Source organism: Herbaspirillum sp. Sphag64 (assembly GCF_014192645.1).
In the GTDB taxonomy this organism is placed as follows: Bacteria; Pseudomonadota; Gammaproteobacteria; order Burkholderiales; family Burkholderiaceae_D; genus Herbaspirillum.
In genome coordinates this window covers 1-57,671 of the sequence record NZ_JACHYE010000005.1, presented here as the reverse complement: position 1 = coordinate 57,671, position 57,671 = coordinate 1, and the positions used below count along the sequence as shown (strand labels likewise).

The 57,671-nt window shown below is 53.9% G+C and carries 51 protein-coding genes and 1 tRNA gene (1 of these 52 running past the window's edge); 21 read left to right on the top strand and 31 right to left on the bottom strand.

What is annotated here, in order from left to right:
- Positions 1 to 259: the 5' end (the start) of an AI-2E family transporter gene (locus FHW66_RS10315; protein WP_183379710.1), read on the bottom strand. It extends 830 nt beyond the left edge of the window; the window shows 259 of its 1,089 coding nt (coding positions 1–259); the start codon lies at positions 257 to 259; the stop codon falls past the left edge of the window.
- Between the two features lie 127 nt (positions 260 to 386).
- On the opposite strand from FHW66_RS10315, the gene purM reads away from it, so the two are divergent.
- Positions 387 to 1,430, top strand: a complete 1,044-nt coding sequence (purM, locus tag FHW66_RS10310) for a phosphoribosylformylglycinamidine cyclo-ligase (RefSeq protein WP_183379709.1) — start codon at positions 387 to 389, stop codon at positions 1,428 to 1,430.
- Between the two features lie 90 nt (positions 1,431 to 1,520).
- Here purM and FHW66_RS10305 read toward each other — a convergent pair whose 3' ends face one another.
- The 5 genes from FHW66_RS10305 to FHW66_RS10285 all read right to left on the bottom strand — a co-directional run bounded on the left by FHW66_RS10305 (position 1,521) and on the right by FHW66_RS10285 (position 6,517).
- Positions 1,521 to 2,408 carry a proteasome-type protease gene (locus FHW66_RS10305; RefSeq protein WP_183379708.1) on the bottom strand — a complete coding sequence of 296 codons (888 nt, stop codon included), beginning with the start codon at positions 2,406 to 2,408 and terminating at the stop codon, positions 1,521 to 1,523.
- Positions 2,409 to 2,550: 142 nt separating this feature from the next.
- A complete protein-coding gene (locus FHW66_RS10300; RefSeq protein ID WP_183379707.1) occupies positions 2,551 to 3,555 on the bottom strand; it encodes an alpha-E domain-containing protein in 1,005 nt (334 codons plus the stop codon).
- A 2-nt stretch (positions 3,556 to 3,557) separates the two neighbouring features.
- Positions 3,558 to 4,973: a circularly permuted type 2 ATP-grasp protein gene (locus FHW66_RS10295; protein WP_183379706.1), complete on the bottom strand. Its 1,416-nt coding sequence runs from the start codon at positions 4,971 to 4,973 to the stop codon at positions 3,558 to 3,560.
- Positions 4,974 to 5,285: 312 nt separating this feature from the next.
- Positions 5,286 to 5,726: a cupin domain-containing protein gene (locus tag FHW66_RS10290; RefSeq protein ID WP_183379705.1), complete on the bottom strand. Its 441-nt coding sequence runs from the start codon at positions 5,724 to 5,726 to the stop codon at positions 5,286 to 5,288.
- Between the two features lie 137 nt (positions 5,727 to 5,863).
- Entirely contained in the window at positions 5,864 to 6,517 is a 654-nt protein-coding gene (locus tag FHW66_RS10285) for a glutathione S-transferase family protein (protein ID WP_183379704.1), read from the bottom strand.
- 195 nt (positions 6,518 to 6,712) lie between these two features.
- On the opposite strand from FHW66_RS10285, the gene FHW66_RS10280 reads away from it, so the two are divergent.
- The 4 genes from FHW66_RS10280 (at position 6,713) to FHW66_RS10265 (ending at position 15,044) form a co-directional block, all read left to right on the top strand.
- Positions 6,713 to 7,957, top strand: a complete 1,245-nt coding sequence (locus tag FHW66_RS10280; protein WP_183379703.1) for a polyhydroxyalkanoate depolymerase — start codon at positions 6,713 to 6,715, stop codon at positions 7,955 to 7,957.
- Positions 7,958 to 8,066: 109 nt separating this feature from the next.
- Positions 8,067 to 11,438, top strand: coding sequence for a DUF2126 domain-containing protein (locus FHW66_RS10275; RefSeq protein ID WP_183379702.1), 3,372 nt, complete (start codon positions 8,067 to 8,069; stop codon positions 11,436 to 11,438).
- A 100-nt stretch (positions 11,439 to 11,538) separates the two neighbouring features.
- The gene (locus FHW66_RS10270; protein ID WP_183379701.1) at positions 11,539 to 14,109 is read left to right on the top strand and encodes a circularly permuted type 2 ATP-grasp protein; all 2,571 of its coding nucleotides are present in this window, start codon (positions 11,539 to 11,541) and stop codon (positions 14,107 to 14,109) included.
- An 8-nt stretch (positions 14,110 to 14,117) separates the two neighbouring features.
- Positions 14,118 to 15,044 carry a transglutaminase family protein gene (locus FHW66_RS10265; RefSeq protein WP_183379700.1) on the top strand — a complete coding sequence of 309 codons (927 nt, stop codon included), beginning with the start codon at positions 14,118 to 14,120 and terminating at the stop codon, positions 15,042 to 15,044.
- Positions 15,045 to 15,061: 17 nt separating this feature from the next.
- Here the strand turns inward: FHW66_RS10265 and FHW66_RS10260 are convergent, their stop codons facing one another.
- The 5 genes from FHW66_RS10260 to FHW66_RS10240 form a co-directional block, all read right to left on the bottom strand.
- Positions 15,062 to 16,177: a hypothetical protein gene (locus FHW66_RS10260; RefSeq protein WP_183379699.1), complete on the bottom strand. Its 1,116-nt coding sequence runs from the start codon at positions 16,175 to 16,177 to the stop codon at positions 15,062 to 15,064.
- Between the two features lie 369 nt (positions 16,178 to 16,546).
- Positions 16,547 to 18,574 (bottom strand): sodium:solute symporter family protein, encoded by a 2,028-nt coding sequence (locus FHW66_RS10255; protein ID WP_183379698.1) that lies wholly within the window; start codon positions 18,572 to 18,574, stop codon positions 16,547 to 16,549.
- Entirely contained in the window at positions 18,564 to 18,905 is a 342-nt protein-coding gene (locus FHW66_RS10250; RefSeq protein ID WP_183379697.1) for a DUF4212 domain-containing protein, read from the bottom strand. Before FHW66_RS10250 ends, FHW66_RS10255 begins: the two co-directional genes overlap by 11 nt.
- 1 nt (position 18,906) lies before the next feature.
- Entirely contained in the window at positions 18,907 to 20,496 is a 1,590-nt protein-coding gene (locus FHW66_RS10245; protein ID WP_183379696.1) for a sensor histidine kinase, read from the bottom strand.
- Positions 20,497 to 20,522: 26 nt separating this feature from the next.
- A complete protein-coding gene (locus FHW66_RS10240; RefSeq protein ID WP_183379695.1) occupies positions 20,523 to 21,233 on the bottom strand; it encodes a response regulator transcription factor in 711 nt (236 codons plus the stop codon).
- Between the two features lie 235 nt (positions 21,234 to 21,468).
- On the opposite strand from FHW66_RS10240, the gene FHW66_RS10235 reads away from it, so the two are divergent.
- Together FHW66_RS10235 and FHW66_RS10230 are read left to right on the top strand one after the other, a co-directional pair.
- On the top strand, positions 21,469 to 21,834 hold the full coding sequence (locus FHW66_RS10235; RefSeq protein WP_183379694.1) for a hypothetical protein: 366 nt from the start codon (positions 21,469 to 21,471) through the stop codon (positions 21,832 to 21,834).
- A gap of 183 nt (positions 21,835 to 22,017) precedes the next feature.
- Positions 22,018 to 22,971, top strand: a complete 954-nt coding sequence (locus FHW66_RS10230; RefSeq protein WP_183379693.1) for a Tim44 domain-containing protein — start codon at positions 22,018 to 22,020, stop codon at positions 22,969 to 22,971.
- A 200-nt stretch (positions 22,972 to 23,171) separates the two neighbouring features.
- On the opposite strand, the gene FHW66_RS10225 is transcribed toward FHW66_RS10230, so the two are convergent.
- The 6 genes from FHW66_RS10225 to FHW66_RS10200 form a co-directional block, all read right to left on the bottom strand.
- The gene (locus tag FHW66_RS10225) at positions 23,172 to 23,771 is read right to left on the bottom strand and encodes a 50S ribosomal protein L25/general stress protein Ctc (RefSeq protein WP_183379692.1); all 600 of its coding nucleotides are present in this window, start codon (positions 23,769 to 23,771) and stop codon (positions 23,172 to 23,174) included.
- 116 nt (positions 23,772 to 23,887) lie between these two features.
- Positions 23,888 to 24,838, bottom strand: a complete 951-nt coding sequence (locus FHW66_RS10220) for a ribose-phosphate pyrophosphokinase (RefSeq protein ID WP_183379691.1) — start codon at positions 24,836 to 24,838, stop codon at positions 23,888 to 23,890.
- A 113-nt stretch (positions 24,839 to 24,951) separates the two neighbouring features.
- Positions 24,952 to 25,028: transfer RNA gene (locus FHW66_RS10215), tRNA-Gln, on the bottom strand.
- Positions 25,029 to 25,103: 75 nt separating this feature from the next.
- Complete coding sequence (gene ispE / locus FHW66_RS10210; RefSeq protein WP_183379690.1) at positions 25,104 to 25,973, bottom strand: 4-(cytidine 5'-diphospho)-2-C-methyl-D-erythritol kinase; 870 nt, start codon at positions 25,971 to 25,973, stop codon at positions 25,104 to 25,106.
- Positions 25,974 to 26,063: 90 nt separating this feature from the next.
- Entirely contained in the window at positions 26,064 to 26,714 is a 651-nt protein-coding gene (gene lolB / locus FHW66_RS10205) for a lipoprotein insertase outer membrane protein LolB (RefSeq protein ID WP_183379896.1), read from the bottom strand.
- A 29-nt stretch (positions 26,715 to 26,743) separates the two neighbouring features.
- A complete protein-coding gene (locus tag FHW66_RS10200; RefSeq protein ID WP_255458917.1) occupies positions 26,744 to 28,543 on the bottom strand; it encodes a tetratricopeptide repeat protein in 1,800 nt (599 codons plus the stop codon).
- Positions 28,544 to 28,748: 205 nt separating this feature from the next.
- Between FHW66_RS10200 and mutM the strand changes: the two genes are divergently transcribed.
- Positions 28,749 to 29,570, top strand: a complete 822-nt coding sequence (gene mutM / locus FHW66_RS10195) for a bifunctional DNA-formamidopyrimidine glycosylase/DNA-(apurinic or apyrimidinic site) lyase (RefSeq protein ID WP_183379689.1) — start codon at positions 28,749 to 28,751, stop codon at positions 29,568 to 29,570.
- The gene (gene mutY / locus FHW66_RS10190) at positions 29,567 to 30,706 is read left to right on the top strand and encodes an A/G-specific adenine glycosylase (protein ID WP_183379688.1); all 1,140 of its coding nucleotides are present in this window, start codon (positions 29,567 to 29,569) and stop codon (positions 30,704 to 30,706) included. Before mutM ends, mutY begins: the two co-directional genes overlap by 4 nt.
- A 6-nt stretch (positions 30,707 to 30,712) precedes the next feature.
- Here mutY and rapZ read toward each other — a convergent pair whose 3' ends face one another.
- The 6 genes from rapZ to ilvA form a co-directional block, all read right to left on the bottom strand.
- Entirely contained in the window at positions 30,713 to 31,576 is an 864-nt protein-coding gene (rapZ, locus tag FHW66_RS10185) for an RNase adapter RapZ (protein WP_183379687.1), read from the bottom strand.
- A gap of 52 nt (positions 31,577 to 31,628) precedes the next feature.
- Positions 31,629 to 32,567, bottom strand: a complete 939-nt coding sequence (gene hprK, locus FHW66_RS10180; RefSeq protein ID WP_183379686.1) for an HPr(Ser) kinase/phosphatase — start codon at positions 32,565 to 32,567, stop codon at positions 31,629 to 31,631.
- Between the two features lie 74 nt (positions 32,568 to 32,641).
- The gene (locus tag FHW66_RS10175) at positions 32,642 to 33,115 is read right to left on the bottom strand and encodes a PTS sugar transporter subunit IIA (protein WP_183379685.1); all 474 of its coding nucleotides are present in this window, start codon (positions 33,113 to 33,115) and stop codon (positions 32,642 to 32,644) included.
- Positions 33,116 to 33,304: 189 nt separating this feature from the next.
- The gene (locus FHW66_RS10170) at positions 33,305 to 33,808 is read right to left on the bottom strand and encodes a hypothetical protein (RefSeq protein ID WP_183379684.1); all 504 of its coding nucleotides are present in this window, start codon (positions 33,806 to 33,808) and stop codon (positions 33,305 to 33,307) included.
- Positions 33,809 to 34,283: 475 nt separating this feature from the next.
- Positions 34,284 to 35,120: an NADPH-dependent 7-cyano-7-deazaguanine reductase QueF gene (gene queF / locus FHW66_RS10165; protein WP_183379683.1), complete on the bottom strand. Its 837-nt coding sequence runs from the start codon at positions 35,118 to 35,120 to the stop codon at positions 34,284 to 34,286.
- 23 nt (positions 35,121 to 35,143) lie between these two features.
- Entirely contained in the window at positions 35,144 to 36,670 is a 1,527-nt protein-coding gene (gene ilvA, locus FHW66_RS10160; protein WP_183379682.1) for a threonine ammonia-lyase, biosynthetic, read from the bottom strand.
- Between the two features lie 151 nt (positions 36,671 to 36,821).
- Between ilvA and FHW66_RS10155 the strand changes: the two genes are divergently transcribed.
- The 9 genes from FHW66_RS10155 to FHW66_RS10115 all read left to right on the top strand — a co-directional run bounded on the left by FHW66_RS10155 (position 36,822) and on the right by FHW66_RS10115 (position 48,213).
- The gene (locus FHW66_RS10155; RefSeq protein ID WP_183379681.1) at positions 36,822 to 37,313 is read left to right on the top strand and encodes a YqaA family protein; all 492 of its coding nucleotides are present in this window, start codon (positions 36,822 to 36,824) and stop codon (positions 37,311 to 37,313) included.
- Positions 37,314 to 37,636: 323 nt separating this feature from the next.
- Positions 37,637 to 41,638 carry an FAD/FMN-binding oxidoreductase gene (locus FHW66_RS10150; protein ID WP_183379680.1) on the top strand — a complete coding sequence of 1,334 codons (4,002 nt, stop codon included), beginning with the start codon at positions 37,637 to 37,639 and terminating at the stop codon, positions 41,636 to 41,638.
- An 8-nt stretch (positions 41,639 to 41,646) separates the two neighbouring features.
- Positions 41,647 to 42,123: an HIT family protein gene (locus tag FHW66_RS10145; protein WP_255458916.1), complete on the top strand. Its 477-nt coding sequence runs from the start codon at positions 41,647 to 41,649 to the stop codon at positions 42,121 to 42,123.
- Positions 42,124 to 42,202: 79 nt separating this feature from the next.
- The gene (locus tag FHW66_RS10140; RefSeq protein ID WP_183379679.1) at positions 42,203 to 42,622 is read left to right on the top strand and encodes a gamma-butyrobetaine hydroxylase-like domain-containing protein; all 420 of its coding nucleotides are present in this window, start codon (positions 42,203 to 42,205) and stop codon (positions 42,620 to 42,622) included.
- An 86-nt stretch (positions 42,623 to 42,708) separates the two neighbouring features.
- Positions 42,709 to 43,443 carry a bifunctional demethylmenaquinone methyltransferase/2-methoxy-6-polyprenyl-1,4-benzoquinol methylase UbiE gene (gene ubiE / locus FHW66_RS10135; RefSeq protein ID WP_183379678.1) on the top strand — a complete coding sequence of 245 codons (735 nt, stop codon included), beginning with the start codon at positions 42,709 to 42,711 and terminating at the stop codon, positions 43,441 to 43,443.
- Between the two features lie 16 nt (positions 43,444 to 43,459).
- The gene (locus FHW66_RS10130; RefSeq protein WP_183379677.1) at positions 43,460 to 44,392 is read left to right on the top strand and encodes a Tim44 domain-containing protein; all 933 of its coding nucleotides are present in this window, start codon (positions 43,460 to 43,462) and stop codon (positions 44,390 to 44,392) included.
- Positions 44,393 to 44,570: 178 nt separating this feature from the next.
- Positions 44,571 to 45,137, top strand: coding sequence for an SCP2 domain-containing protein (locus tag FHW66_RS10125; protein ID WP_183379676.1), 567 nt, complete (start codon positions 44,571 to 44,573; stop codon positions 45,135 to 45,137).
- Positions 45,137 to 46,711: a ubiquinone biosynthesis regulatory protein kinase UbiB gene (gene ubiB / locus FHW66_RS10120; protein WP_183379675.1), complete on the top strand. Its 1,575-nt coding sequence runs from the start codon at positions 45,137 to 45,139 to the stop codon at positions 46,709 to 46,711. Before FHW66_RS10125 ends, ubiB begins: the two co-directional genes overlap by 1 nt.
- Before the next feature lie 47 nt (positions 46,712 to 46,758).
- On the top strand, positions 46,759 to 48,213 hold the full coding sequence (locus tag FHW66_RS10115; protein ID WP_183379674.1) for a DHA2 family efflux MFS transporter permease subunit: 1,455 nt from the start codon (positions 46,759 to 46,761) through the stop codon (positions 48,211 to 48,213).
- A gap of 76 nt (positions 48,214 to 48,289) precedes the next feature.
- Here FHW66_RS10115 and trpC read toward each other — a convergent pair whose 3' ends face one another.
- The 6 genes from trpC to rpe form a co-directional block, all read right to left on the bottom strand.
- On the bottom strand, positions 48,290 to 49,090 hold the full coding sequence (trpC, locus tag FHW66_RS10110; RefSeq protein ID WP_183379673.1) for an indole-3-glycerol phosphate synthase TrpC: 801 nt from the start codon (positions 49,088 to 49,090) through the stop codon (positions 48,290 to 48,292).
- A 9-nt stretch (positions 49,091 to 49,099) separates the two neighbouring features.
- Positions 49,100 to 50,134: an anthranilate phosphoribosyltransferase gene (gene trpD, locus FHW66_RS10105; RefSeq protein ID WP_183379672.1), complete on the bottom strand. Its 1,035-nt coding sequence runs from the start codon at positions 50,132 to 50,134 to the stop codon at positions 49,100 to 49,102.
- A 48-nt stretch (positions 50,135 to 50,182) separates the two neighbouring features.
- Positions 50,183 to 50,758 carry an aminodeoxychorismate/anthranilate synthase component II gene (locus FHW66_RS10100; RefSeq protein ID WP_183379671.1) on the bottom strand — a complete coding sequence of 192 codons (576 nt, stop codon included), beginning with the start codon at positions 50,756 to 50,758 and terminating at the stop codon, positions 50,183 to 50,185.
- The gene (trpE, locus tag FHW66_RS10095) at positions 50,759 to 52,270 is read right to left on the bottom strand and encodes an anthranilate synthase component I (protein ID WP_183379670.1); all 1,512 of its coding nucleotides are present in this window, start codon (positions 52,268 to 52,270) and stop codon (positions 50,759 to 50,761) included.
- 283 nt (positions 52,271 to 52,553) lie between these two features.
- Positions 52,554 to 53,222: a phosphoglycolate phosphatase gene (locus tag FHW66_RS10090; protein ID WP_183379669.1), complete on the bottom strand. Its 669-nt coding sequence runs from the start codon at positions 53,220 to 53,222 to the stop codon at positions 52,554 to 52,556.
- A 51-nt stretch (positions 53,223 to 53,273) separates the two neighbouring features.
- On the bottom strand, positions 53,274 to 53,939 hold the full coding sequence (rpe, locus tag FHW66_RS10085) for a ribulose-phosphate 3-epimerase (protein WP_183379668.1): 666 nt from the start codon (positions 53,937 to 53,939) through the stop codon (positions 53,274 to 53,276).
- 156 nt (positions 53,940 to 54,095) lie between these two features.
- Between rpe and apaG the strand changes: the two genes are divergently transcribed.
- Positions 54,096 to 54,470, top strand: a complete 375-nt coding sequence (gene apaG, locus FHW66_RS10080; protein WP_183379667.1) for a Co2+/Mg2+ efflux protein ApaG — start codon at positions 54,096 to 54,098, stop codon at positions 54,468 to 54,470.
- Here apaG and FHW66_RS10075 read toward each other — a convergent pair.
- Positions 54,467 to 54,610: a hypothetical protein gene (locus tag FHW66_RS10075; RefSeq protein WP_183379666.1), complete on the bottom strand. Its 144-nt coding sequence runs from the start codon at positions 54,608 to 54,610 to the stop codon at positions 54,467 to 54,469. The genes apaG and FHW66_RS10075 overlap by 4 nt on opposite strands.
- A gap of 14 nt (positions 54,611 to 54,624) precedes the next feature.
- On the opposite strand from FHW66_RS10075, the gene FHW66_RS10070 reads away from it, so the two are divergent.
- Positions 54,625 to 55,797, top strand: coding sequence for a murein transglycosylase A (locus tag FHW66_RS10070; protein WP_183379665.1), 1,173 nt, complete (start codon positions 54,625 to 54,627; stop codon positions 55,795 to 55,797).
- Positions 55,798 to 55,871: 74 nt separating this feature from the next.
- On the opposite strand, the gene FHW66_RS10065 is transcribed toward FHW66_RS10070, so the two are convergent.
- Positions 55,872 to 56,309 carry a universal stress protein gene (locus tag FHW66_RS10065; RefSeq protein ID WP_183379664.1) on the bottom strand — a complete coding sequence of 146 codons (438 nt, stop codon included), beginning with the start codon at positions 56,307 to 56,309 and terminating at the stop codon, positions 55,872 to 55,874.
- A gap of 171 nt (positions 56,310 to 56,480) precedes the next feature.
- On the opposite strand from FHW66_RS10065, the gene FHW66_RS10060 reads away from it, so the two are divergent.
- Positions 56,481 to 57,257: an enoyl-CoA hydratase gene (locus FHW66_RS10060; protein WP_183379663.1), complete on the top strand. Its 777-nt coding sequence runs from the start codon at positions 56,481 to 56,483 to the stop codon at positions 57,255 to 57,257.
- Positions 57,258 to 57,671 lie beyond the last annotated feature (414 nt).

Sequence of the window (57,671 nt, the reverse complement as noted above, 5' to 3'; positions counted from 1 at the left end):
CGATCAAAATCAGTGCCAGCATCGCCAGGATCAATAGGGCAATAACGATGAGCACTGCCAACGCACGCGGTAGCGTAAAGCGCCCGATACGGCGGCGCGCTAGCCAGTCTACGCCGGGATTAAGCGCATAGGCCAGGATCGCAGCCGTCACGAACGGCGCCAGCATCGGTCCCAGCAGGATCACGAGGCCAACGAGCAATAACCCGACAATGAGCCACAACAAGCTTTGTTTTTGATCACTCGATAAAGAAAAAGGCATGGAAATCGGGCTTTAGGCGAATCGGTTTGATAAAATCATGGTTTGAATGTTGAATCGGACATCGTTTATCTTCTGATAAAACTTCTTAGACCTTCTCTATTTTACCGCCTCTAGTGCCAATATCATCATGACTTCATCATCCAATGTTTCCCTTTCCTACCGTGACGCTGGCGTCGACATCGATGCGGGCGACGCTCTGGTCGAGGCGATCAAGCCATTTGCCAAGCGTACTACGCGTGAGGGCGTGCTGGGCGGTATTGGCGGCTTTGGCGCGTTGTTCGAGATCAGCAAGAAGTTCAAGGAGCCCGTTCTGGTATCCGGTACTGATGGCGTTGGTACCAAGCTCAAGTTGGCTTTCCACCTGAATCGTCACGATACCGTTGGTATCGATCTGGTCGCAATGAGCGTCAATGACATTCTGGTGCAAGGTGCAGAACCGCTGTTTTTCCTCGATTACTTTGCTTGTGGCAAGCTGGATGTGCCTAGCGCAACGGACGTCATCAAGGGCATTGCCAAGGGCTGCGAACAGGCTGGCTGCGCGCTCATCGGTGGTGAGACTGCGGAAATGCCAAGCATGTACCCGGATGGTGAATATGACCTGGCAGGCTTTGCTGTTGGCGCGGTCGAGAAGTCCAAGCTGATCGATGGCACCAAGATTGTACCGGGTGATGTGGTCCTTGGTCTGGCGTCCTCGGGTGCACATTCCAACGGTTATTCACTGGTACGCAAGATTCTGGAGGTGGCCAAGCCCGATCTGAATGCCGACTTCCATGGCCGCAAGCTGGCCGATGTTTTGCTGGAGCCAACGCGCATCTACGTCAAGCCTTTGCTGGCCTTGATGGAGAGCATGGAAGTCAAGGGTCTGGTCCATATTACCGGCGGTGGGCTGGTGGAAAACGTGCCACGCGTGCTGCAAGACAATCTGACCGCCGTTCTGCATAGCAACGCGTGGACCATGCCGCCACTGTTTGCCTGGCTGCAACAACATGGTGGCGTCGCTGATGCCGAAATGCACCGCGTCTTCAACTGCGGTATCGGGATGACCGTGATTGTTGCCAAGGAAAATGCAGACGCCGCGATGGCCCAATTGAAGGCTGCCGGCGAAACGGTCTTCCGTATTGGTGAAATCCGTGCCCGCGCTGAGGGAGAAGCACAAACCATCGTGCTCTGATTTCAGATCTGTGCACATGAGTGCACACAAGAAAACGGCTGCAATCAGATTGCAGCCGTTTTTTATTGTCCGTACAGTTGCAAAGCAGTACTAGCTGCTGTGCTGAGCGTTGTCGTCGCCATTGCCCTGACCAGCCAATGTCTGACGCGGTACCGCAGGAACTTCACGGGCAATCGCCGCCGGTGGTGGTACACGTACCGGCTGGCTCACACCGTCGCGGCTGGAAAGCACATTGGAAGTCGCCTCCGGCGCGGCATTCCAGATGGGGTCGTCAATTGCCTCGAACACGCTCTTGAGTTGCGCGCCCCAGCGCTTACGAATCATCTGGAAGTATTGATTCTGCTCATCAATGGTGACGAAACGCGAGACCACCAGGCTATTGGTGTCATAGAGCAGCAAGTCAAGTGGCAATCCCACCGAAATGTTCGAACGCAAGGTCGAATCCATTGAAATCAAGGCGCACTTGGCGGCTTCGTCCAGCGAGCTGTCGGGCGTCACGACACGGTCGATGATCGGTTTGCCATATTTGGCTTCACCAATCTGGAAGTAAGTGTTTTCGTCGTGCGATTCAATGAAATTGCCAGCCGAATACATCTGGAACAGTCGACAGCGTTCACCCTTGATCTGGCCCCCGAAAATGATGCTGACATTGAAGTCGATGCCGAACTTCTTCAGTTCTTCTGCATCGCGGTCATGCACGGTACGGATTGCATCACCCAGAATCTGGGCTGCTTCATACATGGAGTTCGCGGTCCAGATCGAGCGACCATCGGTGGCGGACTTGTCGCTGATGATCTGGCGAATCGATTGTGAAATCGAGAGATTGCCGGCGGTCATCAAGACCATGACGCGCTCACCAGGGTTTTCGTACACATTCATCTTGCGGAAGGTGCCGATATGGTCAACCCCCGCATTGGTGCGAGAATCTGACAGAAAAACCAGGCCTTCATTGAGGCGCATGGCAACGCAGTAAGTCATGATGTGAGCCGAAAACGTAAAAGCAGAATTTTACCGTAAGCCCTGTCGACCGCCGAGGCCGACAGGGTTAACTGTCGCAGAGCCGAGACATTATCGATAAATTCCAGGTATTTTCACGATAATCCCTGGAAATGTTGTCATTTTAAGCTGCCAAAGGCACAAGAAAGTCACGACTGATCCGGTTGCCTAGTTCAAAGATGCGCTCCAGAAACACGGTGAGATAATCATGCAGTCCGGCGTCGAGAATTTCTTCAATGCGGCTGAAATTCAGATCTGCATGCAGCTTGCCCGCAAAACGTTCGGTGTCGGCAGAGACATCATTGTGGATGTGGCGCAGGTTGCTGAGCACCTCCTCGACACACGCGAGCAGGGAGCGAGGCATATCACCGCGCAGGATCAACAATTCGGCCACCCGTTCCGGGGTGATCACGTCCCGATACACCTTGCGATAGATTTCAAAGCCAGAGACGGAGCGCAGGATCGCCGCCCAGTAATAGAAATCAAGCTGCGGGTCACCCTGACCTGCGGCATCGTTGGATGCAGCCTTTCCCTGTTGCTGGCTCTGCTGATTTTGCTTGCCTTGGGTTTCCTTGGCGCCGTGGTATTTGACATCGAGAATACGTGCCGTGTTATCGGCCCGTTCGAGGAAGGTCCCCAGCCGGATGAAGTGAAATGCTTCATCCTTCAACATGGTGCCGATGGTCACGCCACGCGCCAGATGAGAGCGATGTTTGACCCATTCGAAAAATTCGCTGGGATTCTGTTCCAATGCATCTGTTTTCAGATAACCCTGCATCTTGATCCAGGTCGCGTTCTGGATTTCCCAGGCTTCGGTGGTCAGTGCGCCACGCACGGCGCGTGCGTTTTCGCGGGCCTGCTTCAGGCAGGAGGCAATCGACGAAGGGTTGCCGGGATCGCGCACCATGAAGTCAATTACATCCTTTTGCGTCAGGGAGGTGTACTTCTGGTTATAGCCATACAGTAATTCAGAAATCCCCAGCACGGCACGCCAGCCTTGCTCGGCATCATCGGTGGATTGCGGCAGCAGGGCCGTCTGTACATGCACGTCGAGCATACGTGCAGTATTTTCGGCGCGCTCGGTATAGCGCGACATCCAGAACAGGTGGTCAGCGGTACGGCTCAACATGATTATTTCTCCAGAATCCAGGTGTCCTTGGTGCCACCGCCTTGCGACGAGTTCACCACCAGCGAGCCCTCTTTCAGGGCCACGCGCGTCAAACCGCCCTTGACCATCGAGACCGTTTTACCGGACAGCACAAACGGACGCAGATCCAGATGGCGTGGCGCAATGCCTGACTCAACATAGGTCGGACATACCGACAGCGCCAACGTGGGCTGGGCAATATAACCATCCGGTTTGGCGATCACGCGCTGCCTGAAATCCTCGATTTCCTGTTTGCTGGAGGCCGGGCCTACCAGCATGCCATAGCCACCTGCGCCATGGACTTCCTTGACCACCAGTTTGTCCAGGTTAGCCAGTGTGTAGGACAGGTCTTCCTTCTTGCGGCACTGATAGGTAGGAACATTGTTGAGGATCGGTTCTTCCGTCAGGTAGAACTTGATCATGTCGGGGACATACGGATAGATCGACTTGTCATCGGCCACCCCGGTACCAATCGCATTGGCCAGCGTGACCTTGCCGGCACGGTAGGCCGACAGCAAGCCTGGCACGCCCAGTGAGGAATCAGCGCGGAATGCGAGCGGATCGAGGTAGTCGTCATCAATCCGGCGATAGATCACATCGACCCGTTTTGGACCACGCGTGGTGCGCATGTAGACCGTATCGTCATCCACAAACAAGTCCTGACCTTCGACCAGTTCCACACCCATCTGCTGAGCCAGGAACGCATGTTCAAAGTAGGCCGAGTTATACATGCCAGGAGTCATCACTACGACCGTCGGATCGACCACACCGGCTGGTGCCACCGAACGCAGGTTGTCGAGCAGCATGTCCGGATAATGATCAACCGGTGCGATCTTGTTGCGGGTGAACAGTTCCGGGAACAAGCGCATCATCATCTTGCGATTTTCCAGCATGTAAGACACGCCGGACGGTACCCGCAAATTATCTTCCAGGACGTAGAACTCACCTTCACCTGCGCGCACGATATCGACACCAGCGATGTGGGCATAGATGTCGGAGGCTACATTGACGTCCTGCATCTCACGTCGGTACTGGGCATTGTTGAATATCTGTTCGGCTGGAATCACACCGGCCTTGACGATATTCTGTCCGTGATAAATATCGTGAATGAACATATTCAGCGCTTTGACACGCTGCACCAGTCCAGCTTCCAGTCTGGTCCATTCAGCGGCGTGGATGATACGCGGGATGATGTCAAAGGGAATCAGCCGCTCGGTACCGGCGTCGTTACCGTAGACGGCAAAGGTAATGCCGACGCGACGAAAGATCAGATCGGATTCCGCTCGCTTGCGAGCGATTGTTTCCGCGGATTGTGCCGACTGCCAGGCTGCGAATTCATCGTAGTGTTTGCGCACGGCAACACCGTCGCCGGAATACATCTCGTCAAAAAATTTGGCCATAAATTTGCTTCGATTTCGAGTACAACTACGGAGGAGATTTTCTGTTACTGCGATTGCCGGAGGGCGCGGATCGTATCGGTTTTTTAATTGGTATCGTTTGCCGGATCATCCTCATTACTGGTGAACGTCATGAAAGACTATCACGCCATTTCTGCTTTTGAACAGCGAAAAATGCGTGTCAACCAATCAGTGGCCCATACCTGGTGGACGATGCAAGCGGTTGCTTGAAAATGCCTGTCGACACGGGCTTTCAGTGCCGACGAAGATGGCAAACGATAAACTCCTTTCTGTTGGTTGACCTGTACTTTGGTGCTAGCCCCAAGGCGTTGGCGACGGTACTGCACAGGGTGCGGGCATGTCGACGGTGCTGAAATCGGCGGGGCTTACGATTTCCAGATATTCCATATCGGGCGAGTAGTCGAACAGGAAATGCACGATGCCCGGGCGCTGGTGTACGCAGTCACCGGCCTTGACCAAGGTCTCTTTGTCTTCGTACATAAACCGTGCCCAACCCTTGAGCATGATCACGATATGGAAGTTGGCTTCGTGCCGGTGCCAGCCAGTTCCCACTTCAGGCGGCTGGTTGGCCTTGACCAGCTGGGCGATGACCTGACCACCGGTGGCCGTGGCGATGCCAAGGTCGCGATAAAGGAAAAAATCACGTAAACCACCTGATGCAAAAGGCGTGTCCTCTGGATGGATATGTGAAAACTGATTCAGGGAAGTCGACGTTGTAGCAGCTGGAGTAGACATCACTTTCATCCTTTCTTGCGGCATGCCGCAGGCAATTTCGGTGAGGCCCGGTGGCGTAGTGTCATCAGGCCGATGTGCAATTTCAACGCGGGTTTGTCTCCTGTTTTTCGTCTCTAGTTACGTATCGAGTTGCGCCGTCAGAACTCAACATCGAGTTCGTCGATGTCTTCCGGTTCCAGTTTTGCCGATGCAATCCATTCCTGCATTTCAGGCAATGCCATGATGCGCTTGCTATAAGCGGCACAAATCGGTTCCAGCGAGACGTCATAGGTGACAAAGCGAGTGACCACCGGTGCATACATCGCATCCGCTAGAGTACGCTCGCCAAACAGAAACGGACCGCCGTAAGTGGCGAGGCATTCTTTCCAGATGGTGGTGATGCGGGCGATGTCGGCTTGTGCTCGCGACCACACCTTGAAGCCGGGGAAGTGGGCTTTCAGATTCATCGGCAGCGCCGAGCGCAGCGCACTGAAGCCCGAGTGCATCTCGCCGCAGATGGCGCGACAGTGCGCACGCGCTACCTGATCCGCTGGAAGCAGCTTGGCTGCCGAACGTACTTCATTGAGGTATTCGCCGATGGCCAGGGTATCCCAGACCAGGGTTTTTCCATGGCGCAGGCTAGGCACCAGAATCGAGGAAGAAAGCAGCAGAATTTCTGCGCGTGCATCAGGGTCGTCGGGGGAGACAATTTCTTCCTCGAACGGCAAGTCGGCGAACTTAACCATCAGCCAGCCACGAAGTGACCAGGATGAATAGTTCTTGCTGGTAATGCGTAACGTCGTCTTCGGCATCTCGGTCCTTTGGGTATGGTTATTCGGACGCATCTAGAGCATGACATCCCTTCTTGCAAAGGACGTGCCAGCGACGCTGTTGCTGTTAAGTATGGAAACGCATGGTCGTCAGGTGCCGGATTCTCGCGCGGATGCAATGGCATGCATATTGCATCGCGGTAGCGACTGGCAAGAACAAAGGGAATGGGCTGTCCTATGACAAATAAGTACCAGGCATATCAGTATTACGCTGATGTTACGGACCCATTGCGCGCCGCAGCCCGGTTTGCTGCGCCGATTCTGGGACAACTTTTACAATACAGCTGGCCCGACCTGCCCGGCAGTCATGCTCTGCGCAGGCTGGCAGCTGGCTATGAAGTATTTGCCCGAACCCAGCTCACACACTTGCGGCCGCCCTTTGGCATCGACAGTGTGGAGCTGGGACAGCCGCCGCGCACCATTGCGGTGCGCGAAGAGGTGGTGGACAAGACGCCATTCTGCAGCTTGTTGCGCTTTTGCAAGGATGCTGCGGAACCTCAGCCACGGGTCTTGCTAGTGGCACCCATGTCAGGGCATTTCGCCACCTTGTTACGTGGCACCGTTAAAACTCTGCTGCGCGATCACGATGTCTACGTCACCGATTGGCATAACGCGCGTGATGTCGGGGTCGAGCATGGACGCTTTGGTCTGGATGAGTATGTGGCGCATCTGATTCGCTTCCTGCAGACCATGGGGCCCGGCGCACATGTGGTGGCGGTCTGTCAGCCAACGGTGGCCGCCATCACGGCAGTTGCGGTCATGGCTGAGGCCGGTGATCCGGCACAACCGCGCAGCATGACGCTGATGGCCGGACCACTTGATACCCGTGTCAATCCTACCACTGTCAATGCGCTGGCCAAGAGCAAGCCGATCGAATGGTTCGAGGAAAATCTGGTGAGCACCGTACCGGCAAGGCACGCTGGTGGCGGCCGTCGTGTCTACCCAGGCTTTCTGCAACTGACAGCGTTCATGAACATGAATCTGAACCGGCATGTGGATGCGTTCCGTAATCTTTTTCATCATCTTGCCAATGGCGAAGATGAGCAAGCCGAGGCCATCAAAGTGTTTTATGAAGAGTATTTCGCCATGTCAGATCTACCTGCGGAGTTCTATCTGGAGACCGTACGTGTTGTCTTCCAGGAACATGCCCTGCCACTAGGGCTGTTGCAATATCGGGGCCAGCCGGTCAACCTGAAAGCCATCAAACGTACCGCCCTGTTCACCGTTGAGGGCGAAAAAGACGATATCTGTGCCGTCGGGCAGACCGTCGCTGCACAGGAAATGTGCAGTAGCATCCGCCCTTACATGCGTCTGCACCATGTGCAGACATCAGTGGGGCACTATGGTGTCTTCAATGGACGTCGCTGGGACAGGGAAATCTATCCACGCCTGCGGGATTTCATTAATATGCACCAGGGATGACCAGCGCGATGCTGGTGATTTCCGTTTATTTCGGTGCATGTCCGTTGATATCCGTTATGCAGTGCTGCTGATCCATCCATTCAAACTTGCTTTGTTGTAAAGGATACTCATGTCAATTCATGTGGCGCTGAATCATGTCACGTCTTACCACTATGACCGTGCAATCAATCTGGGGCCGCAAATCGTTCGCCTGCGTCCCGCACCACATTGCCGTACACGCATCCTGAGTTACTCGTTGCGTATCCTGCCAGAGCCGCATTTCATCAACTGGCAGCAAGATCCCCAGTCCAACTATCTGGCACGTTTAGTATTTCCGGAAAAAACCAGTCAATTTCGGATTGAGGTCGATCTGGTGGCCGAGATGTCGGTCATCAATCCCTTTGATTTTTTTCTGGAGCCTTATGCAGAGCAGGTTCCCTTCGATTACGCCAAGGAGCTGCTGAACGAGCTGGCACCGTACCGCAAGACCTTGCCGCTGACGCCGTTGTTCCAAAAATTTCTGGACGGTATTTCGCGCGAAAAGGCGACGACGGCCAATTTTCTGGTGGCACTGAACCAGAAGCTGGCGGATGCGATTGCCTACACGATCCGCATGGAACCCGGTGTGCAAACACCGGAGCAGACACTCAAACTGGGATCTGGATCCTGCCGTGACTCTTCCTGGCTGTTGGTGCAACTGTTGCGCCATCTTGGTCTGGCCGCACGCTTTGTATCGGGTTATCTGATTCAGTTGACGGCCGATCAGAAGTCGCTGGATGGCCCGTCGGGACCGGAAGCCGATTTCACCGACCTACATGCCTGGTGCGAAGTCTATTTGCCGGGCGCTGGCTGGGTCGGACTGGACCCGACCTCGGGCTTGTTTGCCGGAGAAGGGCATATCCCGCTGTCCTGCACACCTGAACCGTCCTCAGCAGCACCTGTCAGTGGCTTGGTGGATCCCTGCGAAGTTGAGTTTGAGCACGAGATGAGTGTCCTCCGGCTATGGGAAGCGCCACGCGTGACCAAGCCGTATACCGAAGCACAGTGGCAGCAGATTGAAGCGCTGGGACATCTGATCGATGGCGACCTGTCGGCAAACGATGTGCGTCTGACCATGGGTGGCGAGCCTACCTTCGTGGCGCTCGATCATCCCGATGAACCAGAGTGGAATACCGCTGCCATGGGGCCGACCAAAAAGCCCCTGGCAGCCGATCTGTATCACCGCATGCGTGACAAGTATGCAGAACACGGCTTGCCGCACTTTGGGCAGGGAAAATGGTACCCCGGAGAGCAGCTGCCGCGCTGGGCGCTTAATTGCTACTGGCGTCGCGATGGTCAGCCAATCTGGCATAACCGCGCATTGATCGGCGACGAGACCCGTGCCAATGTCAAGGATGATGCCATCGCTCAGCGCTTTCTCAAGGGAGTTGCGGGCTTGCTGGCGCTAGACGACAAATACGTTTTCCCGGCTTTTGAGGATGTCTTTTACTACCTCTGGCGCGAGCGCAGATTGCCGGGCAATGTTGATCCTTTCGACGCCCGGCTGGACGACAAGCAGGAGCGCGAACGTTTGATGCGGGTATTTACGCAGGGCCTCGACAAGGTCGCGGGTCATGTATTGCCGATTGCACGCCGGCCCGATGGACGCGGCTGGCAAAGTGGGCAATGGTTCCTGCGCAGCGAGCGCTGCTACCTCTATCCCGGCGACTCACCGCTGGGTTATCGCCTGCCGCTGGATTCTTTGCCCTGGGCGAAAGCGACCGATCATCCTATCGTTTATCCGGAAGATCCAACCCAGCAATTTGCAGCGTTGCCGACTGCTGCAGCGATTCGACATCAGGTCACGGAACGTTTTATCCGCGTCACAACAGCACCGGCCCGTGCCAGTGCTAACGCCGCGGCTACCGCTATGAGCACGGCTGTTTCAGGGCGTGCAGCTGGTAGAGCGGCTGGTCAGGTCCCCGCACCGTTCGAATCGGCTGCCGACATCACTCGTACCGCACTATGTGCCGAAGTCCGCAAGGGTGTGCTGTATCTGTTCATGCCCCCGTTGGCGAAGCTGGAAGACTATCTGGAACTGGTCGCAGCGATCGAGGCGACCGCCGAAGCGCTGAAGCAGCCGGTCATCATGGAAGGTTACGAGCCGCCATCAGATCCCCGCCTGCGCAAGTTCAGCGTGACACCCGATCCAGGCGTCATTGAAGTCAATATCCAGCCAGCCGGTAGCTGGAAAGAGCTGGTGGAGCAAACCACCCATCTGTATGAGGCAGCCAGAGAATCCCGTTTGACCACGGAAAAATTCATGCTCGACGGTCATCATTCTGGCACCGGTGGCGGTAATCATCTTGTGCTCGGTGGTGCCACCACGATGGATTCCCCCTTCTTGCGGCGTCCGGATTTGCTGCGCAGCCTGATCAGCTACTGGCACAACCATCCATCTCTGTCCTATCTGTTCTCGGGTATGTTCATCGGACCGACATCGCAGGCGCCGCGGATTGACGAGGCGCGCAATGACTCCACGGTCGAGATCGAACTGGCCTTTGCCGAGATGGAAAAACAACTGGAACATGGTGGTTGCGCGCCCTGGCTGGTGGATCGGCTGTTGCGCAATCTGCTCATCGATGTGACGGGGAACACGCACCGGGCCGAGTTTTGTATCGACAAACTGTATTCCCCAGACAGCGCCACAGGCCGTCTGGGGTTGCTGGAGCTACGTGCTTTTGAAATGCCACCGCATGCCCGGATGAGCCTGACCCAGCAATTGCTGCTGCGGGCATTGGTGGCGCGATTCTGGAAGACGCCGTATCAACCTCGGCGACTGGTGCGCTGGGGTACGGAGCTGCATGATCGCTTCTTGTTGCCGCATTTCATCTGGCAAGACTTCGAAGATGTCATTGACGATATGCAAGAGGCCGGTGTTGCGATACAGGCCAACTGGTTTGCGCCGCATTTCGAATTCCGTTTCCCCAAGATTGGCGACTTTGATGTCAAGGGTATGGAACTGGAACTGCGTACCGCACTTGAACCCTGGCATGTATTGGGCGAGGAGGGCAGTTCTGGCGGCACGGCACGTTACGTTGATTCTTCGCTGGAGCGGTTGCAGGTCAAGCTCAGTGGAATGGCATCTGACCGTTACGTACTCACTTGCAACGGTGTCGCGGTACCGTTGCAGGCGACCGGTGTGGTGGGGGAATTCGTCACCGGAGTGCGTTATCGCGCCTGGCAGCCGCCTTCGGCATTGCATCCGACCATCGGGATTGACTCGCCACTGACCTTCGATCTGGTGGATACGTGGAATGGTCGCAGTCTGGGCGGATGCCAGTATCACGTGGTGCATCCCGGCGGCCGTAACTACGACAGCTTCCCTGTGAATGCCTTCGAAGCTGAAAGCCGTCGTCTGGCGCGTTATTTCAGATTCAACCACACACCAGGAAAATTCGATATTAGCCCTGCCAGAGCATCAATCGAGTTTCCATTTACGTTAGACTTGCGGCATTACTGATCCAACAGGATCTGCGCATTCTGGCGCTACCTCTTCCGCGCTCTCTACTTGATGAGAAGTCGGGAGAGGTAGCATGCTTTCTGACGGATGTTTTCAATTTATGTACCAGCGCCTTCTGCAGAGTTATACCGCTGACGCCGACCGCTATGACGAGATGCTGGCGGCCGACGGAAGTTTGCGGCCGCATTGGCGCACGCTGATCGATCAACTCGAAAATCTGTCGCCGGATATGATGCGTCGACGCGCCGAGGAGGTACGTGACGCGATTGCATCAGACGGCATGACCTACAACGTCTACGCCGATCCGCAAGGCGCCAATCGGCCGTGGGAACTGGATTTGTTGCCGCAGATCGTGGCAGCCGACGAGTGGCGCATGCTGTCAACTGCCGTACAGCAACGGGCCCGTTTGCTCAATGCCGTGCTGACAGATTTGTATGGCGAGCAAACCTTGTTGGGCGAGGGTTTGCTGCCACCGGCACTGATCTTCGGACAACACGGATATCTATGGCCTTGCCGTGGCATTCAGCCACCAGGTGGTGTGCATCTGCATTTGTATGCGATTGATCTGGCACGTTCAGCCAACGGCAAATGGTGGGTGATTTCAGATCGGACACAAGGTCCATCCGGCGCCGGTTATGCACTGCAGAACCGGCAAATCATGACGCGCGCCTTGCCGGAAGCATTGCGCGATATGCATGTGCAGCCCTTGCTCAACTATTTCCATGCCTTACATCAATGCCTGACGCGGCTTGCGCCCACTCAAGGCGAGCAACCGTTAGTGGTATTGCTGACACCAGGACCGTATAACGAAACCTATTCCGAGCACGCCTTCCTGGCGCACACACTGGGCTTTCCTTTGGTCGAAGGGGTTGATCTCACAGTACGTGGCGAGATGGTCTATCTCAAGACCTTGACTGGCTTGCGTCGTGTGCACGCGATCATGCGCCGGCTCGATGATGATTATTGTGATCCGCTCGAGTTGCGCTCAGAGTCGGCCCTTGGGATTCCCGGTTTGACGCAGGCAGCACGCTCGGGCAATGTACTTATTGCCAATGCACTCGGCAGCGGGGTGCTGGAGTCGACTGCGCTGCATGGTTTTTTACCAGCGATCTGCCAGCGCATGCTGGGTGAGGAGCTAGCGCTACCTGCGGTGGCGTCTTGGTGGTGTGGCGAGAAACCTGCGCTCGACTATACGCTGGCCCATCTCGACGAACTGGTCATCATGCCAGCCTTTCCCTCGATGCGGATGCAGCCGGTATTTGGCCATACTTTGACCGGACATGCGCGGCGTCGTTTGCTGGAGAGCCTGCAATTGCAGCCGCATGCCTATGTCGCGCAGGAGTGGGTACGTCTGTCACAGGCGCCGGTGCTGTCACGTAGCGGTGAATATCGCCTGATGAATCGTACCGTCAGCTTGCGAGTGTTTGCGGTGGCCGATGGCAAGGGCGGGTATCAAGTCATGCCCGGTGGATTGACGCGGGTTGCGCCGCGGCAACGACGTGATGTGGTCTCGATGCAGCAGGGCGGCACCAGCAAGGATGTCTGGGTTTTGAATGAACGCATTGAACGCACGGAGCGTACTGAACGCGATGAAGATGCGGTTGGCAATCATTACGGGACGATGTCAGCGAATGTTGGCATGACCGATCCGATATCGCGTACCTCTGCATTGATCCGAACGACCGTCGACGTCTCTTCCCATGCTGGAGAAAACCTGTTCTGGATGGGGCGTTATGCCGAGCGTACCGACAATCTGGCCAGATTGCTCCGCACCACCCTGCAATGTACTACCGAGGGAGTGAGCGAGCAGCGCGGCATCCTCCGACATGTCAGCCAGATTTGCCGGCAATTGGGCATTTTGATGCCTAAATCGGAGCAAGCCCATCCTACGCTCACTGCTATGCAGCAGAGCTTGCAGGCAGCGGTTTCCGACCCTAGCGCGACGGTCAGTGTCGCGACGCATCTGCGCCATTTGCATCATTCCGGCTATCAGGTACGCGAACATCTTTCGCTCGACAATTGGCAGGCCCTCAACCGCATGCCAGCGATGGTGGCGGAACGATTGAATTCCCCGAGTGCGACCTTGCAGGTACTCAATAACGTGATACAGGCCTGTACCGGTTTGGCAGGACATGCACTGGACGATATGACGCGTGATGAAGGATGGCAGTTCTTGATGATCGGTCGCCACATCGAGCGCATGGTTCACCTTGCTTATCTGTTTGACCAGTTTCTGCAGCTTGAACCAGCGGCCCAGGACGGCGCACTGACCTGGTTGCTGGAGTCGTCGAGCAGTATCGTGACCTATCGCGTGCGCTATCGACGCAAGCCGGAATGGCTGCAGGTACTGCATCTGCTGATTTTTGATGTGAGCAATCCACACAGCATTGCGTATCAGTTCCGCATGCTGCAACATTATCTGGCTGATATTGCGCAGCAGCTTGGCATTTTGAGCATGAATATCCCAGCCCATCTCAGTCACCAGCTGGATGCTATTTCCTTGTCCGACCTGGTGCGGGATGCGCATGCCGCTCCTGCTGGTGCCGTTGCGGCCAATGCCCGCCTGATACAGTTGATGCGAGAGGCATCCAGTGCCGGCTACACACTCACTGATGATCTGGCCCGTCACTTTTTCACGCCACTCAGTGTGCCGGTCAGTCAGGGAGTATAGGGATGCGCATGGCCACTTATCACATCCTGCACGAGACGGTTTATCAATACTCGGTACCGGTACGTCTGTCGCATCAGGTCTTACGACTGACGCCACGCTTTTTGCCTTGGCAAACGTGTATTTCGCACACGATCAACATCGCGCCTTTGCCACAAAACGTGAATATTTATGTGGACAGTTTTGGTAATGCGCTGCAATCGTTTTCGCTGGATCAGGATCATGCCGGCCTGGAAGTACAGGCTGAATCCTGGGTTGAAATGGTGGAGCATCCACTGCCTGACATGACGCCGGGCTGGCAAGAGGTCGCTACCGCGCTGTCGTATCGTGCGGGACGGCATCTGTCGGATGAGATGCTGGATGCGTCGCGCTTTCTGTTTGAATCGCCGCACGTCAGAATCAAACGCGAATTCGCTGCCTATGCGGCCCAATGTTTTGCCCCGAATGCGACGCTGCTTGAGGGGATCGCTACGCTCATGCATCGCATCTTCAGCGAGTTCACCTTCGATCCGCATGCGACGACCGTATCGACGCCGGTCACGGAAGTGTTTGCCAACAAACGTGGGGTGTGTCAGGACTATGCGCACTTCATGCTGTCCTGCCTGCGCTCAATCGGTCTGGCGGCACGCTATGTCAGTGGTTACTTGCTGACCCAGCCACCGCCGGGTCAGGCCAGACTGATTGGCGCTGATGCTTCGCATGCCTGGGTCTCGGTGTATTGCCCCGGGCCTGACGGTGCACCGGGATGCTGGATTGATGCCGATCCCACCAATGATTTGTTCCCCGGGATCAGCCATATCACTCTGGGATGGGGGCGCGATTTTCTGGATATTTCTCCCTTGCGTGGCGTCCTGATCGGCGGCGGCCAGCAGACCATGGAGGTCGCTGTCACGGTCCGGCCAGCAGATGAATTGCCTGGTTTGCCGTTTGCACGCTGAATCTGGCGGCGGTATTGTTAGCCAAATTTACGATTGTCGTTACTGATATTTGGAAATGTCGCTTGCATGTACGCGGCTACTTGCTTTACCAGTGTGGCGGTGAGTGGCTTATCTTGCTCAAGTCCTGGTACATCTATTCTTAACTTAGTGAGTCGATCGTTAAGCAGGATGATGAAAATGTCTTTCGCTAACATTTCGTCGTCGGAATAGACCGGCTTCTCGGGCTTGCTTTGTTTAGTCGGAGATTCGATTCTGAGCTCCAGTTGGACATTCATGCTCGCCACTACAGTCGCCTTGAAATAGGCTTCCGACGCGTTATTAACGCCGTTCGCCTGATCAATATAAGAAAAGAACAAGTCTTCTCTGGATTTTTGGCTCATCGCTGTAAGGATCTCAAGATAGCTCGGAGGCTTCTCGAAGCGTACTTCATATCCCGTGCGGCTTTGCGTTATTGTAGTGGTCGGGTTGTCGTTGATTGAGAAATCAAAATTATTGAGTGCGTTGCGATTCAGATGGATGTCGGTATAGAAGGTTGAATAACTATTTTTACCTAATTGTGTCCAGATATCGCGGTCAACGTTTTCGGCAGCCTTGTCAATTTTCTTGGTATGTGTGGCGCGAATGTGAATATCTTTTCCCTCCGCAGCAGTGATGTCGAAGCGAGTTTCGCTTTCTCTTTCGTGTGCGTAAAACTTATCGCCCATCTCTTTTTCTATCATCTTTGTCATACGAATAAGTGGCAGCGCCAGAACGGACTGATTGGCAAAGTTAGAGATGGCGTATAGACCTTCATGATCCAATTTCCCATTCGAGGTCAATGCAGTCCTCAAATTCATCCTTGCGATTGAGAGCTCGGTACCCGGTTGCGAAATAATCTTGCCATTGATGACGTAGATGTTACGCGTCAGATCTTGTTCAAATAGTGGAGAAATCCGCTCTGCCTCCGCAGATGGCTGTGCCAAAGGACATGGTTTAGTTTGTTGCGAGTGGACGCAGTCTCTCAATTCATTGATCGCTATTTCGGGATCGATGTCCTCTTTTTTCTTGAATACAAACTGATTTTTATTAAAAAAAAGAGCTTTAGGCTGGCATGTAGTCATTCCGGTAGTAATGCTCTGCTGTGCTTGCGTCAAGTGATGCTCGGGATTCCATCTAATGGGGGACGGTGATGCCGATTTGACACATCTGGCAATCAGCTCAGGCTTCGCATTGCTTGCGGTACTGTCATCGTGAATTTTTGTCGTGTTCCTGGGAGTAAGGGAAGGTGGTTTATGACTAAGCAAAGAGAAGAGTTGCATAACGGCGAGTTAAAAAGTTATTTAAAAATAAAGACTTAAGCGTTTTCATTTTTTAAAATAGCATTTGCTAGCCATCGTGACTTTTAAAAAATACACCTGCGAATGCGGATGTAACTAATCGGGCTTTCGATTTGTTGTTATCCCGTTATCTTTATTCGTGGTACCCGGACTTTTATTGTCTTCTTACCAGCATGAGTAGATCGATCAAGGCATGCGGATATGGTCTATCCATGCCAGGGTGTCTTCATCCGGAGGGGCTGTCAGCAGGCTTGCAATGACCAGCGCCAACAAGCCAACGGGAATGCCGAATACACCGGCAGAGATTGGCGCAATGTGGAACCATTGATTGGCAACGGTGCCGCCGAATGCGGGATGGGTGTGCAGGATGTAATAAACGCACATCAGGAAGCCCGACAGAATACCGGCAATAGCGCCGGTCCGATTGGCCCGCTTCCAGAAAATTCCCAACACCAATGCCGGAAACAATGTCGACCCAGCAAGTGAAAACGCGACACCGACCATGGAGAGAATATCGCCTGGTTTCAATGAAGCTGCATAGGCAGCCAATAAGGCCACCACCAGCAACAGCAGCTTGGAGATGGTTACGCGCTTCTGGGTTGAGGCAGTGGGATCGACGACCTTGTAATACACATCGTGCGACAAGGCATTGGAAATGGTCAGTAAGAGACCATCAGCGGTTGATAAAGCTGCAGCCAGTCCACCGGCGGCGACCAGCCCGGAAATAACATAGGGCAGACCCGCAATCTCAGGTGTGGCAAGTACGATGATGTCACCGTCAAGCGAGATCTCGCCAAGTTGCACGATATGGTCATGATTGAGATCAGTGATGCTGACCAGCGGATTGACTTTGTCGATATTGGCCCAGTAATAGACCCAGTCGGGCAGGTGCGCGTAATTGCTGCCGACCAGCGAGGTATAGATATCGTATTTCACCAGAATGGTCAGCGCCGGTACGGTGATGTAGATCAGCATGATGAAGAACAGTGTCCAGAATACCGATTTGCGCGTCTCCTGCACACTGGGCGTGGTGTAGTAACGCATCAGAATATGCGGTAGAGCAGCGGTGCCTATCATCAGACAAAATACCAGCGCCATGAAGTTGTTGCGTTTGATCTCGATGCTGGCGTCGTCCTTGCCCGGGAAGGGTTCAGTCTGAGAGGCCGGGACCTGTGCGCGCGCGAGATTGCTGGCCTTTGCCTCCTGCCAGCGTCGTTCGGCCTCATCTGCGGACTTGGGATAACTGCTCAGCGCCCTACTGGCACTCTTGATATCTGCCAGCGAGGCATTGCTGTCGCGACGGATTTCTTCAACATGATGTTGCGCTTCGAGGCGGCCGTCTTCCCATGAACGCGGCAGATTCTTCAGCTTCTGATCAAAATCCTCAGCACGTGACTGGAAGATGCCGCGGACCTGCTGTTCCTTCGGGTCGTTATTGATGCGCTCTTCGACAGCATTGAGTTTTGGCATGATCGAGCCATACGCCACCTGCGGCACTGGCACACTGGTGTGCTTGGCGGAAAGCCAGATGACGGGGATCAGGTAGGCAAACAGGATGATGATGTATTGGGCGACCTGGGTCCAGGTAATGGCGCGCATGCCTCCCAGAAACGAGCACACCAGAATACTGGCCAATCCGAGGAAGATGCCGATTGAAAAATCGATGCCGGTAAAACGCGAGGTAATCAAGCCCACACCATAGATCTGCGCGACCACATAGGTGAACGAAATAATGATGGTGGCAATCACCGTCAGGATGCGGACAAAGTTGCCTCCGTAGCGCTCGGCCATGAAGTCGGCAAGGGTGTATTGCCCAAACTTGCGCAGATAAGGAGCGATCAGCAACGCCACCAGACAATAACCACCGGTCCAGCCCATGATGTAGGCCAGACCATCAAAGCCTTGCAGATAAAGTCCACCGGCCAGACTGATGAAGGTGGCTGCCGAGATCCAGTCGGCAGCAGTCGCCATGCCATTGAACAGAGCAGGAACCCGGCGACCGGCGACGTAATACTCGGGCACGTCCGAAGTGCGACAGACCACGCCAATGCCGGCATAAAGCGCAATGGTGACCAGCATGAACAGGTAGCCGATCCATGCCCGCGGCATGCCTTCTCGCTCCAGCATGGCCAGTACCAGCAGGAACAGGATGAAGCACAGCGTGTACCAGGCGTAGTAGCCCACCAGCCGCCGGAAAAAGCTCTTATTCTCCATGTGTTTGCTCAATGTCTGGATGTAACCGTCGCTCCAGGCGACCCATGATGACGGTGTACAGGACGACGATCAGGAGGTAGAGCAGCATGATTCCTTGCGCTGCCAGATAAAATGAAACTGGCCAGCCAAAGAGATGAAACCGATCCAGCTCTCTGGCAAAAAAGATGGTGCCGAAGGTCATCACAAACCACACCAGTAGCAGACCCAGTGTCAGGCGCTGGGTTTTCTGCCAATAGCTGTTTGTCGATAGCGTTGGCGCAGTTGCTACTGCATCTGTTTTGTTAGCTGCAATAACTGGATTAGCGGCATCAGATAAATCGTGTTTGCTCATATCAACCAATATCCTCGATGAAATACTGGCGTGCAGCCAATTTCAGTGTCACGCGGAATAGGCTACCCGGTGCTTTCGGGTCGAGACTGCGTGGGTTATTACTGATGTCGACGCTGGCACCGTGCTGCAGAGCGATTTCCCGCACGATGGCCAGACCCAGACCGCTGCCAGCGGTATGTGTACCCAACACACGATAGAAGCGTTCGAAGACATGTTCGCGCTCTGCAAGGGCGATCCCGGGGCCGGTATCCTCAACTTCCAGAAACGCCAATCCGGCTAGTTCATCGGTGCTGGCACGTACGGTGACGCTACCTTGCGGTGGTGTGTAATGCAGCGCGTTGTCGAGCAGGTTGTTGAGCATCTCGCGCAGCATGATGGCGTTCCCGGAAATCATGATGGGATGCCCTGGTTGCTCGAAGCCAAGATCAATGCGTTGGGTGAAGGACATTGGTACCCAGTCTTGCACCACGGTACGCGCTAGTTCAGAAAGTTCGACTGGCGCGAAAGGAGCGGTTGCCGATGTCTGGTTCTCGGCCCGGGCCAGCGACAAGAGTTGATTGATCAGCCGGGTTGCCGATTCGGAGCTCTTGGATAATTGTTCCAGTGAGCGATGGATGTCGCTCTGGTCGGTTTGACGTAGTGCCAGTTCTGATTGCATACGCATACCCGCCAATGGCGTCTTCATCTGATGTGCGGCGTCCGCGATGAAGCGTTTCTGCAAGGCGATGGTCTGCGACAGTCTGGCCAGCATGTCATTGAGAGAGCGTACCAGCGGCGATATTTCTTCTGGTACCTGGCCAGAATCAATCGGACTCAGGTCATCAGGACGACGTGCGCGTATGCGTTGCTGCAACTCAGACAATGGAGATAATCCGCGCGACAGGGCGAACCAGACCAGACCCAGCGCAATCGGCAGGATGATGAATTGCGGCAGAATCACCCCCTTGATGATTTCATTGGCCAGATGGGCACGCTTTTCACGGGTTTCGCCCACTTGTACGGTTGCCAGTCTTTGCTGCTGCGGGCGCATCGAACGTGGCTCTGGCGGTGGTTTCAGATCAACCTGCAAATAGGCAATACGCACATCACTGCCATGCACGATATCGTTGCGAAATTGCACGGTGCCAACCGGAGGTTTGTCTTCATCAGGTGGCGGCGCTGGCAGATCACGGTCCCCCTCGATGAATTCTCCGCGCGGACCCGTGACCTGATAGTAGATGTTGTCGATGTCATCGGCGCGGAGCAAGTCGCGTGCTGGCACTGGTAAATGGACGACAGTTTTGCCATTGACCTCGGTCACCTGCTGCGCCAGCACCGTGACACTGTCTTCCAGTGCACGATCAAACGGCTGGTTGGCGATCGATTGGGCAATCAGATAGGTGATGGCGATACTCATTGGCCAGAGCAATAGCAACGGCGCCAGCATCCAGTCGAGGATTTCGCCGAACAGCGAGCGTTGTATGCGCTCTTCTGGCTGGGTCGCGATGGCCGCACGGCGCTTGCTTTTGTTTTTGCCGCGAGGCGCATCAGCGTCGTTTGGATGCCGCGGATCGTTTTCGGTGGCGACGGGGATATCGAAGGAATCAGGCATGCGCGCCGCCTGGTGCAATCACGATCTCAAGGATTACCGGTGGCACTGATACCGACGCCGGGTAAAGACTCCGGCAGCTTCTCCAGGCAGTAGCCGAGGCCACGAACGGTGGCAATGCGAATGCCGCCGACCTCAATTTTTTTGCGCAGGCGGTGGACATAGACTTCGATCGCATTATTGCTGACTTCCTCGCCCCATTCGCATAGATGATCGACCAGTTGTTCCTTGGATACCAGTCGTCCGGTACGTTGTAATAATACTTCCAGCAAGCCGAGTTCGCGTGCAGAGAGATCAAGCATCTGCTCGCCAATATAAGCGATACGTCCAACCTGATCGTAGCATAGTGAACCGTGGCGAATCACCGTTGGCCCGCCACCGGCACCACGTCGGGTCAGTGCCCGCACGCGCGCCTCAAGCTCTGACAGCGCAAATGGTTTTGCCATGTAATCATCGGCACCCAGATCAAGTCCTTGTACCCGTTGTTCGACTGAATCGGCGGCAGTCAGAATCAATACCGGCAGATGAGAGTTGCGCGCCCGCAGCCTTCTTAATACTTCCAGGCCGGACATCTTGGGCAGGCCAAGATCCAGGATCAATAAATCAAAGTCCTGTGTCGAGAGCGCTGAATCAGCCTCTACGCCATTCTTGACGCAATCCGTTGCATACCCAGAATGACGCAACGAGCGAGTCAGGCCATCGGCGAGAACACTGTCATCTTCAGCGAGCAGAATACGCATAGTCTCAAACCACACCGGTAGCCGGTGTTGTCTCCCTTTTTTGTTGAAGTGTTACGATATTTTCGATGATGATCCACTAAAAATTTGCCCATTGCAATGCATAACAAGGGCTTGCTTGCGGAATGAGAAACAACGGTTGATTTTGCTTAAGCTCTTGAAATATCAGCTAAACTGCCGCATCTTTCAGAAGGATTGCTATAATTTCTTCGTATTTTTTTGCCTGATCACCGTTTTCATGAAGCGTTTGCTTGTTCTGTTCCTGATGTGCGTTCTGCCGCTGCAAGTATTTGCAGGGGTGGTGTCGTCGCGCGCAGCGCAGTTACAGCAGACCCCAGTGTTGCTGCAAATGCAACATGCTGGTGCTGCTCATGAAGATCATCACGGAGACCAACAGAAGCAAGCGCCTCTTGACGATAACGCTGGTATTGCCGGTGTCGATGACGAAGATTTTTCTTATCATGCCAGTATTGGTGATGAGCCAGTGCTGGTCACAGCATTGATGTTTGTTGCCGAGTCAGCCCGTCTGGCGCCTGCCTTGCGCAGTGATCCAGAGATTCAACCTCCCTTCCTTCCGCCTGCGGGGCGCCCACCGCGGGGCTGATCCTTTCATTGCCGCTGGCGGCACGTTCCGATACGACTGTATTCGCTCTCGACTTGACGAGAGCGTGTTACGACCAGTTCCAAGGTCGTAGTGACTTGTCGCCACTGGCTTGAGTTTCTCCTTACTTTTGATTTTTCGGTGGATGCGACCGACTTCGCATCACATTCCCTTTCTGGAGATAGTATGAAAAAAGCATTTGTCGCGTTGCTGGTAGCAGCGCTGACCTTGTCCGCAGGTATTGGCTCAGTAGAAGCCAAACGCCTGGGCGGTGGCGGTTCCTTTGGCAAACAGTCGTCCAGCGCCAGCCGGCAGGCGCAAAGCCCGATGCAGCAAAATCAGGCTGCTGCCGCTAAACCGGCAGCTCCCGCAGCTGGCCCGGCTGCTGCGCCCAAACCTAGTCCATGGAAGGGCATACTCGGTGGTGCCTTGCTCGGACTGGGACTGGGTGCGTTGTTATCCCACTTTGGTCTGGGTGGTGCTATGGCCAGCATGATCAGCACACTATTGATGGTGGCGTTGCTGGCTTTTGCAGCGATGTTCATTTATCGCATGTTCCGTCGCAAGTCTGAAGGCCAGGCGTCTTCCGCACGTCCGGCCTATGCTGCAGCCAACGACGTCAATGCAACGCCGGCGATAGGCTCGGCACTGCCATCGGAGTTTGCTCCCAAGGCCTTGCAGGAAAATGCCTTCGGCAATGCGCCGCAGGCGACTGGTGCCGGACCAATGACAAGCGTTCAGAGCAGTTACGGTATTCCTGCTGATTTTGACAGCATCAGTTTCGTGCGCAATGCCAAGACCTATTTCATTCGTCTGCAGGCGGCGTGGGACAAGGGCGATGCCAGCGATATCCGTGACTTCACGACACCGGAAATGTATGGCGAGATCAGGCTGCAATTACAGGAGCGTGGAGGTGAGTCCAACTTTACCGACGTGATCTCACTGGACGCGGAGATGTTAGGCGTAGAAACCGTCGGAAATGATTATGTTGCCAGCCTCAAGTTCTTTGGCTTTATCAAGGAAGATCCGAAGGCATCGCCGACACAATTCAACGAAATCTGGAATCTCAGCAAACCAGTTTCTGGTAGCAGTGGTTGGGTGCTGGCGGGGATTCAACAAGTGGCATGCGTTGCTGAGTAAGGATAATCGTCTGCCTGTGCGGACGATCTGATGTGGGCCGGGTTCTGTTGCGAACAGACCCGGCTTTTTTATGCAGATAACACGGCATGTTCAATCACGCTGCAGATACAAAAACACCCCAAATTTTGGAGATTAATCCAAATCTTGGGGTGTGATCCAACCAGGAAGCCTGGTTGAGCAGCTTGCGTGCCGAAGGGGAATTACTTCGCTTCTGCGCCGCCAGCTGGTGTTTCCGCTTCTACCTTGCCAGCTGGAACAGCTGCAGTAGCAACGGTCAGGTTTTCCTGGCTCACTGCAGTCACGCCGTTTGGCAGCTTCAGATCGGCCAGGTGGATCGAGTGACCAGCTTCCAGTGCGGACAGGTCAACAGAGACGAACTCTGGCAGGTCCTTAGGCAGGCAAGAGATATCCAGTTCGGTCAGCACGTGGCTGATGACAGCCGACGATTGCTTCACTGCTGGGGATACGTCAGCATTGACGAAGTGCAGAGGCACCTTGACGTGGATCTTTTGCGAGGCGTCAACACGTTGGAAGTCAACGTGCAAAACCAGTTGCTTGTACGCGTGGACCTGGAAGTCGCGCAGCAGAACTTGTTCAACCTTGCCTTCGATTTCGAGGTCGAGGATCGACGAGTGGAATGCTTCTTTCTTCAGCGCGTGGTACAGCGCGTTGTGGTCCAGAGCAATGTTCAAAGGGGCAGCAGTGCCACCGTAGACGATTGCTGGTGTTTGACCCGCATTGCGCAGGCGGCGGCTCGCTCCGGTCCCCTGTTCTTTGCGTGGAAATGCGATAACTTTCATTTTAAGCTCCAATGGATGCGGGACTTTCGTCTCGCGTTAAAAATCCCCCGCGACCAGGGGATTCAAGAATTCTTTGCTGATGTTGTACATCGGCAAAGAATGAAACTGAGAATATTTTATTCGGCAAACAGCGACATCACCGAGTCACCCTTGCTGATACGCTTGAAAGTTTCGGCCAGCAGGCTGGCGCAGGTGAGCTGACGGATCTTGCCGCAGGCTTTCGCTTCTGGCGACAGTGGAATCGTGTCTGTCACGACCAGTTCATCCAGCGGAGAATTGGCAATGCGGTCCAGCGCCGGTCCCGACAGGACTGGGTGAGTACAGTAGGCGACGACCTTCTTGGCACCGCGTTCCTTGAGAACTTCAGCTGCCTTGGTCAGCGTGCCGGCGGTGTCGACCATGTCATCCATAATCACGCAATTGCGACCTTCAACTTCACCGATGATATTCATCACTTCGGATACGTTGGCTTTTGGACGACGCTTGTCGATGATTGCCAGATCACAGCTCAGACGTTTGGCCAGCGCACGGGCGCGTACTACACCGCCGACGTCAGGCGAAACAACCAGCAGATCATCGTAATTCTTGCTGACCAGATCGCCCAGCAGAATTGGTGATGCATAAATGTTGTCGACAGGAATGTCGAAGAAGCCCTGAATCTGGTCGGCGTGCAGATCCATGATCAAGACACGTTCAACACCGGCTTCCTGCAGCATGTTTGCCACAACCTTGGCAGAAATCGCTACTCGCGCCGAGCGTGGGCGTCGATCCTGGCGGGCATAACCGTAGTAGGGAATCGCAGCGGTAATTCGACCGGCAGACGCGCGCTTGAGCGCATCAACCATGATCATGATTTCCATTAGGTTGTCATTGGTCGGAGCACAAGTTGACTGCAGCACGAAGACGTCCTTGCCGCGCACATTTTCGTTGATCTCGACCATGACTTCGCCGTCGGAGAACTTCGAAACATTGGCCTTGCCCAGAGGGATACCTAGTTTTTCGACGACGCCTTGTGCCAGTTCCGGATTGGCGCTGCCAGTAAAAACCATCAGGTTTTCGTATGCCATTTGGGTATCCCTGAATGCAATCGTTAAAAAGTCGAAAAGCCGACAATGCTGGACTTGGGTAGTCTCGCGTTGGCGGCTTATTCTTTTGGTCGGACGTCATGGTCCAAAATTAATGGCAGGGGAACAAGGATTCGAACCTTGGAATGCCGGAATCAAAATCCGGTGCCTTAACCAGCTTGGCGATTCCCCTACGCAATCTGCTGCTTGCCGTTATCTTGTTAGTGGTATAGGCCACTTAAAAAACAACGTCAAACCAATTCTTTGACTACGTACTCAGTAAATGATTGAGCGGATGTTTTTGCATCGCCCTGGCTTTCCATGCTTTCCAGTGAGAGGGCATTAACGCTAACACCTCTTGTGCTTTTTGCTCATGTTCAAAAGAACAGAATACACATGAGCCGGAACCTGTCATTCTAGCATTTCCGAAAGTTTTTAGCCATTTTATGGCTTGATTAACCTCAGGGAATTGCTGTGCAGCCACCACTTCTAAGTCGTTTTTTCCGAAGCTCTTATCGAGAAGATTTTGTGCATCAGGAAAGTCCGTTATTCTGATTGCTTTCGTATCTCTTGTCAACTCTTTCGATGAAAATATTGTTGCGGTAGGAATTGAGACGCCGGGTTCGATAACAACAAACCAGCATTGAGGTGTCTCCAGCGCGGCTAACTCCTCTCCCACACCCTCTGCAAATGCATTTTGTCCAAAAATGAAGAAGGGCACATCGGCACCTAATTGCAACCCTAACGTCATTAATTGAACGCGTGACAATCCTGTTTCCCACAAATGATTGAGTGCGATCAGTGTGGTTGCGGCATCCGAAGAGCCACCTCCCAGCCCCCCCCCCATTGGCAACTGCTTGCGAATGGTGATGTCTGCACCCAAATCGTGCTTGCCCGCTACCTGTTGCAGCAGTGAGGCGGCACGTACCACCAGATCGCTCTCGGCGGGGACGCCAGCAATCTCGTTTGTGCGACAGATGCGACCATCTTTGCGGACATTGAAGTCGAGATAGTCGCAGTGATCGATCAGCTGAAACGCGGTTTGCAGCAAATGATAACCGTCCGGGCGGCGGCCGGTAACATGCAGGAACAGGTTCAGTTTGGCCGGGGCAGGGCAGTTGGACAGGCTTGCTGGCATGGCTTTTTGTAAGGAGGTGTGTTTCAGGCCGTTGCTGACATCTTCTTGAAAGCGTCGTGCATTGGTGGGCCAGGTTGGTTTGGTGCTTTTTTACTGCGTATTGGCAGGCGGATCGCTGGTTTGCCAATCGGAGATCACGATACGTATCGATACCAGGCCAGCCTGCTCAGTCTGCCGCGTCAGATCAATACGTCTGGGGCGATTGCGCCCGATGTTCGCGGCCTCATCCTGCCAGTCGACATAGCTGAGTGCCCAGCCATCCTGGGTGGCAAAGCGGGTGGTTTCGGTGTTTGGGTGCGCCACAAAAGGGGAACCGTCATTGGCTTTTCCAAAACCTTGCAGCCAATCGCGCAAGCCAGATACCGGCAACGGCCAGCCCAACGCCTGCGATACAAGCACATCGACATCGTTGGCCATGATTGGGGATTTGCCTGATTGCGTCAAGACGGCTTCGCCTGGCTTACTGTCAATGACTGCCAATGTCTGTCCGAGTGGCGACAGAAGGCTCAGGATAATATGGTCGTTCTGCTGGTCCCAGGTAAAGCTACCATGTAGCGACTGCGGCTGATTGTTCAGTGAATACTGTATCGACAATCTGCCGCTGAGCGCAATCGTGTCATGGTAGTGGCGCTCGACAGGTGGTCCTTGCTCCATTGTGGTCTCGTGGTGCATGGTTGCACACCCTGCCAGCAAGAGGCCTAGCGCGACGACAGCGCTATAGCGGTTAAAGCGGCAGGGCAAGAGAGGGGCAAGCGAAAGCAAGTGGGGCCTTATAATTTCACGTTGAGGCGAGTCAATGTGCTCTTCAGTACATCATTCTGAGGATCCTTGGCTTGTGCATCCCGCCATAATTGTTTGGCTTCAGTTTGCTTGCCGCTGACCCAGAGAACCTCGCCCAGATGAACACCAATTTCAGGATCAGCCTTTAGGCCGTACGCACGACGCAGCTGTTTCTCAGCTTCGGCAAAATTGCCCAGGCGATATTGTGCCCAGCCAAGACTATCTGTGATGAATGGATCATTGGGAGCCAGTTCTAACGCCTTCTGGATCAGAGTCAGCGCTTCCGGTAGTCGGATATTGCGGTCAGCCAGGGAGTAGCCGAGCGCATTGTAAGCATGCTGGCTGTTTGGCACGATCTGGATGATCTTGCGCAACGCGCCTTCCATGGTTGAATAGCTGCCAATCTTGTCAGCGGCCATCGCGTAGTCGTAGAGCAGATCTACGCTGTCAGGAAAGCTCTTGACGCCTGCTTCCAGAATATCGGCGGCTTCCTGATTGCGACCTGCATCACGCAGGATCTGCGCTTCCCCCAGAATCAGCTGTTGCTGGTCATGGTCGTTGCTCGCGTCAGCCTGTGCCTGCTCCAGCACCTTGCGAGCACCATTGATGTCGCCGCGCTTGGCGAGTAATTGGCCACGTCGGATCTGCGCGCTGATGTACGCATCACCCGGTTCAATCTGTTCCAGCCACTTCAGTGCGCCGGGGATGTCATTGCGCTCTTCTGCGATTTGCGACAGAAGTAATAACGCCTGGGTCGGGTCGTGCTCGTCTTCCTGGTCAGCAGCCAATAACTCCAGATAATGTTTCAGATAGGTTTCTGCTGGGCCCAGATGATTGGTTTGTACATTCAGGATACCCAGCGCGAACAATGTTGCCTGATCGTCCGGGTTGTCCTTGAGCAGTTTCAGAAATTGATCGCTGGCAGCTTCAAACTGCTTTTGCTCTACCAGGCCGCGGGCGTATGCAATCCTTACTTCACGCGCATCAGGATATTTTTTCAGAAAATCTGCCACCAGTTTCATGGCACGGTCCGGATCCGGGGTGACTTGTGCGAGTGTCAGGATTGCCAATTCCGAATCTGGTTTGATACTCAGTGCCTGATTCGCTTCGGCCTGAGCACGAACAGAGTCGCGATTGGTAAATGCGCTTTGCGCCAGCGCCAGGTGGCTTTCCATCAAGGTCGAATAGGGCGATGTCAGCTGTTCCAGCATGGTGAAGGCAGCAGTCTTATCACGGGCGCGATTGAGAAGGCGCTGGATTTGCAGGATCAATGGCCCGACCGTTTCGGGCGATGCCTGCGCCAGTCGCTGCGCCAGCAAGGGCTGAATTTCGCTGATGTTGTCACTCAACATCACCAGGCTGAGGTAGTTTTGCAGCGCTTCATCGGAGTGCGGGGCCAGTTCGCTCCACAGACGCACTGCCGACAAAGCTTCAGCCGGGCGTCGTGCAGCCAGTGCAATTTCAGCAGCACGTCTGGCCAGCCTAGGATCACGGGTTTGCTGAGCATCACTCAGCAAGATTGTGTAGGGGCCCTGCCATTGGCCACGCTGGAAACCGATTTCGGCACGCATGATGTCGTAGAACAGATCGGCGCTAAGATCCACTGCAGGTAGCGGATCTTCCACTACCGCCACTGGCGCCGCAGGCAGTTTGGCGGCTGGCGGCACCTTTTCCAGCGTCGGCTTGGGGCTCGGTAGACTGGCATCGGCGTCATTCTCGCTGGGTTGCCGCAGGCTTGCACACGCGGAGAGCATGACGGAGAGCGTTACAATGGCGAGAGTTTTTTTCAAGGCAAATCCTGAATAATCGGGCAAGTTTCAATTTTACGCCCAAGACTGGTTTTCTTGGTGTAAGTGAGTGTAAACCATCACGTCCTGAATCTGCCGGACGTAACTGCACTATGATAGCGTCCGGCGGGTTTTGTTCGTTTCCCGGCAAGCGTCGGCACGCCGTCAACGCGCCTGACTTTATGCTTTATTCCATTTCATTGCTGTCATGCCTGAATTACCCGAAGTAGAAGTTACCCGTCGGGGCGTCGCGCCCTACCTTGAAAACGCCACCGTTACAGGCGTGCATCTGCGTCACAGCGGCTTGCGCTGGCCATTTCCTGCTGGTTTGCAGGAACTGCTGGTCGGCCAGCGTATTACCTCCACCGGCCGTCGCGGTAAGTATTTATTAATTCATTTCGCTCACGGTACCTTGATCGTCCACTTGGGTATGTCAGGTCATTTGCGCATCCTGCCACCGGGCATTACTCCACAAAAGCATGATCATTTTGATCTTGATGTCGGTGAGAAGGTGATGCGCATGACAGATCCACGTCGTTTTGGTGCGGTCCTTTGGCATGACGCAAACGAGGGTGACATTGAGGAACATATGTTGCTGCGCGGGCTTGGCGTGGAACCATTGCAGGGAAAATTCTCGGCGCACTGGTTGCACCAGCAAACGCGTAATCGCAGCGCACCAATAAAGCAGGTGTTGCTGGCGGGCGATATCGTGGTCGGGGTTGGTAATATTTACGCATCAGAGAGTCTTTTCAGAGCTGGTATTAACCCGAAAACCGCAGCCTCAAGAATCAGTCTTGCGCGCTATGACAAGTTGGCGCAGGCGATCCGTGAAATCCTCGCGGCGGCTATCGAGCAGGGTGGCAGCAGTTTGCGTGACTTCATTGCGGTCAATGGGCAATCCGGATATTTTCAGCAGAGTTATTTTGTGTATAACCGCACCGATCTGCCTTGCCGCGTGTGCGCCACGCCGATCAGACAAATCAAGCAAGGACAGCGCTCCACCTTTTACTGTGTCGTTTGTCAAAAATGAAGCGTGTACTCAAGCAATCCGATGCGGTATCGCCGCCATCGACAGACATAGCAAGTGAATTTGTTGATCCCAGCTTTTCGGCTGCCGTGATTGAATGGCAAAAGCAGCACGGTCGCCATGCACTGCCTTGGCAAAACACCCGTGACGCTTACCGTATCTGGCTCTCAGAAATCATGCTGCAGCAGACTCAGGTTACTGCTGTCATTCCGTATTACCTGAAATTTCTGGACAGTTTTCCAACGGTGCAGAGTTTGGCGGCAGCGCCGTCCGAGCTGGTCATGGCGCATTGGAGTGGATTGGGTTACTACACGCGCGCACGTAACCTGCATCGTTGCGCGCAACGCGTGGTTGATGAGTACGCGGGACGTTTCCCGAATGATCCGGAGTTGCTTGCCGATCTGCCTGGAATCGGACGGTCGACAGCGGCAGCAATTGCGGCTTTTTCTTACGGTAAACGCGCTGCGATTCTGGATGGGAATGTCAAGCGCGTCTTTGCCAGAGTCTTTGGTGTTGAGGGTTTTCCTGGTGCCAAACCGGTCGAGGACCAGTTGTGGCGGCGTGCCGTTGCCTTGTTGCCGGAAGCTGACATGGAGGCTTATACGCAGGGCTTGATGGATCTTGGTGCAACGCTTTGTGCGCGTGGCAAACCAGCGTGTGATCGGTGTCCCCTGCAGTATCGCTGCGTCGCATTGGCAAGCGGACGTACGGCTGAATTGCCCATACGCAAGCCAAAGAAGACTGTGCCCGAGAAGTCAGCTGTGATGCTGGTCATTTGCGCAGAAAATCAGGTATTGCTGGAGCAGCGCCCTGATAGTGGCATCTGGGGCGGCCTGCTCTCTTTGCCCGAGTTGCCGCTCAGCGTCAATGCGGATGATTTCGGTGTCGCGGTGGAAGAGGCTGTTGAACGTTTTGGCAGCGTTGCCGCATGTCGCAAGTTGCAGCCTTTTACGCATGTATTTACGCATTTCAAGCTACATGTTTCACCTTATCAGGTGATTCTGAAGCATCGTTATTCCGGAGTCGCCGAAGCGACGCACGTCTGGTATGCGTTTGAAAAACTATCAGATGCACCTCTACCGGCACCGGTCAAGAAGCTCTTGTTGGGTGTGCTACGCACAAATGATCTGCTGGGGTAAGCCTGCTCAGCTCAGTTGCAGGTGTCTGACAACGACATGCTCTTTGTCGGAAAAATAGTGCGCCAGCTTTTCAGCGATGAAGACGGAGCGATGTTGTCCACCCGTACAGCCGATCGCAACCGTGAGGTAGCTGCGGTTGTCTCGTTTGAATGCAGGTAGCCACTTTTCGACAAAATGACGGATGTCGTCATACAGTTCATCGACCTCTGGCAGCTCGCTCAGGAAGGTGGCAACGGCTGCATCTTTGCCGGTGAGTGGGCGTAGTTGCGGGTCGTAGTGCGGGTTGGGAAGGAACCTGACATCAAAGACCATGTCGGCATCCAGCGGCACCCCGAATTTGAATCCGAATGACTCAAACAGCAGGGTCAGTTTGCTTTCGGTACCGTTGATGAGCTCTTGAATCCAGCTTCGTAATTTGTTGGCGCTTAGATTGGATGTATCGATAACGTGGGCCAGGGATTGAATCCCGCTGAGCATTTCACGCTCCAGCTGAATACATTCGGTCAACGTTCGACGATAGTTGGGCTGTTGATTCGCCAAGGCGCGGTGCGACAAGGGGTGGCTGCGACGCGTTTCCGAGAAGCGCGTGATCAACGATTCGGTTGAAGCCGTCAGAAAAAACACCTTGACGTCATGCCCTTCATCCTTCAGGGACTGAATATCCTTGCCAAGTTCTGCGAGTGAGTCAGCGCTGCGGGCATCCGTTGCCACGGCCAACGTGGCGTCACCTTCCTTCAAGCGGGTTTCTACCAGGCTGCGCAGCAAGGCCGGCGGCAAGTTGTCCACGCAGAAGTAACCAGTGTCTTCCAGCATATGGAGTGCCACCGATTTGCCTGAGCCCGAGATGCCTGTGATAAGTACAATACGCATGAGTATGATGATACCTTATCTATAGCGGACTCGATGGTCAAACAACAACTGCCTATTCGCCATTCATGGCGCGCCGTTGACGCTCGATGAATTCCTTGAGCGTATCGATTCCACGCAGCTGCAGAATGGTGTTGCGGACGGCGGCCTCCAGCAGCACCGCAATATTGCGGCCAGCTGCAACGGGAATGACCACCTTGCGGATTGGTAAACCGAGAACGTCCTCGAACTGAGCATCCAACGGCAATCGTTCGTAATTCTCTTCCAGCGTGCTGCGGCGAACCAGATGTACGATCAGTTTCAGACGCATTTTGCGGCGTACCGCAGTTTCACCAAAAATGGCCTTGATATCGAGCAGGCCCAGTCCACGAACCTCCAGCAGATTCTGCAGCAAAGGCGGACAGCGTCCTTCAATCATGTTCGGTGCAATACGGGCAAATTCGACTGCGTCGTCGGCGACTAGTCCATGACTACGCGAGATCAATTCCAGACCTAATTCGCTTTTTCCCAGTCCGGATTCGCCAGTAATCAACACGCCAACTCCCAACACATCCATGAAGACGCCATGCATGGTGATTTGTTGCGCGAGCTTCTTTGACAGATAAACGCGTAGGTAATCAATGACCTGTGCCGCGGGCAAAGGCGTGGAGAACAGCGGGATATTTTTTTCGTCGCAGATCGACAGAATATCGGGCGGTGTTGCCAACCCTTGCGCAATAATGAATGCTGGCGGTTCTCCGGCAACCAGCTCAGCGGTCTGGTAGGCGCGAGAGGTATTGGACAGGCGCTGGTAGTACTCGGTTTCCTGATGACCAAATACCTGAATACGACCAGGGTGAATTAGATTCAAGTGCCCTACCTGATCGGCTGCAGAGGCAGCATCGCCGGAAATCAGTCGCTCACCGCCCGGAAACCCGGCGAACCAGCCCAGTTGGAGCGATTCACGATTCTCTTCGTATAGTTGTTGTATTGATAAAGCGGTAAATGCGGGCATGGTTATCCAGTGCGACGATGATTGTTGATGCCCTCAGTACACCTGTCCGGCAGTCACGCCATCAAGTAATCCGATTAATGCGTCTTTTCCAGCGAAGGTTGCCAGGTGACCAGCCGCGAATAGACGGAGGCCTGATCACCGTCGTTAATGAGTTCGGCACGAAAAGCGTTGTCGGAGAACATTTCGGCAATCTCCGAAAGAATTTCGAGATGCTGTTGCGTCACGTTGTCAGGAATCAGCAGGAAAATCAGTAGCTTGACTGGCTCACCGTCGGGGGACTCAAAGGGGATGGGCTCTGCCAGACGCATGAACAGCGCCAACGGAGCCTTCAGTCCTTTGATACGGCCGTGTGGCACTGCTACGCCATGCCCAAGCCCGGTCGAACCCAGGCGCTCACGTGCAAACAGGTTCTCGGATACGGTTGAGCGGGCAATGCCGCTATTATTTTCGAAAGTCAGCCCGGCTTGTTCGAATGCTCGTTTTTTGCTGGAGACTTCTAGATCCAGAATGACGTTCTCCGGATACAGGATTTTTGCAAGATTTGTCATGACACAAAAGAAAGGCGCTAGATAGGCTTTTGTGCAGGATTATAGGCTTCTTTGGGAGTAACGCAATGAATTCCGTTGTTGTCTTTTTGTTATCTTGCCCGACTGCAAACAAAGCTGAAAGTTACAGAGAAAGCCGCTAGTTGCAGCGGCTTTTCAGTCATTGCCATGGGTGTTGGTGCTAGCTGATTATCAAAGTTCGATGCGGCCAAAGACCAGCAATACATCGCCATTGTTCTTGCCAGAGAAGCGGGGAACATAGGAGAACATGAGTTTGACTCTTTTGGTACCGATCGATGCAACCGGCAGGGCGACTGGAAAAGGGACACTGTCAAAGTAATCCTGGCGACTCATCAGCATGGCTGTATAACCACCGCCCAGCTCCAGTGGTGTGTTCGGAATCTGATAGACCCATTCATAAGCGTAGCCTGCCATGTACTGGGGGTGATCGTGGGAATCCTTGATAACAAAGGCGTAGAGGGATTCATCATTGCCGCTATCATTGCGCAGGGTCTTGCCATAGCCGAGGCCCCATGCATGTTCGTTGAGTTGCGCCAGTTTTTCAGCCGTGTAGGTATGCCGGCCGTGATGAGCCAGGCCAGAAACATAGAGCGCGCCCTCGCCATTATCAACGATATTGTCGACCCGATTTTTGACGGATTGCCACCAGCTGAATTCATCACTTTCTTGCGCCATGGCTGAGTTTGAGAAGACGATCGCAGTCAGAAAGAGAAGACTGCCGAGAAGTAGTCGGCGAGTGAAAGCGTAAGTTAATGTGCGCATGGTTTAGCGTGGGCGTAGTTGAAATAATGTGGCGATAGGTACGTTGCCGTTTAATACTAAGTAATGCTGAGTTTTGGATTAAGCGCCGAACGGTTCAGGAAGGCTATGCGCTTCTGAGTGCCGTGTAGGTATGAAAGCTGGTTTCAGATGCTGTTGCAGCCAACTGGCTGTTGCACCAAAGCGTACGGATCAGGTTGCAATCATGGTATTAACGCGGCGTTGGACCGCATGATTGCATGGAAGTTTTTTGTGAGAAATCAGACTCGGCTGAAAAGCCGATAGTTTCGGGTTGTGGAGAGCTGTTATGCAGCCCCAGGCCGCATGGGGCCTGGGTGTTTCAGGTATATTTGTTTTGTAACAAAATCCCTGATTTAAGTCGTAATGTCCATCATTGCCGGGCGTTGCGGCTGTTAGTTGGTGCTTGCATCGCCGAAAAATTACTCCGCCATGGATTGATATCCAAGCCACCACGACGTGTGTAACGTGCATAGACCGATAATTTTTGCGGTCTGCATTGACGCAGGATATCAATGAAAATACGCTCTACACATTGCTCGTGAAACTCATTGTGTTCGCGAAAACCGATCAGATACTTCAATAAGCCTTCCTGATTGATCGGTGCGCCAACATAGTGAATCTGTACGCTGCCCCAGTCTGGTTGATTGGTCACCGGGCAATTCGACTTGAGCAGATGCGACAGCAAGCTTTGCTCAATCGGCGCTTCATCCTGTGCTGCCGACAGCAGCTGCGGGTCTGGATGGTGATCGACCACTTCAATATCCAGTCGATCCAGTAGCAAGCCGCTCAATTCACCCATGGATAACTGTTCAAATTGTTCCGGTGCGGTAAGCATGACCTGAACACCAGCACCGGCTGCGGCAGAGAGATCCTTCTGCAGCAACGCGATCAAGGCATCCTGACTTTCCAGTCGGGTCTGGTTAAACGAGTTCAGGTAAAGCTTGAAAGACTTTGACTCAATGATATTGGGCGAGTCTGCCGGGATCAGGAAAGTGGCAATCGCAATCTGCGGTTTGCCGCGCAGATTCAGCCACGATACTTCATAGGCATTCCAGATATCGACGCCAAAAAACGGCAGCGTTCCCTGCACGCCAAGCTCCTCCCGTTTGGGCTGGCGCGCAATCGGAAACAGCTGACTGGCATCATAGGTGCTGGGGTAGATGGAGGTCTTTCCCAGCAGTGAGGTTTCGGGAGAATTGGCGTGCATGTCAGATATCCACAGAGTCGGTATTAACCAAGGAAAAGTTTGTACAGGGGATTTTTGCTCTCGTCCCAATGACGATAGCCGAGATTATCGAGGAAGGCACGGAAGGTTTTCATCTCCTTCTTGGGTACCTGCAGCCCGACCAGAATGCGACCGACATCGCCACCTTGATTGCGATAGTGGAACAGGCTGATATTCCAGTTCGGATTCATGGTGTTGAGGAAGCGCATTAATGCACCGGGACGTTCCGGAAACTCGAAGCGATATAGCAGCTCATCCTTTGCTAGCGCGCTCTTGCCGCCAACCAGATGGCGAATGTGCACCTTGGCCAATTCATCGTGTGTCAGATCCAGTGTGCTAAAGCCTTGTTTTTCAAAGGTCTTGGCAATCTTGGCAGGTTCGTCGGCGCTGTCGGTCTGAATTCCGACAAAAATATGTGCCGATGTTGCATCGCTGATGCGGTAGTTGAATTCGGTCACGTTGCGAGGACCAACGGCTTCACAGAAGCGTTTGAAGCTACCATGCTCTTCGGGAATCGTGACGGCTAGGACGGCTTCGCGTGATTCGCCGACATCGGCCATTTCGGCAACAAAGCGCAAGCGGTCAAAATTCATATTGGCGCCACAGGCGATCGTGATTAGGGATTCATTGCGGATTGGCTTCTTGCTGTTTTTAGCGCGCTCAATATAAGCCTTGGCACCGGCAACGGCCAATGCGCCCGCTGGCTCAACAATGCTGCGGGTATCTTGGAAGATATCCTTGATCGCAGTACAGACGGCGTCGGTGTCAACCAGAATGATGTCGTCAACCAGCTCTTTGGTGATGCGGAAGGTTTCCTCGCCAACCAACTTCACGGCGGTACCGTCAGAGAACAAGCCGACATCGGGCAACGTGATGCGGCGACCAGCCTTGACGCTACGTGCCATGGCATCGGAATCCGTGGTCTGCACGCCGATGATCTTGATGTCCGGGCGCACTGCCTTGACGTAGGCGGCAATGCCCGAGATCAGGCCGCCACCGCCAATGGCGACAAAAATGGCATGGATAGGATCGGGATGCTGACGCAGTATTTCCATACCGACGGTGCCTTGACCTGCGATGACGTAGGGATCGTCAAAGGGATGCACAAAGGTCAGTTTCTGTTTCTTTTCAAGTATCAGCGCGTGTTGATAGGCATCCGTAAACGATTCTCCGGACAGCACAACCTCGCCGCCACGCGCTTTGACGGCATCAATCTTCACCTTCGGTGTCGTAGTGGGCATGACGATCACGGCCCGGCATCCCAGACGGGCTGCGGACAAGGCAACACCTTGCGCATGATTGCCGGCTGAGGCGCAAATGACGCCGCGCTTGAGTTGCGCAGGGGTCAGATGCGCCATCTTGTTGTAGGCGCCGCGCAGCTTGAAACTGAACACACTCTGCATATCCTCGCGCTTGAAGTAAATTCGGTTGCCGGTCCGTTGCGAGAGCGTATTGGCAAACTCCAGCGGCGTTTCAGTGGCAACGTCGTAGACGCGGGCGGTGAGGATTTTCTGCAAATAGTCAGTGGTCATAGTAGTTTCATGGCGCCACAGGCGCAGTTCAGATAAAGCGCTCCAGCTTGAGGGCCTGTGCTTGGCAGGCGGTTCTTCTGGGGCGCAACGGACTGGACATTATAATAGACGCCCATACTCACCCATCCTGCCGCTCTGCGCTTTTCCCTCGATGATTGAATCCGCTGTCCTCTGGTTGCTCAACATACTGGCTATTCCGACTGTTGGACTGACCTCTGTTTTCCTTATCAGCTTCGTATCAGCGACCTTGTTGCCGATGGGTTCCGAACCTGCTGTGTTCGCCGTTATCAAGGTCAATCCGAGTATGTTCTGGCCGGTGATTCTGGTAGCCACGGTGGGCAATACGCTGGGTGGCGTCGTGGACTATTGGATGGGTTACGTTGCCAAGCAGACTTTCGCGAAGGAACGGTCCAGCCGATGGTTTGGCTGGCTGGAGCGGTTTGGCCCAAAGACAATGCTGCTGGGCTGGATGCCTGGTATCGGTGACCCGATTTGCACGCTGGCAGGATGGCTCAAGCTGCCGTTTTGGCCGTCGGTGTTCTACATGGCGATCGGCAAGATCGTGCGCTACATCCTTATGACTTGGTTACTGCTCAATGTACCCGACGGATTCTGGCGTCAGGTCGGCGACTGGCTGGCCTGAAGTGTGTCGGGTTTAGCCCTTGCACTGGGCGTAGTCAGCCAGTGTCAGGGCGAGATTGTCGAGAAACTCCGTCATCGCAGATTGCAGCATTACGTTCTCCTTCAGGTTGGATTGCGGGCAGTGTTGCCTGGAGAGATGATAATTTATAACTATTAAAAAATATAAATTGATTGTTTAAATGGATGCAATACAGCTTTTATATTGCGCTGCGGAAATGTATTTCGTCGTTATTCGAATGCGTACTCGCAAAATCAGGGGCATTTCCTCGCTCCTGACGGCAATACGCTAAAATGCACCTCCGGCAGCAGATTTTTTCTACATTAATGAACGCCCCCGCCCACATTCAAGCTTTGCTCACTGATGCACCGCAAGGTGCCAGCCCCACGCGCTTGCGCGAAATTCCTTACAACTACACGTCGTTCTCTGACCGAGAAATCGTGATTCGCCTATTGGGTGAAGATGCTTGGCGCCTGCTCGATGAGCTGCGCGCCAAGCGGCAGACAGGACGATCTGCGCGCATGTTGTACGAAGTATTGGGCGATATCTGGGTGGTACGTCGTAACCCGTATCTGCAGGATGATCTGCTGGATAACCCCAAACGTCGCGCCGCGCTGATTGAGGCGCTTCAGCATCGCCTGTCCGAGGTCGACAAGCGTCGTATTGATGTGAGCCAGAGCGAAGCCGGCGATGCCGATGCTGCGCGCCGCAGCCACAATGTAGAAGTATTGTTGCAAGCAGCTAGGAAGGCGGTGGTCGCATTCTCTGAAGAATTCCGTCAGACCTATGACCTGCGCAAGCGCGCTACCAAGGTGCTTGGTCGCTATACTGCCAAGGACAATATCAAATTTGATGGCCTCTCGCGCGTCTCGCACGTGACCGATGCGACCGACTGGCGCGTCGAATATCCGTTCGTTGTGCTGACGCCGGATAGCGAAGACGAGATGGCTGGTCTGGTCAAGGCATGTATCGAACTGGGTTTGACCATCATCCCTCGCGGCGGTGGCACGGGCTACACTGGTGGTGCGATTCCACTAACACCGTTGTCAGCCGTCATTAATACCGAAAAGCTGGAGCAACTTGGCGCGGTTGAGATGGAGGTCTTGCCGGGCCTGGACAAGCCCTATGCCACCATCTACTCTGGAGCCGGTGTGGTCACCAAGCGCGTTTCGGATGCTGCTGAAAAGGCAGGATTTGTCTTTGCGGTTGATCCGACCTCGGCTGAAGCCTCCTGCATCGGCGGTAATGTTGCCATGAATGCCGGTGGCAAAAAGGCTGTGCTGTGGGGTACTGCACTCGATAATCTGGCCAGCTGGCGCATGGTGGATCCACAAGGTGACTGGCTGGAAGTGACACGGCTGGATCACAATCTGGGCAAGATTCACGACGTCGAAGTGGCGCGTTTCAAGCTGGAGTGGTCGCATCCAGGCGAAAAAGGTCAGAAGACTGAAGTCTTCAAGACAGAAATCCTCGAAATCGCTGGCCGTACTTTCCGCAAGGAAGGCTTGGGCAAGGACGTCACTGACAAATTCCTGGCTGGTTTGCCAGGGATCCAGAAAGAAGGTTGCGACGGCCTTATCACTTCGGCGCGTTGGATTCTGCACAAGATGCCCAAGCAGACACGTACCGTGTGCCTGGAGTTTTTCGGGCAGGCACGTGATGCCATTCCGTCGATTGTCGAAATCAAGAATTTCCTCGACGCCGAAACCCGCAAGGGCGGGGCGATCCTCGCCGGTCTGGAGCATCTGGACGAGCGTTATCTGCGCGCAGTCGGTTACGCCACCAAATCCAAGCGTGGCGTTTTGCCGAAGATGGTATTGATCGGCGATATCGTCGGTGACGATGAAAACGCGGTTGCACAGGCCGCCTCGGAAGTCATCCGCATGGCCAATAACCGCGTCGGTGAAGGCTTTGTGGCGATCAGCCCGGAAGCACGCAAGAAGTTCTGGCTCGACCGTTCACGTACGGCAGCGATTGCCAAGCACACCAATGCCTTCAAGATCAATGAAGATGTGGTGATCCCGCTCAATCGCATGGGCGAATACACCGACGGTATCGAACGCATCAATATTGAATTGTCGATCAAGAACAAGCTGCAGCTGCTCGACGAGTTGCAGACATTCTTTGCCAAGGGCAATCTGCCGCTGGGCAAGAGCGACGATGGCGAAGGTGAAGACATTCCCGCAGCTGAGATGCTGGAAGATCGTGTGCATCAGGCCGAAGATCTGTTGCGCCTGGCACATGCACGCTGGACCTATCTGCTGGCCAAGCTGGATTTGCCACTGCGCGAAGCGAAGACCCAACTGGTAGCGCTCGGACTGGATAAATTGCTGCCTGTATTTGAGCAACGCCTGCTGGATCAGCCTGATGCCACGCTGTTCCATGTGGTTCAGGATCGCACTGTACGCGTGTCCTGGAAGCAGGAAGTGCGCGCTTTGTTGCGCCAGGTATTCAGCGGTGCGGCATTCAAGCTGATTCTTGATGAATGCAATGCGATTCACAAGCGTGTGTTGCGTGGCCGTGTCTTTGTGGCACTCCATATGCATGCGGGTGACGGTAACGTCCATACCAATCTCCCGGTCAATTCCGATCACTACGCGATGTTGCAGGATGCGCATGAAGCCGTAGCGCGCATCATGACGCTGGCGCGTTCGCTGGACGGTGTGATTTCGGGTGAGCATGGCATCGGTATCACCAAGCTCGAATTCCTGACTGAGGATGAAATCAGCTCCTTCCGCGAATACAAGAAACGGATTGATCCAGAAGGTCGCTTCAACAAGGGCAAGCTGCTCAATCTGCCCGGCATGGAAGCTGATTTGCGCAATGCCTACACGCCATCTTTTGGTTTGATGGGCCACGAATCGCTGATCATGCAACAGAGCGATATCGGTGCCATTGCCAACAGCGTCAAAGATTGTCTGCGTTGTGGCAAGTGCAAACCAGTTTGCTCGACCCATGTGCCACGCGCCAATTTGCTGTATTCGCCGCGTAATAAAATTCTGGCGACCTCCTTGCTGGTTGAGGCTTTCCTCTATGAAGAGCAGACCCGTCGGGGTATCTCGGTCAAGCATTGGGAAGAATTCGAGGATGTGGCCGACCATTGCACGGTATGTCACAAGTGCGTCACGCCTTGCCCGGTGGATATCGACTTTGGCGATGTCTCCATGAACATGCGCAATCTGCTGCGCAAGATGGGACAGAAGTCGTTCAATCCCGGTACGACCGCTGCGATGTTCTTCCTTAATGCGACCGATCCGGCGACCATCAATGCGACGCGCAAGGTCATGACCGACTGGGGCTTCAAGGCGCAGCGTCTGGGAAATGATCTGCTTAAGAAGTTCGCCAGAAAGCAGACCCAGAAGCCGGCAGCAACGGTTGGCAAAGCGCCGATCAAGGAACAGGTGATTCATTTCATCAACAAGAAGATGCCCGGTAATCTCCCGAAGAAGACTGCGCGTGCCTTGTTGGATATTGAAGATGACAAGATCGTACCGATCATTCGCGACCCGAAGACAACCACGGCAGAGACTGAGGCAGTGTTTTATTTCCCGGGCTGCGGTTCGGAGCGCTTGTTCTCGCAAGTCGGTCTGGCCACGCAAGCGATGCTCTGGAATGTTGGCGTGCAAACCGTCTTGCCACCTGGTTATCTGTGCTGCGGTTATCCGCAACGTGGTTCGGGTGACTTCGAGAAGGCCGAGAAGATCATCACCGATAATCGCGTGCTGTTCCATCGCATGGCCAATACGCTCAATTATCTGGATATCAAGACCGTGGTGGTCTCGTGCGGTACTTGCTATGACCAACTGCAAGGCTATGAATTCGAGAAGATCTTCCCCGGTTGCCGCATCATCGACATCCATGAATATCTGCTCGAAAAAGGTGTTCGACTCGAAGGAGTGACCGGTACCCGCTACATGTATCACGATCCCTGCCATTCGCCGATGAAACTGCAGGATCCTCTGAAGACGGTCAATACCTTGATCACCACCGTTGATGCGCAAAAGATCGAGAAAAGCGATCGTTGCTGCGGCGAGTCTGGCACCTTTGGTGTGAGCCGCCCGGATGTGTCGACGCAGGTTCGCTTCCGCAAGGAGGAGGAAATGCGCAAGGGGGCTGACAAGGTGCGTGCAGATGGGTTCACAGGTGATGTGAAGGTCTTGACTTCTTGCCCATCGTGCTACCAGGGCTTGTCGCGTTACAACGAAGATTCGGGTACGCAGGCCGATTACATCGTGGTTGAGATGGCACGTCATCTGCTGGGTGAAAACTGGCTGCCCGACTACGTTGCCCGTGCCAATAACGGTGGCATTGAGCGCGTGCTGGTTTGACGTTGCCCATGCTTGATCTGACATCAATGACCAAGGTTACTGCTGTGACCTCTGCTACTGCGACTTGCGAATTGTGTGAGAGCCACGGTGGCGAGCTACTGTTTGATGGTGGCCGCTATCGTGTAGTGCTCATTGATGACGCTGCCTATCCGGGATTTTGTCGGGTCATCTGGAATGCACACGTCAAGGAGATGACTGATCTCACCACTGCTGATCGCACGCTGCTAATGGCCGCTGTATGGGCAGTGGAAGCGGCGCAGCGGGAAGTCCTGCAACCCGAGAAAATCAATCTGGCCAGTCTTGGCAATATGACGCCGCATGTTCATTGGCACGTGATTCCGCGCTATGTCGATGATGTGCAATTCCCAAGTCCGATCTGGGCTGATGCCCGACGTGTCGCCAGTGAAGAGCTATTGTCTACGCGGCGCACGCTATTGCCAGCGCTGCGACAGGCAATACTGCGGCAACTACAGGCATTGGCCTGAACTGCCATTGAATGCGTTTCGGTCTCGACGACGTTGATGGTCGTAAGCGAACGCCAAATTTGAAGAGGATGCACCAGCAATGAGTTCCGCTGCCACGCCCGTATCATTCAAAGTGCGCACACAATCGCGCGTCATGGAAGTTGCCTTTGATGACGGTGCGATGTTTTCCATTCCGTTTGAACTGCTGCGCGTGTATTCACCGTCGGCCGAGGTCCGTGGTCACGGGCCTGGCCAGGAGACGCTTCAGACCGGCAAGCGTGATGTCACCATTGTGGCGATGGAACCGGTAGGTAATTACGGTATCAAGCCGATCTTCTCTGACGATCATGCCAGCGGTATTTATACCTGGGATTACTTGTATCAATTGGGACGTGATCAGGATTCCATGTGGGAAACCTATCTGCAAAAGTTGGAAGCAGCCGGATTTACCCGTGATGGTGGTCGTGATCATCACCCACAAGGCAATGCAGGTGGCCATGCCTGCGGTCATCATTCTTGATTGATTAAGGTGAGTCGTGTGCCGGCGCTGCTGTTGCCTGCTTGCTCACCTCGTATAATATTGCATTACTCTCTACAGGTTGTCACATGAGCAATACTACCCATTTCGGCTATCAGACTGTCGCGGAAGAAGACAAAGTACGCAAAGTTGCGGAAGTGTTTCATTCCGTCGCTGCTAAATATGACGTGATGAATGATTTCATGTCGGCAGGTCTGCATCGGGTGTGGAAAGCCTTCACCATTGCTCAGGCAGGTATTCGTCCCGGCTTCAAGGTGCTTGATATTGCTGGCGGTACCGGCGATTTGTCCAAGGCATTCGCTAAGCAGGCTGGCCCCAGCGGCGAAGTCTGGCTTACAGATATCAATGAATCAATGTTGCGGGTTGGTCGTGATCGCCTGTTGAATAAAGGAATTCCTACCCCCACCTTGCTTTGCGATGCAGAAAAATTGCCCTTCCCGGACAATTATTTCGACCGTGTGTCGGTCGCATTTGGCTTGCGTAACATGACCCACAAGGATGTTGCGCTCAGTGAAATGCGCCGGGTACTCAAACCTGGTGGCAAGTTGCTTGTGCTCGAATTTTCCAAGGTGTGGGAACCGCTGAAAAAGCCTTACGACGTGTATTCGTTTTCGGTATTGCCATGGCTGGGCAAGAAGGTGGCCAACGATGCGGAAAGCTATCGTTACCTGGCAGAATCGATTCGCATGCATCCCGATCAGGAAACACTGAAGCAGATGATGCAGGATGTCGGCCTGGAGCGGGTTCAGTACTTCAACCTGACTGCTGGTGTCGCCGCACTGCATACCGGTATAAAACTATAAAAATACAGGAATAGCGATGAAAAAGTGGATGTTGATTCTGGCGCTGGCCTTGACCAGCCTGATGCTGTTTTCCGGTGCCGAGGCCAAGCGTCTTGGCGGTGGTGGTTCCTTCGGCAAGCAATCCTCCAACTATGCACGTCAAGCGCCGAGCAGTCCATCTGGTGTGACTCCTGCCAAACCGGCAGCACCCGCTGCAGCGCCACAACCAATACCGCAGCCTGCTGCACCGGTACGACCTGCAAGCCCATGGAAGGGTATCCTGGGTGGCGCCTTGCTTGGTCTCGGACTCGGGGCCTTGTTCTCGCACTTCGGTTTGGGCGGTGCGTTTGGTGGATTGTTGGGCACCATCCTGATGATCGTTTTGCTGGTAGTCGTGGTGCGACTGCTGTTTGGCCTGTTCAATCGCGGGAATCGGACGAGCGACAGTTATCCTGCGACTTATCCCACAAACTATACGAACTACACTGAAGATAACCGTTCATCTGCGTCATCCAGTGCGACGCCGGAAATCGGTTCAGGACTGCGTCCGGTGGCACCGCATCAATTGGGTAATAATGAGGCTATCGTGCAATGGGGTATCCCTGCTGATTTCGATGTGCCAGGCTTTGTGCGTAACGCCAAGAGCTACTTCATTCGCTTGCAAGCAGCTTGGGACAAGGCAGATATCAATGATATCCGTGAGTTCACCACACCTGAGATGTTTGGTGAACTGCGCCTGCAAATTCAGGAGCGTGGTGCGACGCCTAACAATACTGACGTCGTGCAAATCGACGCTGAGTTGCTGGGTATCGAAACGTTAGCCAATGATTACCTGGCCACAGTGCGTTTCACCGGTTTGATCAAGGACGCTATTGATGCTCCAACAGAGCCATTCGTCGAAATCTGGAATCTTTCCAAACCGTTCGACGGCGCCCATGGCTGGGTACTTGCCGGTATTCAGCAAGCCTAGTGACAAGCCGAAACAGGATGTCTGAGGCGCTGCGCAGCTCAGAGAACCTGTTAAACTTGAAGCCGCTCGTGTGATTGCACTGCAACGAGCGGCTTTTTTATTGGCGCTGTTTTATTCTGTTATGGCGCTGTAATCCTTCCTGTCTTTTTCTGTCACTCCATCCGTTATGCATCCAGCCATGCGCCCTGTTGCTGCCATCCTTAATCATTTACTTGTACAGGAGCCCTGGGCCCAGGGGCGACTTGCTGCGCATCATGGCAAGACTGCCTGTATTGACGCTGGCATTGCCGCGCTGTCGCTTACTGTGGGTACCGATAGTTTGGTAGAGAGCGCAAACGACGATGCCACACCTGCTGTCACTATTCACGTCAAATTGTCAGACCTGCCGTTGATTCTGGCTAATCGTGAACGTGCTGTTTCCTACGTCAAGATCGAAGGGGATGCCGACTTCGCCAATACGATTTCACAGGTGAGTCAATCGGTGCGTTGGGATGCGGAAGAGGATCTGAGCAAATTGATTGGAGACATTGCCGCCACGCGTCTGGTTGCTGGCGTCAAATCCGGTCTGGCAGCTGCGCAAGTGGCGCAACAACAATTGACCGAGAATGTGGTCGAGTATTTTCTGGAAGAAAAACCGATGCTGATTCGTCCCCACATGATGCGGGAGTTCTCCGCCGAGGTAGTCAGGTTGCGAGATGACCTCGAGCGTCTGGCCAAACGCATCGAAAAATTGGAGCGCCGCTAATGTTTTTGCGCTCCCTGCGTCTGTTTAAAATCATTCGCGTCGCCGTACGTTATGGTCTCGATGAAATCGTTGTTTCCGGTTTCAATACCCCGCGTATCGCAGCTTTCTTAAAAGCAGTTTTTTTCTGGCGTGACTTGTCGGCACCGCGTGGTGAGCGCTTGCGGCGTGCCCTGGAAGATCTGGGGCCGATCTTCGTGAAATTCGGGCAGGTATTGTCGACCCGGCGTGACTTGTTGCCACTTGATATCGCCGACGAATTGACGCGCTTGCAGGATCAGGTACCGCCGTTCGATTCCGAGTTGGCAATCGCCCAGATCGAAAAGTCACTGGGAGCGCATCCAGACGCCTTGTTTGCCAGCTTCGAGCGCACTCCCGTTGCTTCGGCGTCGATTGCGCAGGTGCACTTTGCGATGCTTAAGAACGGTACGGAAGTCGCCGTCAAGGTGCTGCGTCCTGGGATGCGCGGCACGATCGACAATGACATCGCGCTGATGGCTGTGGCTGCTGAGTGGCTGGAGCGCCTTTGGGTCGATGGTCGTCGACTGAAGGCACGCGAAGTGGTTGCCGAGTTCGACAAATACCTACATGACGAGCTGGACTTGATGCGCGAGGCAGCCAATGCCAGTCAGCTACGCCGCAATTTTGCCAATTCCGATCTGCTGATGGTGCCAGAAATGTACTGGGATTATTGTTCGCCGTCAGTGATCGTCATGGAGCGCATGATCGGCATTCCGATTTCGCAGACGGAGCGACTCAAGGCTGAAGGTATTGATCTGAGCAAGTTGTCTCGTGACGGTGTAGAGATTTTCTTCACGCAGGTGTTTCGTGATGGATTTTTTCATGCTGACATGCATCCCGGTAATATCCTGGTCTCGACCGCACCGGCCACTTTTGGGCGTTACATCGCGTTGGACTTTGGCATCGTTGGCACGCTCACTGATTTTGACAAGGATTACCTGTCACAGAACTTCCTGGCATTTTTCCAGCGTGATTACAAGCGTGTGGCGGAAGCACATATCGAGTCTGGCTGGGCCCCCAAGGAAACCCGGGTCGATGAGCTGGAAGCAGCTGTGCGTGCCTGTTGCGAACCGATTTTTGATCGGCCATTGAAGGATATCTCCTTCGGACAGGTACTCTTGCGGTTGTTCCAGACCTCGCGTCGTTTCAATGTGGAAGTACAGCCGCAACTGGTATTGCTGCAGAAAACCTTGCTCAATGTTGAGGGCCTCGGACGTCAGCTAGACCCCGATCTGGATCTCTGGAAAACCGCCAAGCCCTATCTGGAGCGGTGGATGAATGAGCAGATTGGCTGGCGCGGCTTTGTGCAGCAGCTCAAGATCGAAGTGCCTCGTTATAGCCGCTTGTTGCCGCAATTGCCCCGACTTGCTCATCAGGCGTTGACCAAAATGACGGAAGATCAGCGCCCACAACAGCAGGATGAACTGCTCAGGAAGCTGCTCGCCGAACAACGACGGACCAATGTTCTGCTGGGGGGGATTGTCTATTTTGGCGGCGGTCTGATTGGAGCAATTGTTGTCATCCAGATCCTGTTGCATATCTTGCGCATGGGGTAATACGCGTGCGGTACAACAAATAACAATCCCGACCAGATGGACTGAGTATGACAACAGCACACAATTCATCACGATTGCACTGGTTGCCCTTCATCGTCGCGGCGACCTTCTTCATGGAGTATCTGGATACGACCATCATTGCCACGGCGCTGCCGCAGATGGCGCAGTCGTTCAAGATCGGGCCCAATGAGCTGAGCCTGGGGATGACTGCCTATATGCTGACGCTGGCGGTGTTCATACCAATCAGCGGCTGGGTGGCAGACCGGCTTGGTTCGCGAACGGTCTTCGCTTGGGCAATTGTGGTTTTCACCCTGGCATCGGTCTTGTGTGGAATCTCAAGTAATGTATTTGAATTCACCTCGGCCCGGATTTTACAGGGTATGGGTGGTGCTTTGATGGTACCCGTCGGTCGTTTGATCGTCGTGCGCAACACCAGTAAAGACAAGCTGATGAAGGCTATCTCCACGATCACCTGGCCGGCGATTGTTGCACCGGTTGTCGGGCCATCTTTGGGGGGATTCATCACAACCTATTTTTCCTGGCACTGGATTTTTCTGATCAATGTTCCGTTTGGTCTGGCTGCATTGAGCGCGGTGCTTGCCCTGGTGCCAAATGAGCGCAGCAGCGAGAAACGTCCGCTGGATCTGGTGGGCTTCTTTCTCAGCGGGTTGGCCCTGACGTCGTTGTTGTATGGCACCGAGCTGGCCAGTCATACGGAAGTCAGGTTGATCGAGGCGTTTCTGTTCATCGGTGTAGGCATTGTGCTGGGTGTGCTGTCTTACCGCCACGGTATGCGTAGCCCTCATCCCTTGCTGGACTACTCGACTCTACGTGTCAAAACCTTCAGCGCCACGATTGTGACTGGTTCGTTCACCCGAATTGGTATTGAGGCTGTTCCTTATTTGCTACCGCTGATGTTTCAGATCGGTTTTGGCTTATCAGCCTTTCAGTCGGGCCTGTTGTTACTGGCCAGTGCCGTTGGCAATCTGGGAATGAAGATTTTCACCACGCGTATTTTGCAGCGTTTTGGTTTTCGCCGTGTCACGCTGGTTAACGGATCGATTGCTGGTGTGTTTGTCCTTGCCTGTGGATTGTTGATGCCGAGCACGCCCGTAGCATTCGTGCTGTTGACTATTTTTGTCTATGGTCTGGCACGCTCGATGCAGTTCTCTACATTAGCCACATTGGCCTATGCCGATGTGACGGAAGCACAGAAAAGTGCGGCCAGCACACTCTGGAGTGTGGCGCAGCAAATGACAATTGGTATGGGAATCGCATTTGGTGCGCTCGGTTTGCGCATTGCTTCCTACTTCAATGGGGGTAGCAGTGATGTCGATGGCATCCCGCATTTCAGCATGATGGATTTTCATTGGGCATTTGCCATGGCTGGTGTGTTGATCCTGCTCTCGGTATTAGGTTATCGAGGACTGGCAAGGGATGCCGGTAGCAATCTAGGTGGCGGCATGCGGTCAGCTTCAGCAACACGCCCTACAGGACGCTGAATGTTCGACCTTTACGCGCCATCAAAAAACGGAGCACTAGGCTCCGCTTCTGAGGTAAATAGCGATGACTGAGGTGTCATGCAAAGAGACGTGCCAGCTCCACTCCCGGTTCGGGAGCACGCATGAAGGCTTCGCCCACCAGAAAAGCGTTAACATTGGCATTACGCATACGTTTGACGTCCTCAGGTGTTGCAATCGCTGATTCCGTAACGACCAGTTTGTCCGAAGGAATGCGTGGTAACAGACCCAGCGTGGTATCGAGGGTCGTGTCAAAGGTACGCAGGTTGCGGTTGTTGATACCCAGCAGGGCTGTCTTCAGCTTGAGTGCTGCATCAAGTTCGACACCGTCATGCACTTCCACCAGCACACTCATCCCCAGTTCATGTGCACAAGCTTCCAGATCAGCCATCAGGCCATGATCAAGCGCTGCCACGATCAGCAAAATGGCATCTGCACCCCAGTATCTCGCTTGATAGATTTGATAAGGATCAATCATGAAATCCTTACGCAGCACCGGAATCGAACAGGCCGCACGGGCCTGCTGCAGATAGGCGGGTGCCCCTTGAAAAAACTGCTCATCGGTCAGCACCGATAAGCAGGCCGCGCCATGCGCGGCATAGCTGACGGCGATATCGGCAGGCTTGAAATCAGGACGGATGACACCTTTCGAGGGCGAGGCCTTTTTCACTTCGGCGATCACACCTGCATGGCCATTAGCAATCTTGCCGCGCAGGCTCGCTTCGAAACCACGTAGTTGTGCGCGGGCGTCGGTATCGGTCTCGACATCGCGACGCAGGCTGGCCAGATCGCGATACGCCTTGGCTACCTTGACTTCATGCGCCTTGACGTCGAGGATTTTATTGAGAATGTCTGACATGGAAATTCCTTATGGGCGGCCCAGTTGTTGTGTCACCTTGACGAAGGCATCGACCTTGGCCAGCGCAGCACCCGAGCTGATAGTGGTACGTGCCAGTTGCAGACCTGCCTCAATCGAGCTTGCGACGCCTGAGGCATATAGTGCGGTACCAGCGTTGAGGGCGACGATATTGTGCACTGGACCGGGCGTGCCCTGGAGTGCTTCAAAGATCTTCGCTTTAGATTCTTCCGCATTCGCGACCTGCAGGTTGCGGCTGGCGAACATGCTCATGCCGAAGTCTTCCGGATGAATTTCGTATTCACGGATTTCACCATTGACCAGTTCACCAATCATGGTAGCGCCACCAAGAGTGACCTCATCCAGATTGTCCCGACCCCAGACCACGACCGCATGTTGCGCGCCCAGGCGCTGCAGCACACGCACCTGTATCCCTACCAGATCGGCATGAAAGACACCCATCAGGATATTCGGCGCGCCGGCAGGATTGGTCAGCGGGCCAAGAATATTGAAGATAGTCCTTACCCCCAACTCCTTGCGTACCGGTGCCGCATGTTTCATTGCCGCATGATGATTCGGCGCGAACATGAAACCGATACCGGTCTGCGCAATTGATTGCGCAACCTGTTCCGGTTGCAGATTGATATTGGCACCGAGCGCTTCGAGAACATCAGCGCTGCCGGACGACGAGGAAACACTGCGACCACCATGTTTGGCAACCCGTGCTCCGGCTGCTGCTGCAACGAACATCGAGGCAGTTGAAATATTGAAGGTGTGGGCGCCATCACCTCCGGTGCCGACGATGTCAAGCAAATTGTTGGTGTCGGCCATTGGGACCTTGGTGGCGAATTCCCGCATAACCTGTGCCGCAGCGGCGATTTCTCCAATGGTTTCCTTCTTGACTCGCAAGCCCATGGTGAGCGCTGCGATCATCACAGGCGACATTTCGCCACGCATGATCTGACGAAACAGTGTGAGCATTTCATCGTGGAAGATTTCACGATGATCGATACAGCGCAGGAGTGCTTCTTGTGGTGTGATGGACATGATTGAATTTTCCTGAAAGTTAAGTGATGTGCGCATTGAAGCTTTCACTTAACTCTGCGCGGAGCCGGTCAGGAAATTTTTCAGCAAGGCATGACCATGTTCCGACAGGATCGACTCAGGGTGGAATTGCACCCCTTGCAGATCAAATTCCTTGTGACGTACGCCCATGATTTCGCCGTCATCGGTCCAGGCGGTCACTTCCAGGCAATCTGGCAGCGTAGCGCGGTCGATCGCCAGCGAGTGATAGCGGATTACCGTATAGGGGCTGGGGATATCCTTGAACACACCGACGCCGGTATGCGCGATCTTCGATGTCTTGCCGTGCATGACTTGTTTGGCGCGCACCACATTGCCGCCGAATGCTTCACCAATGGCTTGATGGCCAAGGCACACGCCCAGAATTGGCAGTTTGCCCGAGAAGTGTTTGAGCAAGTCAATGCAGATGCCAGCTTCACGTGGACTGCATGGTCCGGGGGAAAGGCAAATACGCGCCGGATTCAGTTTTTCAATCTCGGCAATGGTGATTTCATCATTGCGGATAGTCAGGACTTCTTCACCTAGTTCGCCAAAATATTGCACGATGTTATAGGTGAAGGAATCGTAGTTGTCGATCATGAGTAGCATTTAGATTTCTCCATCCAGTCCATCTTGCACTTGTTCGGCAGCACGCAAAACGGCACGTGCCTTGTTTTCGGTCTCTTCCCATTCCATTTCCGGTACCGAGTCGGCAACGATGCCGGCTGCGGCTTGCACGTAGAGCGTGCCATCTTTGATGACCCCTGTGCGAATCGCGATGGCGACATCCATCTCACCGCCAAACGACAGATAGCCGCAGGCGCCGCCGTAAATACCACGTTTCACCGGCTCCAGTTCATCAATGATTTCCATGGCGCGGACCTTGGGAGCACCCGACAGGGTGCCGGCGGGGAAGGTTGCTTTGAGCACGTCCAGATTCGACAGTCCGGGTTTGAGCAAGCCCTCGACATTGGAGACGATGTGCTGCACGTGTGAATATTTCTCGATCACCATCTGATCGGTGACTTTGACACTGCCGGTCGTCGCGATGCGACCAATATCGTTGCGCGCCAGATCGATCAACATCACGTGCTCGGCGATTTCCTTCGGATCGGCCAGCAATTCGACTGCAAGAGCGGCATCGCGTTCTGGTGTTGCGCCGCGTGGTCGGGTACCTGCCAGAGGACGAATCGTGATCTTTTTCTGCGCATTGCCATCGGAAGTCTGGCCAATGGTTTCATTACGGACCAGGATTTCCGGCGAGGCACCAACAATCTGCATATCGCCGAAATTGTAGAAATACATATACGGCGAGGGATTCAGTGAGCGCAGCGCACGGTACAACATGAGCGGTGAATCGACATAAGATTTTTTCAGGCGCTGACCGATCTGGACCTGCATCAGATCGCCGGCCATGACATATTCTTTGGCCTTGGCGACGGCCTGCAGATAGTCAGCTTTGGTGAATTCACGGATCGTATCTGTACGTACGGAGCCGGTAGTAACAGGGGCATCGGCGGCGCGACGCAACATGGCGCGCAAATCCTTGAGCCGCTGACGCGCCTTGGCGAAGGCTTCTGGTTGGCCCGGATCGGCATAGACGATGAGATATAGCTTACCGGAGAGATTGTCGATGACAGCCAACTCTTCGGTGACCAGTAACTGAATGTCGGGCAGCCCGAGATCATCCTTGGGGGCGCTGTCGGCCAGACGCTTTTCGATATAACGTACGGCGTCATAGCCAAAGTAGCCCGCCAGGCCGCCACAGAATCGCGGCATGCCCGGACGAATCGCCACTTTGTAGCGAGACTGGAATTCGGCGATGAATTCCAGTGCATTTTTTTCATGCGATTCAACTACCTGATCGTTTTTGAGAACTTCGACCCTGTTACCAAAGCTGCGCAGCTTGGTGGTGGCTGGCAAGCCAATAAAGGAATAGCGGCCAAAACGTTCGCCGCCGACCACCGATTCCAACAGGAAGGTGTTCTTCCCCGCATTCTGGGTCTGTGCCAGTTTCAGATAGAGGGTGAGTGGCGTCTCCAGATCAGCGAAGGCTTCGGCGATCAGTGGAATGCGGTTAAAGCCTTGATTAGCGAGCGATTTGAATTCGAGTTCGGTCATGTTTCTCTCCGGAGCCGATATCGTGGAGCATGTGCCAGGCGTACTGATGCGGCCTGGCAAATACGTGCCGACAATAACGGATATTAAACAGTGGGGTAGTGTTGCAAAAAACGTCTGCTCGCGTGGAGCGAACAGCAACTGACGAGGCTAAATATTAGTTAGCCTGGGATTGCCAGCGTCGCCACAGCCAGGCCTCAGGGGCGGCTGAATGATTGGCGATGAGTTTTTTGTCGAGAAACATTTGTCGTATGTGTTTAGTTGAGTACAACTTCAGTACATTTCACTACGAAATCTGGTTTGCTGCATCAAGCAGCGTCTGAACTATACCATCGGAATCGACGTTGTGTATAGGCTCACCGTGGTTGTAGCCATACGGGACGTTGAGCACGCGACAACCCGCTGCCCGTGCGGCCAGTGCATCGTTCGACGAGTCTCCGATGGCAACCACCTGTGACGGTTCCAGAGAGAAATCTTGGCAGACTTGCAATAGTGGTAATGGATCAGGTTTCTTGCGCTGCAAGGAATCGCCGCCGTAGACGATTTCAAAATAGGGACGTAAGCCCTTTTGTTCCAGTAGTGGCAGGGCAAAGGCGACCGGTTTGTTGGTTACGCAAGCCAGACGCAAACCCTTTTTCTGGAGTACCTGCAAGCCCTCGATTACCTGCGGGTAAAGCGTGGCGTATTTGCCGTTGATTTCCGCGTAATGCTCCTGATAGGAGGATAAGGCGGCGGCAAAATGTTGCTCAATATCAGTGTCGTCATAGTCCACTGCCAGCACCCGGCGCATCAGATTTTCTGAACCCTTGCCAACAAAATCCACGATCACATGTAATGCCAGCGGGGCTAGCCCTAGATCGGCGCGCATACGATTGACCGCCACATGGAAGTCCGGTGCGGTATCGAGCATGGTGCCATCGAGATCAATGATGGCGGCTTTGATGTTGTTGAGCATGCGTCTTTTCTATCGTTGCGTCGGGTTTGTGATGGATGATCGATGGCTGGCTTAAACCTTGGCCAGTTCGCCGCGCATGGCGTCGATCACTGCCTTGTAGTCTGGCTTGCCAAAAATGGCGGAGCCAGCCACGAAGGTATCCGCACCTGCTTTGGCAGCAGCGGCGATGTTTTCGACCTTGATGCCTCCATCGACTTCCAGCATGATGTCGCGGCCGGATTCGTCGATGCGACGACGCACTGCGGCGATCTTGTTCAATGCTTCTGGAATGAAGGATTGACCACCAAAGCCAGGATTGACAGACATAATCAGAATGATATCGAGTTTGTCCATGACGTGATCAAGATAGTGCAACGGGGTGCCTGGATTAAAGACCAGCCCGGCTTTGCAGCCGTGATCCTTGATCAGTTGCAGGGTGCGATCAATATGTTCCGAGCCCTCGGGATGGAAAGTGATGATGTTGGCACCGGCCTTGGCAAAGTCGGGGATGATGCGGTCAACTGGCTTGACCATCAGATGCACATCAATAGGTACTTGTACGTGCGGGCGGATGGCTTCGCACACCAGAGGCCCGATAGTCAGGTTGGGAACATAATGGTTGTCCATCACGTCGAAGTGCACGATGTCGGCGCCGGCGGTGATGACGTTACGGACTTCTTCTCCCAGGCGGGCAAAATCGGCAGAGAGAATGCTGGGAGCGATACGATAGGTTGGCATGGCTGGAATGGCGATAAATAAAAAGGAAGTCGATGAATGCTTGAAAGATGCGTTATTTTACTCGTTCATGCTGGTAAGGTTTGCTTGCGAATCTTGCACCGCAAGGGAATTTCGTGTGCAATGGTTCATTGCTATTTAATTAATTGAGGGAGCCGTATGGCGACGTATGAATTTACCGTGACGGTCAAAACACAATATCAGGAAGAACAGTCCGATCCAGCCCGGTCACACTATGTATTTGCCTACGCGATCACGATCATTAATAGCGGCCAGGTTCCCGCGCAATTAATTTCGCGCCATTGGGTCATCAAGGACGCTAATAATCATGTGGAGGAAGTGCGCGGACTGGGCGTGGTCGGTCATCAGCCCTTCCTGCAGCCAGGCGAGCAGTTTGAATATACCAGCGGCACTGCCCTGAAGACGCCGCAAGGATCAATGCACGGTGAGTATTTCTGTGTTGCCGAGGACGGCGAGCAATTTGATGCCCGCATACCCGAGTTCTTCCTGTCCTTGCCGCGTACCCTGCATTAAGCTGACTGGTCGTCAGCCTGATCGTCTGGTTTGCTGCGCTGTGCTGGCTGGGTAGGCTTCTTACCGGAAAACATGGTCCACCAGACGATGAACACAAAGATGAAGAAGGCACTACCAGCTTCCAGTATTAACCACAACATTTAACGTTTCCTCAATGTCATTTATCCGTACTAGTTTAACTGCATTCGCCGCGATCATTCTTCTGAGTCTTGCCGCCTGTACAACCGTACCTCCGAAGCCGGAGCCAAGTCCAGTGCCTGCGCAGAAGCCAGGTACTGAGCCGGTAGCGCAGACGCTGCAAAAAAGTAGCTTCACGGCAATGCCTGGTTGGGATAAGGATGCGCTGCGCGAGGCCTGGCCTGCATTCATGAATTCCTGCGCGACGCTGATCAAACGTAGCGACTGGCGCGCTGCTTGTAATGCTGCAGGACAGGTCAACGGCGATGACGACGATGCCGTGCGCAGTTTTTTCGAGGCAAATTTCATCCCCTACAAGGTATTCAATGGTGATGGTACTGATAGCGGCTTGATTACCGGTTATTACGAGCCTCTGTTGCGCGGCGCACGCAAACGCGGCGGCCCCTATCAGACACCGCTATATCGGACACCCGATGATATGCTGACGATTGATTTATCCAGTGTCTATCCTGATCTCAAGAACATGCGCTTGCGCGGTCGATTGGCGGGCAACAAGGTTGTTCCCTATTACACACGTGCTGAGTTGCTGCAGTCAGGGGCTCTCAATGGCAAGGAGCTGGTATGGGTGGATGATCCTGTCGAGGCATTCTTCCTGCAGGTTCAGGGTTCCGGGCGAGTCTATCTGAGTGATTCCAAGGAAACCATCCGGGTCGCATATGCGGATCAAAATGGACAGCCCTACAAATCGATTGGTCGCTACCTGGTGGATAAAGGTGAAATGCAGCTTTCTCAAGCATCTGCCCAGGGCATCAAGGCCTGGGTTGCTGCCAATCCGTCGCGGCAGAATGAGTTGTTCAATGCCAATCCAAGTTTTGTCTTCTTTAAAGAAGAGAAAATTGCCGACCCTACCAAGGGGCCAAAAGGCGCACTTGGCGTGCCTCTCACGGGGCAGCGATCAATTGCCATCGATCCGCAACATCTTCCTTTAGGTGCGCCGGTATTCCTGGATACGACGCAGCCGAATAGTGACACTCTCCTGCAACGACTTGTTGTGGCGCAGGATACAGGGGGGGCAATCCGCGGTGCGGTGCGAGCAGACTATTTCTGGGGCTCAGGGAGTGAGGCCGGAGAAAAGGCGGGCGCAATGAAGCAGCGCGGCATGATGTGGGTGTTACTACCCAGGCCTTGACGCAGGGAGTAAATAAACACACAACGCCGGTTTTTGCTGAAGCAGCAAAACCGGCGTTTTACTATCCGATGTTGCTAGCGCAACACGAGCACCGGGACAGGTGAGTGCGCCAAGACTTTCTGAGTTTTGCTGCCGAGAAATAATCGACTTAATCCACTTCTCCCATGCGACGCCATAAAAATCACGTCGCAGCCATATTTCTTGGCTGCATTGACGATCTCTTCGTCCGGTGCAAAGGAAAGTACCGTCATTGTCTCACAGGCAACACCTGCGGCCTGCGCGGCATCCGCGATACGCTGAACATGTTGTTCTGCCAAGGCGCGTACATTTTCTTCATACATGCCGGGATCAATGGCCATGGCAGTCTCTGCTAGCGGAGAGAACGGATAAGGTTCAGCGACCCCGATACCGACTATCTTTGATTTGCAGTGCTGAGCGTAGTCGATGGCGTTGGCAATCGCTTTGTCAGACCGTTCTGATCCATCTGTTGGTACAAGTATGGTCTTGAACATGTGATCCTCCTTTGACGCAGTGAAAGGGGTATATCCAGTATAGCGCTGAGCTTGATCAAGGAAGCAACTTCTGTTGCTTGAAGCAGCGTCGAGAAAAATTCAATAGCGGTACAATCATCGGCGACGGTAAATGCGCTTTTCTGCAATATGTGTATATCAATAGGAGACCAGATGAGTTACGAGAATATATTGACTGAAACCCACGGTAAAGTTGGTCTGATAAGACTGAACCGTCCAAAGGCTTTGAATGCCTTGAATGACGGCTTGATGACCGATCTTGGTGCAGCTCTGCTTGAATTCGATGCTGATACAGAGATCGGCTGCATTATTGTCACTGGTAGCGAAAAGGCTTTCGCTGCTGGCGCTGATATCAGTGCCATGGCAGGCTATAACTTCATGGACGTTTTTAAGGGTGAATTCATTACCCGCAACTGGGAAACCATTCGCCGCGTGCGTAAGCCGGTCATCGCGGCGGTAGCTGGTTACGCCCTTGGCGGTGGCTGTGAGCTGGCGATGATGTGCGATTTCATCATCGCCGCCGATAACGCCCAGTTTGGACAGCCCGAAGTTAAGCTTGGCATCACGCCCGGAGCAGGCGGGACTCAGCGTCTACCACGTGCTATATCGAAATCAAAAGCTATGGACCTCTGTCTTACTGGGCGCATGATGGATGCTCAGGAAGCAGAGCGTGCTGGTTTGGTATCCCGAGTCGTTCCAGCGGCGAAGCTGATGGATGAAGCAATGGCCGCAGCGATTACTATTAGTCAAATGTCGCAGCCTGTCGTTGCCATGGTGAAGGATTGCGTCAATCGTGCATATGAAACAACGCTGGTGGAGGGAATCAAGTACGAGCGGACTTCCTTCTACAGCTGTTTTGCGACAGAGGACCAGACCGAGGGCATGGCGGCTTTCCTGGAAAAGCGCCAAGCCAACTTCAAGAACCTGTAACGAATAGCGCAGTTGAGTAGTTTTGTAAAACAATAAGGCCATCCCGCAGGGATGGCCTTATTGTTTATGGTGTTGGTTTTTTTTGTTTGTTCGAAGAGAGTGAGTGTGGGCGTGGGTTTGCGAGGGGTTTGGTAAAAAGTTTAAATAATTGCTTAAAAAAGCTTGCACGAATTGGAAAGGCTTTGCTATAGTTCGCCTCCCCGCTGAAACAGCGACGCAGCAAAGAGCAAGACGCAGCGAGCGAGGTGGGGAAGAAGTAAGAAAGCAAAGCGCAATACAAGATGTAGAAATGAGAAGTGGCAGTAAAAAATTTTTAGTTAAGCGTTAAAAAAGTAGTTGACGCAAATTAAAAAACACTACATAATCTCGTTTCTCTGCTGCTGACAAACAAAACGATTTGACAGCGATGCAAGC

Excerpts from the sequence above, each read along its gene's own strand:
- FHW66_RS10155 (WP_183379681.1), top strand. The coding sequence starts at position 36,822 with ATGATTGAATCCGCTGTCCTCTGGTTGCTCAACATACTGGCTATTCCG.
- FHW66_RS10300 (WP_183379707.1), bottom strand. The coding sequence starts at position 3,555 with ATGTTGAGCCGTACCGCTGACCACCTGTTCTGGATGTCGCGCTATACC.
- ubiB (WP_183379675.1), top strand. The coding sequence starts at position 45,137 with ATGTTTTTGCGCTCCCTGCGTCTGTTTAAAATCATTCGCGTCGCCGTA.
- FHW66_RS10290 (WP_183379705.1), bottom strand. The coding sequence starts at position 5,726 with ATGTCTACTCCAGCTGCTACAACGTCGACTTCCCTGAATCAGTTTTCA.
- ispE (WP_183379690.1), bottom strand. The coding sequence starts at position 25,973 with ATGCCAGCAAGCCTGTCCAACTGCCCTGCCCCGGCCAAACTGAACCTG.
- FHW66_RS10115 (WP_183379674.1), top strand. The coding sequence starts at position 46,759 with ATGACAACAGCACACAATTCATCACGATTGCACTGGTTGCCCTTCATC.
- FHW66_RS10255 (WP_183379698.1), bottom strand. The coding sequence starts at position 18,574 with ATGGAGAATAAGAGCTTTTTCCGGCGGCTGGTGGGCTACTACGCCTGG.
- mutY (WP_183379688.1), top strand. The coding sequence starts at position 29,567 with ATGAAGCGTGTACTCAAGCAATCCGATGCGGTATCGCCGCCATCGACA.
- FHW66_RS10150 (WP_183379680.1), top strand. The coding sequence starts at position 37,637 with ATGAACGCCCCCGCCCACATTCAAGCTTTGCTCACTGATGCACCGCAA.
- FHW66_RS10235 (WP_183379694.1), top strand. The coding sequence starts at position 21,469 with ATGAAGCGTTTGCTTGTTCTGTTCCTGATGTGCGTTCTGCCGCTGCAA.
- FHW66_RS10305 (WP_183379708.1), bottom strand. The coding sequence starts at position 2,408 with ATGACTTACTGCGTTGCCATGCGCCTCAATGAAGGCCTGGTTTTTCTG.
- rpe (WP_183379668.1), bottom strand. The coding sequence starts at position 53,939 with ATGCCAACCTATCGTATCGCTCCCAGCATTCTCTCTGCCGATTTTGCC.
- FHW66_RS10240 (WP_183379695.1), bottom strand. The coding sequence starts at position 21,233 with ATGCGTATTCTGCTCGCTGAAGATGACAGTGTTCTCGCCGATGGCCTG.
- FHW66_RS10075 (WP_183379666.1), bottom strand. The coding sequence starts at position 54,610 with ATGTTGTGGTTAATACTGGAAGCTGGTAGTGCCTTCTTCATCTTTGTG.
- FHW66_RS10130 (WP_183379677.1), top strand. The coding sequence starts at position 43,460 with ATGAAAAAGTGGATGTTGATTCTGGCGCTGGCCTTGACCAGCCTGATG.
- trpC (WP_183379673.1), bottom strand. The coding sequence starts at position 49,090 with ATGTCAGACATTCTCAATAAAATCCTCGACGTCAAGGCGCATGAAGTC.
- trpE (WP_183379670.1), bottom strand. The coding sequence starts at position 52,270 with ATGACCGAACTCGAATTCAAATCGCTCGCTAATCAAGGCTTTAACCGC.
- FHW66_RS10230 (WP_183379693.1), top strand. The coding sequence starts at position 22,018 with ATGAAAAAAGCATTTGTCGCGTTGCTGGTAGCAGCGCTGACCTTGTCC.
- apaG (WP_183379667.1), top strand. The coding sequence starts at position 54,096 with ATGGCGACGTATGAATTTACCGTGACGGTCAAAACACAATATCAGGAA.
- hprK (WP_183379686.1), bottom strand. The coding sequence starts at position 32,567 with ATGCCCGCATTTACCGCTTTATCAATACAACAACTATACGAAGAGAAT.
- FHW66_RS10270 (WP_183379701.1), top strand. The coding sequence starts at position 11,539 with ATGTACCAGCGCCTTCTGCAGAGTTATACCGCTGACGCCGACCGCTAT.
- FHW66_RS10145 (WP_255458916.1), top strand. The coding sequence starts at position 41,647 with ATGCTTGATCTGACATCAATGACCAAGGTTACTGCTGTGACCTCTGCT.
- FHW66_RS10265 (WP_183379700.1), top strand. The coding sequence starts at position 14,118 with ATGGCCACTTATCACATCCTGCACGAGACGGTTTATCAATACTCGGTA.
- FHW66_RS10285 (WP_183379704.1), bottom strand. The coding sequence starts at position 6,517 with ATGCCGAAGACGACGTTACGCATTACCAGCAAGAACTATTCATCCTGG.
- FHW66_RS10280 (WP_183379703.1), top strand. The coding sequence starts at position 6,713 with ATGACAAATAAGTACCAGGCATATCAGTATTACGCTGATGTTACGGAC.
- FHW66_RS10175 (WP_183379685.1), bottom strand. The coding sequence starts at position 33,115 with ATGACAAATCTTGCAAAAATCCTGTATCCGGAGAACGTCATTCTGGAT.
- FHW66_RS10125 (WP_183379676.1), top strand. The coding sequence starts at position 44,571 with ATGCGCCCTGTTGCTGCCATCCTTAATCATTTACTTGTACAGGAGCCC.
- FHW66_RS10140 (WP_183379679.1), top strand. The coding sequence starts at position 42,203 with ATGAGTTCCGCTGCCACGCCCGTATCATTCAAAGTGCGCACACAATCG.
- trpD (WP_183379672.1), bottom strand. The coding sequence starts at position 50,134 with ATGTCCATCACACCACAAGAAGCACTCCTGCGCTGTATCGATCATCGT.
- FHW66_RS10220 (WP_183379691.1), bottom strand. The coding sequence starts at position 24,838 with ATGGCATACGAAAACCTGATGGTTTTTACTGGCAGCGCCAATCCGGAA.
- FHW66_RS10170 (WP_183379684.1), bottom strand. The coding sequence starts at position 33,808 with ATGGCGCAAGAAAGTGATGAATTCAGCTGGTGGCAATCCGTCAAAAAT.
- FHW66_RS10295 (WP_183379706.1), bottom strand. The coding sequence starts at position 4,973 with ATGGCCAAATTTTTTGACGAGATGTATTCCGGCGACGGTGTTGCCGTG.
- rapZ (WP_183379687.1), bottom strand. The coding sequence starts at position 31,576 with ATGCGTATTGTACTTATCACAGGCATCTCGGGCTCAGGCAAATCGGTG.
- FHW66_RS10100 (WP_183379671.1), bottom strand. The coding sequence starts at position 50,758 with ATGCTACTCATGATCGACAACTACGATTCCTTCACCTATAACATCGTG.
- FHW66_RS10090 (WP_183379669.1), bottom strand. The coding sequence starts at position 53,222 with ATGCTCAACAACATCAAAGCCGCCATCATTGATCTCGATGGCACCATG.
- ubiE (WP_183379678.1), top strand. The coding sequence starts at position 42,709 with ATGAGCAATACTACCCATTTCGGCTATCAGACTGTCGCGGAAGAAGAC.
- purM (WP_183379709.1), top strand. The coding sequence starts at position 387 with ATGACTTCATCATCCAATGTTTCCCTTTCCTACCGTGACGCTGGCGTC.
- ilvA (WP_183379682.1), bottom strand. The coding sequence starts at position 36,670 with ATGACCACTGACTATTTGCAGAAAATCCTCACCGCCCGCGTCTACGAC.
- FHW66_RS10060 (WP_183379663.1), top strand. The coding sequence starts at position 56,481 with ATGAGTTACGAGAATATATTGACTGAAACCCACGGTAAAGTTGGTCTG.
- mutM (WP_183379689.1), top strand. The coding sequence starts at position 28,749 with ATGCCTGAATTACCCGAAGTAGAAGTTACCCGTCGGGGCGTCGCGCCC.
- FHW66_RS10225 (WP_183379692.1), bottom strand. The coding sequence starts at position 23,771 with ATGAAAGTTATCGCATTTCCACGCAAAGAACAGGGGACCGGAGCGAGC.
- FHW66_RS10275 (WP_183379702.1), top strand. The coding sequence starts at position 8,067 with ATGTCAATTCATGTGGCGCTGAATCATGTCACGTCTTACCACTATGAC.
- FHW66_RS10065 (WP_183379664.1), bottom strand. The coding sequence starts at position 56,309 with ATGTTCAAGACCATACTTGTACCAACAGATGGATCAGAACGGTCTGAC.
- queF (WP_183379683.1), bottom strand. The coding sequence starts at position 35,120 with ATGCACGCCAATTCTCCCGAAACCTCACTGCTGGGAAAGACCTCCATC.
- FHW66_RS10245 (WP_183379696.1), bottom strand. The coding sequence starts at position 20,496 with ATGCCTGATTCCTTCGATATCCCCGTCGCCACCGAAAACGATCCGCGG.
- FHW66_RS10070 (WP_183379665.1), top strand. The coding sequence starts at position 54,625 with ATGTCATTTATCCGTACTAGTTTAACTGCATTCGCCGCGATCATTCTT.
- FHW66_RS10250 (WP_183379697.1), bottom strand. The coding sequence starts at position 18,905 with ATGAGCAAACACGATTTATCTGATGCCGCTAATCCAGTTATTGCAGCT.